This is a genomic window from Leeuwenhoekiella marinoflava DSM 3653 (assembly GCF_900129005.1).
In the GTDB taxonomy this organism is placed as follows: Bacteria; Bacteroidota; Bacteroidia; order Flavobacteriales; family Flavobacteriaceae; genus Leeuwenhoekiella; species Leeuwenhoekiella marinoflava.
The window spans coordinates 1-57,671 of record NZ_FQUN01000011.1 but is presented as its reverse complement, the minus strand read 5'-3'; the positions used below and the strand labels follow the sequence as shown (position 1 = coordinate 57,671).

46 protein-coding genes and 1 tRNA gene (1 of these 47 running past the window's edge) are annotated in these 57,671 nt (G+C 37.6%); 24 read left to right on the top strand and 23 right to left on the bottom strand.

Features of this window, described 5'->3' with window-relative positions; genetic code table 11:
* From BUB91_RS10910 to BUB91_RS10900, 3 genes are all read left to right on the top strand, one after another.
* Nucleotides 1-2,820, top strand: the 3' portion of a protein-coding gene (locus BUB91_RS10910) for a TonB-dependent receptor (protein WP_073099279.1). It extends 12 nt beyond the left edge of the window; the window shows 2,820 of its 2,832 coding nt (coding positions 13-2,832); the start codon falls outside the window, past its left edge; the stop codon is at nt 2,818-2,820.
* A gap of 38 nt (nt 2,821-2,858) precedes the next feature.
* Nucleotides 2,859-4,799, top strand: coding sequence for a hypothetical protein (locus BUB91_RS10905; RefSeq protein ID WP_317041341.1), 1,941 nt, complete (start codon nt 2,859-2,861; stop codon nt 4,797-4,799).
* A gap of 244 nt (nt 4,800-5,043) precedes the next feature.
* Complete coding sequence (locus BUB91_RS10900) at nt 5,044-5,397, top strand: helix-turn-helix transcriptional regulator (RefSeq protein WP_073099277.1); 354 nt, start codon at nt 5,044-5,046, stop codon at nt 5,395-5,397.
* Between the two features lie 745 nt (nt 5,398-6,142).
* Here BUB91_RS10900 and aspS read toward each other — a convergent pair.
* The 5 genes from aspS to BUB91_RS10875 all read right to left on the bottom strand — a co-directional run bounded on the left by aspS (nt 6,143) and on the right by BUB91_RS10875 (nt 14,735).
* Complete coding sequence (gene aspS, locus BUB91_RS10895; RefSeq protein WP_073099276.1) at nt 6,143-7,891, bottom strand: aspartate--tRNA ligase; 1,749 nt, start codon at nt 7,889-7,891, stop codon at nt 6,143-6,145.
* A gap of 153 nt (nt 7,892-8,044) precedes the next feature.
* Nucleotides 8,045-11,551, bottom strand: a complete 3,507-nt coding sequence (locus BUB91_RS10890) for an efflux RND transporter permease subunit (protein WP_073099275.1) — start codon at nt 11,549-11,551, stop codon at nt 8,045-8,047.
* 1 nt (nt 11,552) lies between these two features.
* On the bottom strand, nt 11,553-12,731 hold the full coding sequence (locus BUB91_RS10885) for an efflux RND transporter periplasmic adaptor subunit (protein WP_073099274.1): 1,179 nt from the start codon (nt 12,729-12,731) through the stop codon (nt 11,553-11,555).
* Nucleotides 12,732-12,750: 19 nt separating this feature from the next.
* Nucleotides 12,751-14,130 carry a TolC family protein gene (locus tag BUB91_RS10880; protein WP_073099273.1) on the bottom strand — a complete coding sequence of 460 codons (1,380 nt, stop codon included), beginning with the start codon at nt 14,128-14,130 and terminating at the stop codon, nt 12,751-12,753.
* Nucleotides 14,130-14,735 carry a TetR/AcrR family transcriptional regulator gene (locus BUB91_RS10875; RefSeq protein WP_073099272.1) on the bottom strand — a complete coding sequence of 202 codons (606 nt, stop codon included), beginning with the start codon at nt 14,733-14,735 and terminating at the stop codon, nt 14,130-14,132. Before BUB91_RS10875 ends, BUB91_RS10880 begins: the two co-directional genes overlap by 1 nt.
* Before the next feature lie 162 nt (nt 14,736-14,897).
* Between BUB91_RS10875 and BUB91_RS10870 the strand changes: the two genes are divergently transcribed.
* Both BUB91_RS10870 and BUB91_RS10865 read left to right on the top strand, forming a co-directional pair.
* Nucleotides 14,898-15,872, top strand: a complete 975-nt coding sequence (locus tag BUB91_RS10870) for a polyprenyl synthetase family protein (RefSeq protein ID WP_073099271.1) — start codon at nt 14,898-14,900, stop codon at nt 15,870-15,872.
* 13 nt (nt 15,873-15,885) lie between these two features.
* Complete coding sequence (locus BUB91_RS10865; RefSeq protein WP_073099270.1) at nt 15,886-16,227, top strand: hypothetical protein; 342 nt, start codon at nt 15,886-15,888, stop codon at nt 16,225-16,227.
* Here BUB91_RS10865 and BUB91_RS10860 read toward each other — a convergent pair.
* The gene (locus tag BUB91_RS10860; protein WP_073099269.1) at nt 16,208-16,723 is read right to left on the bottom strand and encodes a hypothetical protein; all 516 of its coding nucleotides are present in this window, start codon (nt 16,721-16,723) and stop codon (nt 16,208-16,210) included. The genes BUB91_RS10865 and BUB91_RS10860 overlap by 20 nt on opposite strands.
* 166 nt (nt 16,724-16,889) lie before the next feature.
* Here BUB91_RS10860 and BUB91_RS10855 point away from each other — a divergent pair, with 166 nt between their 5' ends.
* Both BUB91_RS10855 and odhB read left to right on the top strand, forming a co-directional pair.
* Nucleotides 16,890-19,649 (top strand): 2-oxoglutarate dehydrogenase E1 component, encoded by a 2,760-nt coding sequence (locus tag BUB91_RS10855; protein ID WP_073099268.1) that lies wholly within the window; start codon nt 16,890-16,892, stop codon nt 19,647-19,649.
* A 48-nt stretch (nt 19,650-19,697) separates the two neighbouring features.
* The gene (odhB, locus tag BUB91_RS10850) at nt 19,698-20,933 is read left to right on the top strand and encodes a 2-oxoglutarate dehydrogenase complex dihydrolipoyllysine-residue succinyltransferase (protein WP_073099267.1); all 1,236 of its coding nucleotides are present in this window, start codon (nt 19,698-19,700) and stop codon (nt 20,931-20,933) included.
* Between the two features lie 67 nt (nt 20,934-21,000).
* On the opposite strand, the gene BUB91_RS10845 is transcribed toward odhB, so the two are convergent.
* The gene (locus BUB91_RS10845; RefSeq protein ID WP_073099266.1) at nt 21,001-21,306 is read right to left on the bottom strand and encodes a hypothetical protein; all 306 of its coding nucleotides are present in this window, start codon (nt 21,304-21,306) and stop codon (nt 21,001-21,003) included.
* Between the two features lie 187 nt (nt 21,307-21,493).
* On the opposite strand from BUB91_RS10845, the gene polA reads away from it, so the two are divergent.
* Nucleotides 21,494-24,340: a DNA polymerase I gene (polA, locus tag BUB91_RS10840; RefSeq protein WP_073099265.1), complete on the top strand. Its 2,847-nt coding sequence runs from the start codon at nt 21,494-21,496 to the stop codon at nt 24,338-24,340.
* Between the two features lie 177 nt (nt 24,341-24,517).
* Here the strand turns inward: polA and BUB91_RS10835 are convergent, their stop codons facing one another.
* The 3 genes from BUB91_RS10835 to BUB91_RS10825 form a co-directional block, all read right to left on the bottom strand.
* On the bottom strand, nt 24,518-25,936 hold the full coding sequence (locus BUB91_RS10835; protein ID WP_073099264.1) for a M57 family metalloprotease: 1,419 nt from the start codon (nt 25,934-25,936) through the stop codon (nt 24,518-24,520).
* Nucleotides 25,937-26,066: 130 nt separating this feature from the next.
* Complete coding sequence (locus BUB91_RS10830; RefSeq protein WP_073099263.1) at nt 26,067-27,551, bottom strand: RagB/SusD family nutrient uptake outer membrane protein; 1,485 nt, start codon at nt 27,549-27,551, stop codon at nt 26,067-26,069.
* An 11-nt stretch (nt 27,552-27,562) separates the two neighbouring features.
* Entirely contained in the window at nt 27,563-30,724 is a 3,162-nt protein-coding gene (locus BUB91_RS10825; protein WP_083557919.1) for a SusC/RagA family TonB-linked outer membrane protein, read from the bottom strand.
* 563 nt (nt 30,725-31,287) lie between these two features.
* Between BUB91_RS10825 and rplM the strand changes: the two genes are divergently transcribed.
* The 4 genes from rplM (at nt 31,288) to tsf (ending at nt 34,177) form a co-directional block, all read left to right on the top strand.
* Entirely contained in the window at nt 31,288-31,743 is a 456-nt protein-coding gene (gene rplM, locus BUB91_RS10820; protein ID WP_073099262.1) for a 50S ribosomal protein L13, read from the top strand.
* On the top strand, nt 31,744-32,130 hold the full coding sequence (rpsI, locus tag BUB91_RS10815; RefSeq protein WP_073099261.1) for a 30S ribosomal protein S9: 387 nt from the start codon (nt 31,744-31,746) through the stop codon (nt 32,128-32,130).
* Between the two features lie 193 nt (nt 32,131-32,323).
* On the top strand, nt 32,324-33,115 hold the full coding sequence (rpsB, locus tag BUB91_RS10810) for a 30S ribosomal protein S2 (RefSeq protein WP_073099260.1): 792 nt from the start codon (nt 32,324-32,326) through the stop codon (nt 33,113-33,115).
* A gap of 96 nt (nt 33,116-33,211) precedes the next feature.
* The gene (gene tsf / locus BUB91_RS10805; RefSeq protein WP_073099259.1) at nt 33,212-34,177 is read left to right on the top strand and encodes a translation elongation factor Ts; all 966 of its coding nucleotides are present in this window, start codon (nt 33,212-33,214) and stop codon (nt 34,175-34,177) included.
* A 638-nt stretch (nt 34,178-34,815) separates the two neighbouring features.
* Here tsf and BUB91_RS21485 read toward each other — a convergent pair.
* The 4 genes from BUB91_RS21485 to BUB91_RS10785 all read right to left on the bottom strand — a co-directional run bounded on the left by BUB91_RS21485 (nt 34,816) and on the right by BUB91_RS10785 (nt 37,651).
* Nucleotides 34,816-34,941 (bottom strand): hypothetical protein, encoded by a 126-nt coding sequence (locus tag BUB91_RS21485; protein ID WP_262490544.1) that lies wholly within the window; start codon nt 34,939-34,941, stop codon nt 34,816-34,818.
* A gap of 11 nt (nt 34,942-34,952) precedes the next feature.
* Nucleotides 34,953-35,471 (bottom strand): hypothetical protein, encoded by a 519-nt coding sequence (locus BUB91_RS10795; protein WP_128759408.1) that lies wholly within the window; start codon nt 35,469-35,471, stop codon nt 34,953-34,955.
* A 67-nt stretch (nt 35,472-35,538) separates the two neighbouring features.
* Nucleotides 35,539-36,222, bottom strand: a complete 684-nt coding sequence (locus BUB91_RS10790) for a hypothetical protein (protein WP_128759409.1) — start codon at nt 36,220-36,222, stop codon at nt 35,539-35,541.
* A complete protein-coding gene (locus BUB91_RS10785; RefSeq protein ID WP_073099255.1) occupies nt 36,185-37,651 on the bottom strand; it encodes a hypothetical protein in 1,467 nt (488 codons plus the stop codon). Before BUB91_RS10785 ends, BUB91_RS10790 begins: the two co-directional genes overlap by 38 nt.
* 114 nt (nt 37,652-37,765) lie before the next feature.
* Between BUB91_RS10785 and pyrH the strand changes: the two genes are divergently transcribed.
* The 11 genes from pyrH to BUB91_RS10730 all read left to right on the top strand — a co-directional run bounded on the left by pyrH (nt 37,766) and on the right by BUB91_RS10730 (nt 50,641).
* Complete coding sequence (gene pyrH / locus BUB91_RS10780; RefSeq protein WP_073099254.1) at nt 37,766-38,473, top strand: UMP kinase; 708 nt, start codon at nt 37,766-37,768, stop codon at nt 38,471-38,473.
* Between the two features lie 139 nt (nt 38,474-38,612).
* The gene (frr, locus tag BUB91_RS10775; RefSeq protein WP_073099253.1) at nt 38,613-39,176 is read left to right on the top strand and encodes a ribosome recycling factor; all 564 of its coding nucleotides are present in this window, start codon (nt 38,613-38,615) and stop codon (nt 39,174-39,176) included.
* Between the two features lie 30 nt (nt 39,177-39,206).
* Nucleotides 39,207-41,405, top strand: coding sequence for a DUF5686 family protein (locus tag BUB91_RS10770; RefSeq protein ID WP_241652687.1), 2,199 nt, complete (start codon nt 39,207-39,209; stop codon nt 41,403-41,405).
* 135 nt (nt 41,406-41,540) lie between these two features.
* A complete protein-coding gene (locus tag BUB91_RS10765; RefSeq protein ID WP_073099252.1) occupies nt 41,541-43,949 on the top strand; it encodes an efflux RND transporter permease subunit in 2,409 nt (802 codons plus the stop codon).
* A 113-nt stretch (nt 43,950-44,062) separates the two neighbouring features.
* Nucleotides 44,063-45,502 (top strand): asparagine--tRNA ligase, encoded by a 1,440-nt coding sequence (asnS, locus tag BUB91_RS10760; RefSeq protein ID WP_128759410.1) that lies wholly within the window; start codon nt 44,063-44,065, stop codon nt 45,500-45,502.
* 179 nt (nt 45,503-45,681) lie between these two features.
* Complete coding sequence (locus BUB91_RS10755; RefSeq protein ID WP_073099250.1) at nt 45,682-46,326, top strand: hypothetical protein; 645 nt, start codon at nt 45,682-45,684, stop codon at nt 46,324-46,326.
* 6 nt (nt 46,327-46,332) lie between these two features.
* The gene (locus BUB91_RS10750) at nt 46,333-47,058 is read left to right on the top strand and encodes a hypothetical protein (RefSeq protein ID WP_073099249.1); all 726 of its coding nucleotides are present in this window, start codon (nt 46,333-46,335) and stop codon (nt 47,056-47,058) included.
* A gap of 6 nt (nt 47,059-47,064) precedes the next feature.
* Nucleotides 47,065-47,823, top strand: a complete 759-nt coding sequence (locus tag BUB91_RS10745; RefSeq protein WP_073099248.1) for a sensor histidine kinase — start codon at nt 47,065-47,067, stop codon at nt 47,821-47,823.
* Nucleotides 47,824-47,830: 7 nt separating this feature from the next.
* Nucleotides 47,831-48,466 (top strand): response regulator transcription factor, encoded by a 636-nt coding sequence (locus BUB91_RS10740; RefSeq protein ID WP_073099247.1) that lies wholly within the window; start codon nt 47,831-47,833, stop codon nt 48,464-48,466.
* A gap of 112 nt (nt 48,467-48,578) precedes the next feature.
* Complete coding sequence (gene rpoN, locus BUB91_RS10735; protein WP_073099392.1) at nt 48,579-50,033, top strand: RNA polymerase factor sigma-54; 1,455 nt, start codon at nt 48,579-48,581, stop codon at nt 50,031-50,033.
* Complete coding sequence (locus tag BUB91_RS10730; RefSeq protein ID WP_073099246.1) at nt 50,033-50,641, top strand: hypothetical protein; 609 nt, start codon at nt 50,033-50,035, stop codon at nt 50,639-50,641. The genes rpoN and BUB91_RS10730 overlap by 1 nt, the downstream gene beginning before the upstream one ends.
* On the opposite strand, the gene BUB91_RS10725 is transcribed toward BUB91_RS10730, so the two are convergent.
* The 9 genes from BUB91_RS10725 to BUB91_RS10685 form a co-directional block, all read right to left on the bottom strand.
* On the bottom strand, nt 50,629-51,342 hold the full coding sequence (locus BUB91_RS10725) for a porin family protein (protein WP_073099245.1): 714 nt from the start codon (nt 51,340-51,342) through the stop codon (nt 50,629-50,631). The two genes, BUB91_RS10730 and BUB91_RS10725, sit on opposite strands and share 13 nt — an antisense overlap.
* A gap of 107 nt (nt 51,343-51,449) precedes the next feature.
* Nucleotides 51,450-51,929: an ExbD/TolR family protein gene (locus BUB91_RS10720; protein WP_073099244.1), complete on the bottom strand. Its 480-nt coding sequence runs from the start codon at nt 51,927-51,929 to the stop codon at nt 51,450-51,452.
* Between the two features lie 21 nt (nt 51,930-51,950).
* Entirely contained in the window at nt 51,951-52,556 is a 606-nt protein-coding gene (locus BUB91_RS10715; RefSeq protein ID WP_073099243.1) for an ExbD/TolR family protein, read from the bottom strand.
* Nucleotides 52,557-52,572: 16 nt separating this feature from the next.
* Nucleotides 52,573-53,013 (bottom strand): hypothetical protein, encoded by a 441-nt coding sequence (locus BUB91_RS10710; RefSeq protein ID WP_073099242.1) that lies wholly within the window; start codon nt 53,011-53,013, stop codon nt 52,573-52,575.
* 24 nt (nt 53,014-53,037) lie between these two features.
* Entirely contained in the window at nt 53,038-53,832 is a 795-nt protein-coding gene (locus BUB91_RS10705) for a MotA/TolQ/ExbB proton channel family protein (protein WP_073099241.1), read from the bottom strand.
* A gap of 74 nt (nt 53,833-53,906) precedes the next feature.
* Nucleotides 53,907-53,994 (bottom strand) — tRNA-Ser (locus BUB91_RS10700).
* A gap of 95 nt (nt 53,995-54,089) precedes the next feature.
* Entirely contained in the window at nt 54,090-55,115 is a 1,026-nt protein-coding gene (locus tag BUB91_RS10695) for an asparaginase (protein ID WP_073099240.1), read from the bottom strand.
* A complete protein-coding gene (locus BUB91_RS10690; RefSeq protein ID WP_073099239.1) occupies nt 55,108-56,235 on the bottom strand; it encodes a 1-acyl-sn-glycerol-3-phosphate acyltransferase in 1,128 nt (375 codons plus the stop codon). Before BUB91_RS10690 ends, BUB91_RS10695 begins: the two co-directional genes overlap by 8 nt.
* Nucleotides 56,236-56,280: 45 nt before the next feature.
* A complete protein-coding gene (locus BUB91_RS10685) occupies nt 56,281-57,054 on the bottom strand; it encodes a TatD family hydrolase (RefSeq protein ID WP_073099238.1) in 774 nt (257 codons plus the stop codon).
* Nucleotides 57,055-57,160: 106 nt separating this feature from the next.
* Between BUB91_RS10685 and BUB91_RS10680 the strand changes: the two genes are divergently transcribed.
* A complete protein-coding gene (locus tag BUB91_RS10680; RefSeq protein ID WP_073099237.1) occupies nt 57,161-57,598 on the top strand; it encodes a retropepsin-like aspartic protease family protein in 438 nt (145 codons plus the stop codon).
* The last annotated feature ends 73 nt before the right edge of the window (nt 57,599-57,671 follow it).

The window sequence follows — 57,671 nt, the reverse complement described above, 5'->3', positions numbered from 1 at the left end:
TTAGGCCTTTTAATGTTTATGCTATCAGCAGTGGCATTCGGGCAAACCGGTACGATAGAAGGGGTGCTTTCTGATAAAGAAATGAATAACGAGCCGCTTCCATTTGCTAATGTTATTATTAAAGGAACTACAAAAGGAGCCACTACCGATTTTGATGGGAAATACATAATAGAAAATGTACCGGTAGGTACCTATCAAGTAGAATTTAGCTTCGTAGGGTATGAGCCTGTAACGGTACCTGACGTAGTGGTTGAGGCAGGGAAATTTACCAATGTGAGTACTGCCCTTGGGGCGAGTGCCGCAGCGCTTGATGAGGTTTTAATACAAGTGCAGACCAGTAGAGAACGGGAGTCTGCCTTGTTATTGGAGCAGAAGAAGGCAGTAGAGATAAAAGAAAGTATAGGGGCTGTACAATTGGCGCAACAAGGTGTTACTGATGCAGCTACTGCAACTACAAAAATATCTGGTGTTACTTCCAGTCAGGCTTCTGGAGATATTTATGTAAGAGGATTAGGGGATCGTTATTTATATACAACAATGAATGGCCTTCCTATACCTTCTGATGATGTAGAAAAGAAAAATATAGATCTAGGTCTTTTTTCAACGCGTATTATTCAGAATGTAGGGATCAGTAAAACGTTTGGAGTGGATAATTCTGCGGATCAAGCTTCTGGAACTATCGATGTTTCTACCAAAGAGTTAAGTGGTACTAAAGAATTAGGTGTTGGTATACGTGTTGGAGCTAACACAAATGCAACGCAAAGTGGTGTAAGTGATAATTTTAAGCTTACCGGAAATAAGGGGGATTATACGTTTGGTTTCTTAAAAAATCAAGGATTTAATGAGTCTACACAAACAAGTTCACCGGGATATGCTGCATATCCTAGATTAACCCAAAACACTTGGAATACTACAACAGCTAATTTTCCTATGAATTACCGGTATGCAATCACTGCCGGAAAGAAATTTGGAGAAAAATTTAAAGTGTTGTTTACCGCTTCGCAATCGGCTGATTTTAAATATAGAACAGGTGTTTTTAGACAATATCAAGAAAATAATGTTCAAGATACCATTACTGATGCAACTTTTTACAGCCGTAATATTACAACTACAGGTTTGTTGAATGCTGATTACAAGATAGATGATAAGCATTCCGTACGATGGGTTTCATTATTCGTAAATAGCCTTTCAGATCAGGTTTTTGAAGGCGGTAGAAATGGGGAGGCAACTGTTTTTGAAGAAGAATCACGAGATGATGTGTTTCAGTTTATAAGAGATCAGAATACCAAGCAAACCAGATTGTGGGTTAATCAGCTTTTTGGAGATCATCAGTTGTCAGAAAAAAATGATTTGAATTGGGGTGTGGGCTTTAATTTATTAAGTGCAGACGAACCTAACCGTACCCGGAATGAAATTAATATTACACCGGATGCAGATTTTGTAGAGTTGGGTGTTCAGGGGGGATTTCAACAACGTAAAAGTTTTCAGTTGATTGATGATCAGGAAGTAGCAGGATTTATAAAAGACACTTATGTGTTGAGTGAAGATTTTGATACGGGTGATAAAGCAGAACTTTCCGGAGGTTTAAACATTCGTTATAAATCCCGCGACTTTAAATCTCAGTTTATAGGAGCAACAGAAAGCAATGCAGGAGCTGATTTTGGAGATGTTTCTATAGATAATCTTGATGTCATATTTACTGAAGATAATTTTCAGTCAGGAGACTTAGATTTTAAATTTTTACCTACGGATCGGTATAAGGGTGATTTAGAATCTCAATCAGCATTCGCTGCGTACACCTTACAAAAAGAAAAGTTTAATCTTAATTTAGGTTTGCGTTTTCAACGGGATGTGATTGATGTTGATTTTAATGTAAATAACTTTCCAGGTCGTGAAGGATCTGCAAATAAAGAATACACCAATCTGTATCCTTCCGTAAACTTCAAGTATAATTTAACAGCGGATCAGGGAATTCGTCTGGCTGGTAGTCGTACCATAACACTTCCAGAATTTAAAGAAATTGCTCCATTTGAATATGTTTCTCCTGTAGGTCAGGTTACTAAAGGGAACCCAGATTTAGAAGCTTCTATTAACTACAATTTTGATTTGAAATATGAGTGGTTCCCTTCTTCAGATGAGCTTTTATCTGTTGCAGCATTTTACAAAATCATTAATGATCCGATCAACAAGGTGCAACAAAGAGGGGCGGCTGGGATCTTTTCTTATTTCAATGCCGGGGAACAAGCTAATGTTTTGGGCTTAGAATTAGAAGGGCGTGTAAATATTATAAAGGCAGAAGAAGATAGTGGAAACATAGGAGTTCGTTTATCTGGTAATATCACCCGTATATTCCATGAACAAGATCTTAAGGAGGTTTATAACGAAGATGGAGATTTATTAAGAACGTATAGATATAATGGTAAGTCTGATGATGGTTTACAAGGAGCTTCAGATTGGATTGTTAATGCAACCTTAGGATTTAGTACTGCAGCAGAAAAACCTTGGGAATTTAATATCATAGGAAATTATGCTTCTTCAAAAATATTAGCCTTAGGCTCACCCACCAATCAGCAAGAACCTGATGTGTTTTTCAATGAAGCTATCATAGAGAAAGGTTTTGTGGTGCTGGATGCTGTACTTTCTAAAAAAGTCACAGAAGGTTTTGCGGTAAAGCTTACCGGAAGAAATCTACTAGACCCTACTATTGAACAAACTCAATTTCAGTTACCGGCAAGTGAAAACAGAGTGCCGGGTGATGCAACAATACAATCCTATAGTTTAGGCAGAACCTTTTTGTTAGGTCTTACCTATGACTTCTAAAAGTAAAGTTTAATTAAAACCAGATTAAAATGAAAAAAATGATGAACACTAAATACCTTTGGATTTTTACCTTAGGTTTATCAATGGCAGTAAGCAGCTGTTCTAATGATGACGATTTAGGTGGTGAAACCGAACCTCCAACAGAAGAAGATAGCAATCTTACAGGTAATCTTACTGAAGATAGAGAGTTAGATCCTCTAGTAGAGTATAAAATAACAGGATCATTTATTGTAAAGGATGGTGCAACCCTTACTATTCCTGCAGGAACAAGATTAGTATCTGAAACCGGAACCGATAAGTATATTGCTGTAGAACAAGGCGGTGATATTATTATTGACGGTACTGCTTCTAATCCAGTAGTGATGACTTCTGCTAACGAGCAAGGTGGTGACTGGGGAGGTCTAGTAATTTGTGGTGAAGCAACTACTACAGCAGGAGTAGATGCTGAAGCTGAAGTGGGTGGTTTGATTTACGGAGGCACTGATGATAATGACGATTCGGGTTCTATCAATTACTTGATTATCAATTATGCTGGTGCAATCATTCAAGCAGAATCTCAATATAATGGTCTTACATTATATGCAGTAGGGGATGAGACTCAAATTTCTAATGTAGCTGTTTTAAATGGTGAAGATGATGGTATTGAGTTTTTCGGTGGTACCGTTAATGCATCTAACATATATCTAGAAAATAATCAGGATGATTCAGTAGACTGGACTGAAGGATGGAATGGTTCTATTACAAATACATATGTAGTTTTAAATCGTGATGATTTTTCTACAGCTATAGAAGCAGATGGAGCTAATGGGAATCCTACTATTACAGATTTTACTGCTATCTCTGAGACAGGAGGTATTGCTTTACAGTTTAAAAAAGAATCTGGAGCGACTATTACCGGTCTTTCTTTACAGGGTTTTGATACTTCTTTTGATTATGTAGATGAAGGTGCCTTTTCTAACGTGCAAGTTGAAGGTGAAGATTCAAATCCTGCATTGAGCTACGTTGCTGAAGCAACTGTAGACGTAGCTGATTTCAGCTGGGTGCAATCTGGGCTTGAAGCTAAAGCATATGTTGCTTTAAGCGGAGATCTTACCGAAGATATGACGCTTGATGCTGATACCCGTTACTTATTAAATGATGTTTTAACAGTGAAGTCTGGTAGTACCCTTACGATTCCTGAAGGAACTAAAATTACTGCTGTAGATGGTGGTGCAAGTATTTATATCGCTGTTGAAAAAGGTGCAATGATCAACGTAAATGGTACAGAAGACAATCCTGTTGTTATGGGATCTTTAAACGGAAACCGTGGGGATTGGGGTGGACTTGTTGTATGTGGTGAAGCAACTACTACAGCAGGTGTAGATGCTGAAGCTGAAGTAGGTGGTCTTATTTATGGAGGAACGACTGACGATGATGATTCAGGTGATATCACCAATCTTGTAATTATTGGAGCAGGAGCTCAAATCCAAACAGACTCTCAATTTAACGGACTTACGCTTTATGCTGTTGGTAGTGAGACTTTAGTGGAGAACATTGCAATTATCAATGGCGATGATGATGGTGTTGAGTTCTTTGGAGGTACTGTTTCTGTAAACAACATCTATTTAGATAACAATCAGGACGATTCTGTAGACTGGACTGAAGGATGGAACGGTACTGTTACGAATACTTACATTGTTCATACGAACGAGGACTTCTCAACGGCTTTTGAAGCTGATGGTGTAAACAACAATCCTATGTTTGTTAATGTCACTGCTGTTTCTACTGTTGGAGGTACTGCCTTACAGTTTAAACAACAATCTGGTGCAACCATTACCAATCTTTACTTAGAAGGGTATGATACCAATATTGATATGGTAGATGGTGGAGCTCTTACGAATGTTTTAATAGACGGAGCTGCTGCTGTGGTAACAGGAGATTATACTACAGGAACTAAAGTAGATATTTCTACTTGGACTTGGATTGACGCGAGATTATAATTTATCTGAATTAGCTATAGAGAAAAGGTCCGGACATTGTTCGGACCTTTTTTATTCAGCTATTTTTTAAGTCAAAAGAAAAGACTGCTCCATTAGGGCAGTCTTTTTTGTTTTAATCAGTATAACTAAACCAATCAGGCTTTTCAAGGAGCAGAATATGCAAAGGCTTTATTTAAATTTAGAAGTGATCTTATTATATTGCGTTTAGAGCGTTACTAAAACCAATCACATAGGACTTCGAGGAATGAAGCAAGAAACCCTTGCGGAAGAATTAGGTATTAGCCAGCAAAGTGTGTCCCACATCGAACAGAGTGAAACCTTAGAAAATAAAAAATTAGAAGAGGTTGCGAAGGTCCTTGGTGTTACTTCGGAAGCTATTGAAAATTTTTCAGACGAAAATGTCATCAATTATTTCAATAACTTTTATGATAATAGTGCCCCTCAAGGCAATAGTTTTAATCAAGGTATGTATGCAACATTCAATCCTTTAGACAAACTTGTTGAAGCTTACGAAGAAAATAAGAAATTATATGAGCGCCTTGTTCAAGCGGAGCGAGATAAGCTGTCTTATTTAGAAGAACTGATTAAAAAGAAATAGATTTCTTTAAAGTTCACGAGCCACTTGGACAGATTAGCTAGCAACCAGGTCTATTGTTAAGGAAATCTTAATTTCATACGTTTTTAAAGTGGTTTTCATACACTCTTCATGCACTATCCTAGGGGATGCCTAGGCTTTGCCTGGGAGTTGCCCTACTTTAGGGCTGAATTTGATTGCTGCGAATGATTTCACAGCGAATTCAAACTGAGACTACACTGCAAGCACACTTCTCTACGATTTGGTACGTTGGGTTTTCAATAAGGTTTTGTAGTGGAGAATATTTTTTTAGCCTGAGTTAGAAACAACATACTTTAAAAAGAAGGCTAACTCCTTCCAAGTAAAAAGCGTAATGCTACCACACTGATACCACAGTGCAACCACACTCCAACCACACTTTACCACAAAATCTGTGGTTGAGTATGGTTGGAGTGTAGACTGACTTTGGAGTTACCTATACGCATTCTTATCTTATCCATAGTGTATAGCTATACGTTATGCGAATAGTTTAGAATAAGATTCATATGGAAGTCCATTTAGAGGAGTGAAAAATGCCACATCTATTCTGTACAGATTAACTCCAATTTTTGCTTAAACACAACAATTATCCCTAATAAAACTTGACGTAGCATAAAAAAAGAGGCTGTCTTAAACTTTAGACAGCCTCTTTTTTTTTAGATAGGTCAGATAGACTTTAACGTATACAATTCTCAAAGTGTTTTTAACGCCTTGATGTTATGATATACAACTACAAAGTAACCTTCAAATTCAATTCTTTCAGTTGTGCTTCATCAATTTTTGCAGGAGCATCTATCATGACATCGCGACCGGCATTGTTTTTAGGAAATGCAATAAAGTCGCGTATGGTTTCTTGACCACCCAGAATGGCTACCAGTCTGTCTAAACCAAAAGCAAGGCCACCGTGAGGTGGTGCACCGTATTGAAAAGCGTCCATCAAGAAGCCAAACTGTGCTTGTGCCTCTTCTTTAGTAAAGCCGAGGTAGTCAAACATTTTAGACTGGGTTTCTTTATCGTGAATACGTATCGAACCGCCACCTATCTCGTTTCCATTCAATACAAGGTCGTAGGCGTTTGCTTTAACCGCTCCCGGGTTAGTATCCAATAATTCCAATTGTCCCGGTTTCGGCGAGGTGAAGGGGTGGTGCATGGCATGGTAGCGCTCGGTTTCTTCGTCCCATTCTAAGAGTGGGAAATCTACCACCCATAAGGGTGCAAATTCGTCTGACTTACGTAAGCCCATTTGATTACCAAGTTCCATACGCAGCGCACTCAATTGGGTACGCGTTTTAAAGGATTCTCCGGAAAGTACACAGATTAGATCGCCGGGTTTAGCTCCTGTAGCTTCAGCCCATTTAGCAAGATCCTCCTGATCGTAAAATTTATCTACGGAAGATTTAAAGCTTCCGTCTTCGTTGCATTTCACATAAACCATTCCCAGAGCACCCACTTGTGGTCGCTTTACCCAGTCAATCAATTTATCAATTTCTTTACGCGTGTAACCAGCTCCGCCGGGAACTGCGATACCTACCACCAGCTCTGCACTATTGAAGACTTTAAAATCTTTATGTTGTGCAACGGCATTGAGTTCGCCAAACTCCATCCCAAAACGAATGTCCGGCTTATCATTACCGTATTTAGCCATCGCCTCGTCATAGGTCATTCTCGGGAAGTTTTCGATCTCAAAACCTACGACCTCTTTCAAGAGATGCTTGGTCAAGCCTTCAAAAATATTCAGGATATCTTCTTGCTCTACAAATGCCATTTCACAGTCAATCTGTGTGAATTCCGGCTGGCGATCTGCACGCAGATCTTCGTCTCTAAAGCATTTTACAATCTGAAAATACTTATCCATACCACCTACCATAAGCAATTGCTTAAAAGTCTGTGGTGATTGCGGAAGCGCGTAAAATTGGCCTTCATTCATACGGCTGGGTACCACAAAATCACGGGCACCTTCCGGAGTAGATTTGATCAAATAGGGCGTTTCAACCTCTATAAATCCTTGTTCAGATAAGTAATTACGCACGGCGATACTCACTTTGTGTCTAAAGATGAGTTTTTCTTTTACCGGATTGCGACGAATATCGAGATAGCGGTATTTCATCCGTAAATCTTCTCCGCCATCAGTTGTATCTTCAATCGTAAAAGGTGGTGTTTTTGCCTGATTGAGAACCTCAAGTTTTTCTACTAAAAGCTCCACATCACCAGTAGCCATCTTCGCATTCTTAGACTCGCGCTCGATCACTTTACCGGTTACCTGAATCACAAACTCACGTCCTAAGGTTTTAGCGAGATCCATCACTTCTTTAGGGGTACGCTCCTCGTCAAAAATAAGTTGGGTGATGCCGTAACGGTCTCGTAAGTCAACCCAGATCATAAAGCCTTTATCGCGGGATTTTTGTACCCATCCGGCAAGGGTTACCGTTTCGTTTATATGTTCGGCGCGTAAAGCTCCGTTATTGTGCGTTCTGTACATGCTTGATTATTTGAGGTGCAAATTTAAGAAGTTAACCTAAGTAGCGCAGTATTGTTTTCTTTTATTTTTTTAAATACTGATGGCGTTTTGTGATCAAACAAAAAAGCAGAAGCGTTACACTTCTGCTTTTTCAAATCTAACTAAAACTTAAAATTAATTTTCACTCGTATCATTGTTAGCAGCTTCAAGCTTTGCCTGCTCCTTTTGCTTTTCACGTGCTTTTTTCTTGTCGTTGAATCTAACTTTCGCTCGGTTTGTTAAGTAGAACATTACCGGTACAATTACTAAGGTCAGGAAGGTTGCGAAAACCAAACCGAAAATAACCGTCCACGCAAGGGGCCCCCAGAAAATCACGTTGTCTCCCCCAATATAAATTGCGGGATCATAATCTGTAAATAGACCAAAGAAATCAATGTTGAGTCCTACCGCCAGTGGAATCAAACCAAGTACGGTTGTGATTGCGGTAAGCAATACCGGTCTTAAACGGGATTTACCACCGGCAACCGTTAGTTTAAAATAGTCTTCACGAGTTAATAAATCATCTTCTTCATAACCCAATTCTTCTTTTTTACGGTCGATGAGGATTTGGGTATAATCTATTAATACTATGGCGTTATTCACTACAATACCTGCCAGCGAAATAATACCCATCATTGTCATCAGGATTACAAAGTCCATATTGAAGATGATTAGACCTAAGAATACACCTACTAAACTCAATATTACCGCCATTAAGATGATGACTGGTTTGGATAGGGAATTGAATTGAGCAACCAGAATCAAAAGGATTGAGCCCATTGCGATACCTAAAGCCATCAATAAGAAGCTCATGTTATCGGCTTGCTCTTCTTGTTCACCTGTAAAACTGAATGAAGTACCGGTAGGCAAATCATAACCCGAAAGCTCTTGCTTGAGTTGGTTTACAATTTCCGTAGCATTATACCCCTGTAATACGTTAGAATATAAGGTGATTACGCGCTTGAGATCTTTGCGTTTTATCGCGCTAAATGCGGAAGTAGCTTTGGTATCAACTAATGCAGATATAGGAACCTGTATAATTTCACCTTGATTGTTTCTAAAGGTTACCGGCTGATTGAACAACGCATTCTCATCATAACGGTATTCTTCATTAAAGCGCACATTGATTTCGTAGTCGTCATCTCCATCTTTGTAAGTAGAAGCTTCTTCACCATAAACCGAGCGTCTCAATGTCTGACCAATAGCGACTGTGGAAATGCCTAATTGACCCGCTTTTTCACGGTTAACCGTAACGCCTAATTCTGCTTTAGAGCGGTTTACATCAAGTTTCAATTCTTCGATACCGCCTATACCAAGATCTTCAATATACGAGCGCATATTTTCTGCAGCAAGCAACATTTGCTCATAATCTTCACCGCTAATCTCAATGTTTACCGGGTAACCTACCGGAGGTCCCGCAGCATCTTTTTCAACAGTTACTGATGCTCCCGGGAATCCTTTAACCGCCTCACGTACTTCAGATAAAACCGTGCTACTCATCACACCGCGACGCAACTTGAAATCCCGCATAGAGAGCGTCACTTTACCTTTATGGGGCATCTCGTTACTTTGACCACCATCGGTTTGTGGGTTTCCTGCACCTTGACCTACCTGAGAAATAGCAGATTCAACCATATAGTTGTATCCATCTTCATCCTCATATTTTTTGATTGCCTCAAAAATGCGGTCTTCAACCTGTTTGGTAAGCGTGTTTGTTTTTTCTATAGCTGTACCTTCAGGATATTCTATATACGTGATGATTTGATTGGGTTCATTTTCGGGGAAGAATAAAACGTTAGGTTGAACTAATCCGATAAGAATGAATGATACAATCAACATCCCAAAAGTTCCGAAGAAAAATACGTAGGCTTTCTTTCCGCGAAGCGCATATTTTAAGAAACGTTCGTAAAAATTCTCTAGATCTCTAAGCGATTTAAACTGAAAATAGCGCACTGCACCGGCAAGGAAGTACTTGTATGCCCAAAGCAAAATAGCAGCTAATAGCATCAGATTTCCTATTCCACGGAAACCACCAGAATCTATAACAAAACCGGCAATCAATAAAATAACTCCTACTCCGGCTAAAACTAGGCTGTAGCGTACCAGCTTTTTCTTAGTAAGTTCTTCCTCTTCTAATTTCATAAAGCGAGACGTCAACATCGAGTTGATGATCAAGGCTACAAAAAGAGACGAACTCAATACAATAGAAAGAGTGATGGGGAAATAAATCATAAATTTACCTATAGTTCCCGGCCACAATCCTAAGGGGAAAAAGGCTGCAAGTGTAGTTGCCGTAGAAGCGATAATAGGCCAGGCAATCTCACCAACACCCTGTTTTGCGGCTTTGATACGCGACATGCCCTGATCCATCAAGGAGTATACGTTTTCTACCACCACAATACCGTTATCCACCAGCATACCCAGTCCCATAACCAGACCAAAAAGCACCATGGTATTCAATGTAAAGCCTAATGCCGAAAGAATGGTAAGCGACATAAACATAGAAAGCGGAATCGCAAATCCTACAAATAATGCATTTCTAAATCCTAAGAAAAACATCAGAACCACAACTACGAGGATCACACCAAAAATGATGTTGTTTACCAAATCATCAACCTGATTTTCGGTTTTGATAGACTGGTCGTTAGTAAGGCTTATGTGTAAAGACTCCGGGTAATAGTTATCTCTTTCTTCTGCTACGATTTTCTTAATAGACTCTACCGCTTCAATCATATTTTTACCGGCACGTTTTTTAACGTCAAGCATAACCACCGGCTGACCGTATTCGCGCGCAAAAGTGGTAGCATCTTTTTCTTTAAAGCGAATGGTGGCGATATCTTTTAAGAAAATGTTACCGCCGTCGCGTTTAACAACAATATTGTTGAGTTCTCTTGGGTTTTTAATTTCTCCCAGAACGCGTATGTTTTTACGAAGTCCGTCTGAAATCACGTTACCTGCAGAGATGGTATTGTTTTCTGATTTAATCGCATTAATAACATTGTCAAAACTCACTTTAGAAGCGGTCATTTTATAAATGTCAACAGCTACTTCAACTTCTTGCTCTTCAGCACCTCGAATCGTTGCTTCTTTAATCTGTGGAAGCAATTCTATCTTATCCTGAAGGTGCTCTGCGTAATCCTTTAATTGCTGAACCTGAAAATCTCCGGTAAGGTTGATGTTTAAGATAGGCTGCTCTTCGGAAATGTTAAGATCAAAAATATTAGGTTCTATCTTAGCGCCATTGTCTAATGTAGGCCATGTTGTCTCTGCTTTTATGAGGTCAACTTTATCTTTTACCTTGGTCTTAGCTACGTTTACATCAACATCTTCTTCAAATTCTACGATGATGATACTATAATCCTGAAGCGTAGTAGAAGTTATCTCCTTAACTCCGGCAATATCATTAAACTCTTCTTCAAGAGGTTCTGTAATGAATTTTTCTACATCTTCTGCAGCGTTACCCGGGTTTACAGAGCTCACGTAAATCTTAGTTTCTATAATCTCAGGGAACGCTTCTCGAGGCATACTGTAGTAGGCAGCAAGACCACTCAATAAGATGATTGCGGTAATAACATATACCGTCATCTTGTTGTCTATTGCCCAGGATGATATGCCAAATTCTTTATAGGTGTTTTTTGCCATCTTACAGGTTGTTTGAAGATTTGTCTTTTAATTCTACAGGCTGGCCATCTCTTAACGAGCGTACACCTTCTATAATAAGTTGGTCACCGGCCTCAAGGCCGGAAACAATTTCTACAAGCTGATTATCACTGTAACCTTTTTCTATTTGAACTTGTTTAGCAAGGGCAGTACCGTCTGCTTGCTCATCAAATATATAGGTGATGCTGTTACCCATAGCATTCTGTTGAATTACATTTTCCGGGATAACTATCGTGCTTTCTACAGCATAGTCATTAACCATTACCGTCGCAATAAGGTTAGGTTTTATAGCATTATCAGGGTTTGGTATTGAAATTTTGACGTCAAACGTTCGGTTATCCGGGTTTACAAAGTTTCCTACCTGTCTGATCTTTCCGTCGTATGTTTTACCTATTGAAGCCAGTCTGATTTTTACTTCGGTTCCCTCTTCAACTTTACCTAAAAAAGATTCTGGTATTGAAGCTTCAACATACATATCGCTAAGGTTTACCAAACGTAAAACTCCGGTTTGACCAGCATTTACAACTTGCCCCTGATCTGCTAACGTATTGTCAACAACCCCAGAGAACGGTGCGGTAATTACCGTTTTAGAAACCCGTGAGCGCAACTGATCTGCTGCAGCTTGCATCGCATCATAATTAGATTTAGCTTCCAGATAGGTGATTTCTGAGCCTATTTGCTGGTCCCAAAGTCTTTTTTGACGTTCGTATGTAGTTTTTGCTAAAGCAGTTTGTGCCTCTTGGCGAGCCAGTTCGCTACTTAAACCACCATCATCTATACGAGCCAGACGTTGCCCTTTAGAAACGCGTTGCCCTTCTTTTACATAAATTTGTGTCAGTACACCCGTGTATTCTGCATAAAGAATGATGTTTTGATCTGTATTTACATTTCCTTGAACTTCAAAATAATGCTTGAATAAGGTGTCTTTAAGCGTTGTAGTTGTAACCAGTGCGGCTTTCTTTTTAACGTCTTTTTTTTCGATTGCTGCATTAAGCGAGTCGATATTTGCTTTTAGCTCATTTTGTTGCGCAAGCAATTCGGTTTTTTTAGCACGCATTGTGCTTAAATCGCCCTTTTCAATAACAGCCTCAACAGACTCTTCTTTGCCTCCACAGGAAACAAGCAATAAGGTTACAAATGCTAGGGTGAATATATTTTTCATAGATATAAGGTGTCTGAGGTTAGTCTTCTTTTGGTTTGTAAATAGTAGTGTCTAAAACTTTTTCTAGTGCTGCTTTATTGGCAATGACATCATACATAGCCTGTAAGTAATCTTGTTGTGCTTGATAGAGTTGAGATTGTGCTTCGCTCAGCTCAAAACTGCTGGCGATACCTTCAAAGAATTTGATAGCGTTTTTGTTTTCTATACGTTCTGCAAGGGCTAAGTTTTTTTCTTGAGTACCAAAGTTGTCTAAAGCAAACTGGTAATCATTACGAGCTCTTGCAATCTGAAGTTTTACTTGATTGCGAGCTAGCTCTAAATCTTCAAGACTTTGTTTGTAAGCCAGTTCTTTTTGAGCAGTTTTTGCTGCGCGCATTCCACTACTGAATATAGGTACAGTAAGTGAAACTCCAATTATTGATTGTTCAAAGTAACGTTGCTCATCACTAAAAAACGTAAACTGATTACTCGCTCCTGAAGCTCCATAATTTATATATGCACTCAGGCGGGGAAGCGCCTTGCTTTTTTCAAGCTTAACTTCGGTCTCTGCCAGATTGGTTTGATCTTGAGCAATACGAAAATCTATATTCTTTTCAGCTTGAATGTCTTGTGTAAGCAGATTAAGATCATAATACTGCATGGTTACATCTTCTAAGTTGTCAGTGACTACAAGTTTACTGTCTATAGGTATTCCTAAGGTAAGCTTTAGCATATCGTAAGCGATGGCAAGTTGACGTACCGTATTGTTTAACTGCGTCTCGAGCCCTAAAGCTGTGATTTGTAATTGCTCTACATCTTCTTCTTCACCAAGACCATTTTCAAAAATCTTGCGGGTGTCCTCAAGATTCTTAGTAATAGTCTTTAAGTTTTTCTGAAAAATTGTAATACTTTCCTGAGCGAGCAGAACGTTTCCGTAAGCTTCAATAATGTCTTGCTTGACCTCGAGATCGGTTTTTACTTTTGCATTTTCAGAAATTTGTAAAAGTGTCTTTGCAGACTGAACTCCTACGATATACGAACCGTCAAAAATCAACTGATTCCAGGTCGCGACCGCAGATGCATTTTGTTTTTGACTAAACTGTACTGGTAGAAACTCACCAGGATCTGCGCTAGGGTCAAATACTTCAGCAGGTATAAAAGAGGTAGGCTGTATCAACTGATTTTGGTAGGTTACTTCACCAGAGATTTGAGGTAATCCCTGAGCGATGACTTCCCATTTTTGTTTTAAAGCAATCTCTATGTCTGTTTGTGCATTTTTTGCAGTATAACTGTTTTCAAGGCCATAAGTAATAGCTTCTTGTAAACTGAGTGCATAAGATTGTACCTCTGTTGAATCCTGAGCTTTTACAGGGAAATAAAGTCCCAGAGCACAAGTAAAAAGGAGGAGTGATTTTCGCATTAGTCTTGATTTGAATGAATTAATTGATTGAGGATTTTTCTGCCTTCAGGGGTTACAATGCCACGTAAATGGTATTCCAGATACATTTCATATAAAACCGCGTGCGGAAACTTTTCTGTTGGGAAAATACTTTCGTCTTTTATGTTCGTTATTCCTACCTGATACATTCGGGATATAAATTCTACTTCCAGATTTTTTCTAAAGAGCCCTTGTTCAATGCCACGGGTGATATTTTTTTCCATACAGCCACGCATAAAGTCGTATTGAATAGCGCGTAATTCTTCAAATATTTTTGGGTAATATTTTATAAGCTGCTGTATTGATGAGGTTTTTTCTCCCTGTAGATGCTGCATAACATATTTTTTTATTTCATAAAGCTCTTCAATAGGGTTCATATGTTCTGTGAGTAGATTTTGCACACCACATTGAACATTATTTAATATTTCAAATCCTACAGCATGTACTAACTCGGTTTTATGAGCATAATTTGCATAGATCGTCTTTTTTGATATGCCCATATGTGCAGCGATATCATCCATAGTAACGCTTTTAAATCCTTGATTTAAAAATAGTTGTGTTGCGTTTTGTAGTATTTCAGTCTTCATGATCGGTTGCAAATATAAAACGGAAACTTTAAAAACTTAATAAGTTTCCAAAGTTTTTTGCTTATTTGATGTTTATATAACATAGGGAGCTGTGTTCAGCTTCTGAAACTTTGCGAGTTGAGTTCAGATTTAGTGTCTTATTTTAGCTGAAAATTTATAAGTATGCTGCGCATTGATCAATACACCGAAGTGTTTGTCGAGTATTTAAATAGTAAAATCAAAGAACAAGAGCCTAAAAATCTGTACGACCCCATAAATTATATTTTACAATTAGGAGGAAAACGCTTGCGACCGGTTTTAACCTTAATGGCTACAGCTATTTTTGAGTCTGATTATAAAAAAGCTTTGGATGCTGCGTTAGCAGTAGAGGTTTTTCATAATTTTTCACTGGTTCATGATGATATTATGGATGATGCTCCGTTGCGTCGCGGTCAGGATACCGTACACGAAAAATGGGACGTGAATACCGGTATTCTTTCTGGAGATGCCATGCTGATCAATGCGTACCAATTGTTTGAAAATTATGAAGGAGAAACCTTTAGAGAGTTGGCAAAGCTTTTTAGTAAAACTGCGATAGAGGTTTGCGAGGGGCAGCAGTATGATGTAGATTTTGAGACGCGTGATGACGTCAGGCTTCCTGAATATCTAAAAATGATTGAATATAAAACTGCTGTTCTTGTGGGGGCGGCTTTAAAAATGGGAGCGATTGTAGCAGAAACCACAAAAACCAATTGTGATCGTATTTATGAATTTGGTCGTGACTTGGGAATTGCATTTCAATTACAGGATGATTATTTAGATGCTTTTGGAGATCCTAAGACTTTTGGGAAACAAGTGGGTGGTGATATCATCGAAAACAAGAAGACCTTCTTGTATCTCACAGCGTTAGAAAAATTAGATCCTGCGCAGAGCGTTCAGTTGCAACACTTGTTTACTATAAGTCCACAAGATCCATCAGAAAAGGTTGAAACCGTAAAGCAGCTTTTTATAGAATCCGGAGCTTCTGAAGCGATTCAAAAAGAAATAGAAAGTTATACCCATCGTGCGCTTAAAGTGCTTGATGAGTTGGAGGTAAAAGAAGAAAATAAAGAGAACTTACGCGAGTTTGCACAAGCTTTGATGTATAGATCGGTTTAACAGTTTACAGAAGATGGAAGCAGGAATTCAGATTTTACAGAACGCAGAAGCTGCTAAGATGTATAAAGATTTGATTATTCAGCTCAATAAAGACTTTTTACGTGCCGGATTATCTGAACAATTTGGCGAAGATTTGGCTGCTGAAGCTTTGATGCGCAATTTAACAGGAAGTCTGTATACGACATTAGTCTCAGATTTTGAAGTGTACCTCAACTTGCTTTACGTCATTGACGTTTCAGAATCAAAAATTAAAAATTTGCCTCAGCAAGAAGTACATGAATTGGTCTTTGCAGTTTCAGAATTAATCTTAGAACGAGAATTTGTGAAGGTTTCGTTTAAAAATAGAAGCGAATAAACGGTTGTATGGCGCTGGTGTAGATAAGAGTATCATCTTTAAATAAAACATTGTAACGAGCGCCTATAGTAACAGGTCCTGAACGATAACCAGCCCCAAGAAAAAGAGCGGAATTCCAGAACTCGTCTTTAAAAGTTCCACCATCAAGATTTGCTCTTTGACTCACGTACAATTCTTCGAACTCTGCTGAAAGCTGAATCATAGGTAACGGATTTGTTAATGCGATAAAGCTACCTCCCACGATTGACGATTTGTAACTGCCGTTTTTGATATACGAATAGCTCAAGCCCGGTCCTGCTGCAAAATACGGGTTGAAATTATAAACGGCACTCGGAGCAATAGTTGCTGCGAAATAATCCTGACCAAAATTTAGACCAAGACCACCTCCAATAGCTACCCGATCCCAGAAATTAGATCGTGCAAATTGAGCAGTTGATTGAGTTGTAAAGAGTACTGTAAAAAGTATCGTAAGGATTACACTGGCAATCGATTTCATAAAAAAGCCGTTTTTAGAATTTCGACATCTGTTATATAGATGTTAAATCCTGATTTTAAAATGTTAATGATAGGCATAAAAATGGAAAAGGACACGTCTTGTGGAGCGTAAATATTGTATTTTTGACAAATTATTGCTTAAAAAATCGACAGATTTAACTTATAAAATGGATAGATTTTCATTTCTAAATGCAGCAAATACTGCATACTTCGCAGAACTTTACGATAAATATTTACAGCATCCTGATAGTGTAGAACCCAGTTGGAGAGCTTTTTTTCAAGGATTTGACTTCGGGATAGCAGAGAGCGGTTTAGCACCAGATGTTGCTGCTGCACCTACAAGTTCGGGTGTTCCTGAAAACCTTCAGAAAGAATTTCAGGTTGTAAAATTAATAGACGGTTATCGAACTCGTGGGCATTTGTTTACAAAAACAAACCCGGTGCGGGACCGCAGACAATATACTCCTTCATTAGAATTAGGGAATTTTGGACTGAGTGAGCGTGACTTGGATACGACTTTTACTGCCGGTGAAATTCTAGGTATTGGAAGCAATACACTACGCGAAATTATCACGCATCTCGAAAAGATTTACTGCGAGTCAATAGGTGTAGAATATATGTTTATCAGAAGGCCTGAAGAGATTCAGTGGATTCAGGATAAACTCAATATCAACGATAATCACCCTGATTTTTCTGCAGATACTAAGAAGAAAATTCTTAAAAAATTAAATGAAGCCGTTTCTTTTGAGACGTTCTTGCATACTAAGTATGTAGGTCAAAAGCGTTTCTCTTTAGAAGGAGGAGAGAGTTTTATTCCGGCTGTAGATGCAATTATTGAAGCTGCTGCAGATCGTGGTGTAAAAGAGTTTGTGATGGGTATGGCTCACCGAGGCCGCTTAAATACCTTGACAAATATCTTCGGAAAAAATGCTAAAGACATCTTTAGTGAGTTTGACGGTAAAGATTATGATCAGGAAGTTTTTGACGGAGATGTTAAATATCACTTGGGATGGACTTCAAGCCGACTTACCGATAGCGGAAAAGAAATCAATATTAATATTGCTCCAAACCCGTCTCACTTAGAGACCGTGGGTGCTGTAGTTGAAGGTATTTCAAGAGCAAAACAAGACCGTCATCACTTTGACAATCCGCAAGAGGTTTTACCTATTATTGTGCATGGTGATGCTGCAATTGCAGGTCAAGGAATTGTTTATGAAGTAATACAAATGGCACAATTGGATGGGTATACTACTAAAGGTACCATTCATATTGTAATCAATAACCAGATAGGTTTTACCACAAACTATCTGGATGCGCGTTCTTCTACCTATTGTACAGATGTTGCTAAAACGACCTTGTCGCCGGTACTTCACGTGAATGCAGATGATGCAGAAGCGGTAGTGCATGCAGCTCTTTTTGCATTAGACTTTAGAATGACTTTTGGCCGTGATGTATTCATTGACCTTTTGGGGTATCGTAAATATGGACATAACGAGGGGGATGAACCGCGTTTTACACAGCCTAAATTATACAAAGCGATTGCTAATCACGATAATGCTCGTGATATATATGCGAATCGTTTAAAGTCTGAAGGCGTAATTGATGATAATTATGTTAAGCAGTTAGAAGAAGAATATAAAGACAAGCTTGAAGAGAAATTAGAAAAGTCTCGCGAGGAAGATACTACGCGTATTACGGCAATTATGCAGGACGAGTGGGAAGGTTTTGAGCCTGCCACAGAAGATGAAATGATGAAGCCGGTAGATACAACTTTTGATCTTGAGGGGCTTACAGAAATTGCGAAGTCTATCACAAAGCTTCCGGAAGATAAAAAGTTTTTACGTAAGATAAATAAGATTATTGAAGGACGTCACGCGATGTACTTTGAGGATAATAAAATAGACTGGGGTCTTGCAGAATTGTTAGCTTACGGTTCATTACTTAAAGAAGGTTTTGATGTGCGTATGACTGGTCAGGATGTAGAGCGTGGTACGTTCTCACACCGTCATGCCGTGACTAAAGTAGAAGATAGCGAAGAAGAAATCGTATTGCTCAATAACCTGGAAGGAGAGCAGGGGCATATGTATATTTTCAATTCCTTACTTTCTGAATATGGCGTTGTAGGTTTTGACTACGGGTACGCAATGGCGAGCCCAAAAACCTTACCTATCTGGGAGGCACAGTTTGGTGATTTTAGTAACGGAGCGCAGATTATGTTAGATCAATATATTTCTGCCGCAGAAGATAAATGGAAATTGCAAAACGGTCTGGTCATGTTGTTGCCTCACGGTTATGAAGGTCAGGGAGCAGAACACTCTTCGGCACGTATGGAGCGGTATTTACAACTTTGTGCAGTAGACAATATGTATGTTGCAGATTGTACTACGCCGGCAAACTTTTACCACTTATTACGGCGTCAGTTAAAAACTAATTATAGAAAACCGCTTATCGTTTTCACTCCAAAAAGTTTGTTGAGACATCCTAAAGTTAATTCTACAAAAGAGGAGTTGGCTAACGGAAGTTTCCAAATGACTATAGATGATTCAGTAGTAAAAGCAGAAAAGGTAAAAACACTTGTTTTTGTTACCGGTAAATTCTATTATGATTTGCTGGCACAACGCGAAGAGTTAGATCGTGATGATGTTGCTTTAGTGAGAGTAGAGCAATTGTTCCCACTTCCTAAAAAGGAAATGAGAGCAGCTATAGCGAAATATAAAAATGCAGATGATGTGGTTTGGGCTCAGGAAGAACCGCGCAATATGGGAGCTTATGGTCACTTATTGATGCATTTGCCTGAAGCACAAAAATTTAGAATTTGCAGCCGTAAGTTTTATGGTGCACCGGCAGCGGGTAGTTCTGTACGTTTTAAAAGAAGACATCAGCGCGTAATTGATGACGTGTTTGATAAAAACTCAAATAACCAATAAAAGAAAATTTCGCGAAAGCGATAGAATAAAAGTTAATACAAGAGAATTATGGCTTTAGAAATGAAAGTCCCATCACCGGGAGAATCGATCACCGAAGTTGAAATCGCACAATGGCTTGTTGAAGATGGAGATTATGTAGAAAAAGATCAGGCAATTGCTGAAGTTGATAGCGATAAAGCAACTTTAGAATTACCTGCTGAAGCGAGTGGCATCATCACATTAAAAGCCGAAGAAGGCGATGCTGTTGCCGTAGGTGAGGTGGTTTGTCTTATAGATACAGATGCTCCAAAACCTGATGGCAGTGATTCTTCTAAAAAAGAAGAAAAATCTGAAGAAAAGGCTGAGCCTAAAAAAGAAGAGCCTTCTAAATCAAGTGCTCCAGATCAAGCTCAGGATTCTAAAACCTATGCTTCAGGAACACCTTCTCCTGCTGCTAAAAAGACTTTAGATGAGAAAGGGATTGATGCGAAAGATGTTAAGGGTACGGGTCGTGACGGTCGTATTACAAAAGACGACGCAGTACATGCACAGCCTTCTATGGGAACTCCGGGAACCGGAAGTCGTGGAGAGAGCCGTTCTAAAATGTCTATGTTGCGTCGTAAAGTTGCAGAACGTTTAGTTTCAGTTAAAAATGAGACTGCGATGCTAACTACTTTTAACGAAGTAGATATGAGTGCTATTTTTGAGTTGCGTAAAAAATACAAAGAAGACTTTAAGTCTAAACACGGTGTGGGTCTTGGTTTTATGTCATTCTTTACACTGGCTTGTGTGCGTGCATTAGAAATGTACCCGGCAGTTAACTCTATGATTGACGGAAAAGAAATGTTGACCTATGATTATAAGGATATTTCTATTGCAGTTTCGGGTCCAAAAGGATTGATGGTTCCTGTTATCAGAAATGCTGAAAATCTAAGTTTCCGCGGTGTGGAGTCTGAAGTGAAGCGGCTGGCTTTAAGAGCGCGTGATGGTCAAATTACGGTAGATGAAATGACTGGTGGAACATTTACCATTACAAATGGTGGTGTTTTTGGTAGTATGCTTTCTACGCCTATTATCAACCCTCCACAATCTGCTATTTTAGGAATGCACAACATTGTTGAGCGTCCTATTGTACGTGATGGTGGTATTGCAATTGCTCCTATCATGTACGTGGCACTTTCTTACGATCACCGTATCATTGACGGTAAAGAGTCTGTAGGATTCTTAGTTGCTGTAAAAGAAGCATTAGAAAATCCGGAAGAATTGTTAATGGATAATACTGTGCTTAAAGCATTAGAGCTTTAATCTACGTTAGATATAAATTTAAAAAACCTGTTAGCTTTGCTAGCAGGTTTTTTTTATGGATTCAATTTTAAGGGCCTTCTATAATCTCTTTTACTAGCGACTTCAGCTCTTCTTCCAAAGAACTAGAAGGGAAAGAACGGTCCGCTTGTTTATACCAATATTTAGCATTCCAGTCATCTCCTTCAACGCGGTGCAGATGTGCGTGAATGAGGCTGCCCATTGGGGTGTGAATATTTTGAGCAATATCATGAGATTTATCCCAGTCTCCTTTAGTTTGATGCCAAACTGATTTGAGTTCGTCGCTCCAAAACTCTGGCGGTTTTATTTCATTAAGCGTTTTCTCGAAGTCTGTGTAGGATTGTAGAATATTCATAAAGTCTTTCAGTTTGGTTGTCTTTGGTTAAATATAAGTCTTGAAGTGCTAAATTTAATTCAGGGGGTGCTGGTTTAAGGCTTTCTTTAACGCTTCAGCTTAAAATGTCTGAGATTTAAAAACCTTTATCAAAAGACTAATTCCTATTTTTGATACTTCAATTCCTGAATAAAATAATAGTCCCAATATGTCTGTTCAAAAACGCTTATTTCTTTTAGATGCTTACGCTTTAATTTTCCGCGGATATTACGCTTTGATAAAAAATCCTCGGGTCAACTCAAAAGGGCAAGATACTTCTGCTGTGATGGGTTTTGTGAATTCGCTTTTTGATGTGATCAAACGCGAAAAGCCAGACCATCTTGCTGTGGCTTTTGATAAAGGCGGAAGCGTTGAGCGTGTTGAAATGTATGAAGAATATAAAGCGAACCGCGACGAGACACCAGAAGCAATACGTATTGCGGTGCCTATCATTCAGGAGATTTTGAAAGCGATGCACGTACCGTTTGTGGAGATCCCGGGGGTAGAGGCAGACGACTTGATCGGGACATTGGCAAAGCAGGCTGAGAAAGAAGGTTATCAGGTTTTTATGGTGACTCCGGATAAAGATTATGCACAACTGGTTTCTGAAAATATTTTTATGTACAAACCGGCCCGTATGGGTAATGGCATCGAGATCTGGGGGATTCCGGAAGTGCAAAAACGCTTTGAAGTAGAGCGACCGGAACAGGTGATTGATTATCTGGGGATGATGGGAGATGCTTCTGATAATATTCCAGGACTTCCGGGAGTGGGTGATAAAACGGCTAAAAAGTTTATCAAGCAATATGGAGGTTTAGAAGGTTTGCTGGCGCATACCGATGAGCTAAAAGGAAAGATGAAGGAGAAGGTTGTCGAAAATGCTGAGCTGGGAAGGCTTTCCCGTAAGTTGGCAACGATTATGACTGATTGTGAAGTGGAATTTAACGCGGAATCTTATGAGCTTTCTCAGCCTGATGCAGATAAAGTACAGGAGATTTTCGATGAGTTAGAATTCAGAAGACTGAAAGATCAGTTTATTAAAATATTTTCAGGTGAAGCCGATAGTGATACCGGAGCTGCGGTAAGCGGAACAGAAACGGCTAAAAAGTTGGTGAGTTCGTCTGAAAAAGCAGCAAATGCAGGAGCGGGGCAATACAATCTTTTTGGTGGTGAAGACACCGAAATCGAAGAACGAAATACGCGAAAAACGATTAAAGATACCGAACATTTTTACCAAAGCGTTGCGCCCGGAATGGCGATGAAGCTTTTCATCAAGAATTTGATGAAGCAAACTTCGGTGTGTTTTGATACCGAAACAACCGATCTAGATCCGCTGCAAGCTGACTTGGTTGGGATTGCTTTCAGTTGGGAAAAAACAAAAGGATTTTACATTCCTTTTCCGCCGAAAAAAGAAGAAGCGCAACAATTGATTGAAGAATTTCGTCCGTTTTTTGAGTCTGAAGAAATAGAAAAAATCGGGCAGAATTTAAAGTACGATATCAAGGTTTTGGCTAATTATGATGTAACTGTAAAAGGAAAGCTTTTTGATACGATGATCGCGCATTATTTGATCAATCCGGATATGCGCCATAATATGGATGTGCTGGCGGAAACGTATTTGAATTACACGCCGGTTTCTATTGAAGAATTAATTGGTAAAAAAGGTAAGAATCAGAAGTCAATGGCTGATGTTTCTGTAGAACAGCAGACCGAATACGCAGTAGAAGATGCAGATGTGACCCTTCAGCTTAAAGAACATTTTGAAAAAGAAATGGGCGATGCGAATACACAAAAACTATTTGATGAGATTGAAATTCCATTAGTGCAGGTGCTTGCGGATATGGAAGTAGAAGGGATTAATCTGGATCAGGAATTTTTAGGCAGTCTTGCAGCGGCACTCAATAATGATATTCAATCTTTAGAAGGAAAAATATATGAAGAAGCGGGAGCGGAATTCAATATAGGTTCGCCGAAACAATTGGGAGAAATCCTTTTTGATAAATTAAAACTGGTAGATAAACCTAAGAAAACTCGTACGGGGCAATATTCTACTGCAGAAGACGTACTTTCTTATTTGGCTCCAGATCATGAGATCATTCAGCACGTGCTGGATTACCGCGGACTTTCAAAATTAAAAAGTACGTACGTAGATGCGTTGCCGGCGCAAGTGAATTCTAATACGGGTCGCGTACATACCGATTATATGCAGACCGTTGCAGCAACCGGGCGCTTGAGTTCAAACAATCCTAACCTGCAAAATATTCCTATTCGTACCGAACGCGGTCGCCAAGTGCGTAAAGCATTTGTGCCGCGTAACGAGAATTATGTGTTGCTCGCGGCAGATTACTCGCAGATTGAACTGCGCATTATTGCGGCGTTGAGTCAGGAAGAAACGATGATGAAAGCTTTTCAAGATGGGGAAGATATTCACGCATCTACGGCAGCTAAAGTATTTAACGTGGCTCTTGAAGAGGTTACACGAGCGCAACGAAGTAACGCAAAAACGGTGAACTTTGGGATTATTTATGGGGTTTCTGCATTCGGACTGAGCAATCAAACCGATCTGACGCGAAGTGAGTCAAAAGAACTTATAGATACTTATTATAAGACCTATCCTAAACTGCGTAATTATATGAGCGAGCAGGTTGATTTTGCTCGTGATCATGGCTATGTGTCTACGGTTTTAGGTCGTCGCCGTTATCTTAAAGATATAAATAGTAGCAATGCTGTTGTGCGTGGTGCCGCAGAGCGAAACGCAGTAAATGCACCCATACAGGGTAGTGCGGCAGATATTATCAAAATTGCGATGATCAACATTCATAAAAAGCTGAAGGCTGAAAAATTAAAGACCAAAATGCTGCTTCAGGTACACGATGAATTGGTTTTTGATGTGTATAAACCTGAATTAGAGCAGGTAAAAACAATGATCAAAACAGAGATGGAAAATGCTTTTAAGATGGATGTTCCGTTAGATGTAGAGCTTGGTGTGGGTGAAAATTGGTTGGAGGCGCATTAATTAAAAATTTCACTAAATTAAAAACCCGTTTAGCATTTGCTGAACGGGTTTTTAATTTGTAATTACAATATGCAGTATTAAATTAAACCAAAGAGTGGAATATTAGACTATGGTAATGACCAACTTTGGATAGTGTCCTACATATCAAATTCTAAAATATTAAATAAATATCTAAGTTTAAAGACTTGATGATCCTTCTGACCCACAATTTTCAGTGACTTCTACATAATATTCAAGCCAATTTGAAAATCCACAAGCATTACTTGCTCTTACTTTAAAAGCGATATAATTATAGGGTGGGGCAAACTGCAAACTGACAATAGCTTCATTACCCTGCATGGTCACGTTATGATTATTTGTTATTTTTTGTACTTCCCAAATTGTAGAATTATCTTCTCCTAAAATGGTAACCGGAAAAAAATTATTAGTCGTTGTATTTTCACCTCTGCACATAGTAAAATCCTCGTTCTGGCTAAAATTAATATTAGGTTTGCCAATCCAAAAATCTTTTTGTATCGTGCCTTTGGAGGTGATCGCTCTTACAAATCCAGAGCCATTAACAGTGCTGTTAGTTGGAATAACGGTAATACCATTATTATTCTGTGATAAGACATTTAGATTACTGGATTTTTGCCAAGCGACTGAAATTCCACCATTTGACAAAGTGAATGTCTGGGATTGAGTGCCGCAAGTTAAAGATATTCCTGATATAACAGGTAGGGGTAAAGGGTACAAGTATTCTAATGCAATAATATCATTGTTATTAAATGTCCCTGTTACCGTATTATCGTAACAAGATAGCATAATGGATGTGGGATCAAAACCAGTAGGTGTTCCTGGTATATGATTAGCACCATTGGCATTTGGAACACTCGACGAATTAATAGATTCTGGATTATAGGATCCACAGCTCTGTCTACTAAACCAATCAGTATGTCTTAAACCTAAGGTGTGTCCTAATTCATGAATCCATATATGTCTTAGAATAGTGTTGTTTGTACCACTTCCACTGAATATTCTTGCGATTGATCCAGGGTTACCATTAGAAGGAAAATCTGCTCTTCCACCTGCCCCTCCACTGACTTGGATAGCATTTATATTTTTTGTATTATCATTTGGACCAAAGGTTAAGATGAAATTTAATTTAATATTTAAATCGTTATAGGCTTGGATAGCTGCGGTAAGTGCTGATTGTTGCGCATTACTCAATGCATTTGAGCCTTGGTTAACTCCTCTAATAGTTATTGTTTGTATATTAGTGACTGTGTTATTGGAGTGATAATGTTTTGAAGAAGAATTTTTTGAGGATATCATATTGTCTATTTCAGTAGTGCTAATCAATATATCACCCTCTATTAAGAAATACTTTTCATCAATCCCTGCATTATTTAGTTGGCTAATTAATTTAAGTTCATAGGTGTTGAAATTGAGTTTCGCAACTTTAGCAATATCCTCTTTTGTAAGCTCGAGTTCTACATAGTTAAAATACTCATCTTCAGAACTATTAGAAAGGTGATCTTGCTCACAGCCGTTGAGAATTAATAAAGCTCCTAATAATAGAACTCCCAGTTTAAAGTGATTTTTTAAAAATTTCATAGTTCGCTAATTAAATTAATTATTTTTTGTTGAAAAAAACCTTGTCAATTGATCTTCAAAAGATTATCTAAGATGTAACCCGTTTAGCATTTGCTAAACGGGTTTTTTGGGCTAGTTAAAAAAATAAAAGCTATGAAGGGTTTTGTTCTACTAATGGATTAGAGTTTATTTCATCCAGTGGTATTTGCCATTCCCATCTCGGGTCTCCCGCAGGAACTTGAAATAATTGTCCTACTAAAGCAGAGTCATGATTAGAATCTCTTCTGTCCAAGGGTTGATTAAGTCTTTTTAAGTCAAAAAAGCGAAACCCTTCACCCCAAAGTTCGATACGCCTTTGTGTATATATTTCATTTTTAAGGGCCTGTCCGGTATTTGTGGAAAGCGTGTAATCAGGATCTCGGTTTGAAGCTAATGCAAGTAAAACTTGTCTGGCCGCCCCCTCATCAGAATATGATAAGGCTTCAGCCTCAATTAGATACATTTCTGAAGCTCTCATATAAGGGACATCCATTCTACTGTCTCCGGTTCCAGCCGCTATGAACTTTTGATTGGTATATGGGAACTTTCTGAAACTAGAGAGTAATGAAACTCCTGAGGGTAAACTGTCATGAGCACCTGTGGGATCAAAAAGTTTTGATCGGATGTCGGTTGGAGTTATCTGATTGTATAGCTTTGAACTAATTGCTTTAGGATTAGTTCTGATATTAGTTGAGCTGAAGTTTCTGGAGACATAAGCACCAAAGTTTGCAAAGAATATTGTTTGATCTTCCTGTACAAAGCTGCCCCACATCCATTCTCTATTGGTATACGTGTTAAACGAGCTATAATACTCATCGTTAGACATTAGAGAATACCCTTGTCTGGCTTGTTTCGCCAAGGAAGCGGCTAGCGTATAATTTTGTTGAACTAGAGCCACTCGCGCTTTAAGTCCTACGGCTACACTAACATCAAAATGAGACTTATTTGGTCTTTCATATTCACTTAATAAATCAATAGCATCTTGTAGGTCTTGATTGACTTGTGTATAAACTTCTTCCACGGTGGCTCTTGCTAAGGGTTCGTTGTCAGCGGTAAGTCTAATTGGTACTCCGAGCTGAGCGTTGATAGTTCCTCCAACATAGCGTTTGCCATAGAGTTGTACCAGCTGGAAATGAGCAAATGCTCTATATACTAATGCCTGGCCTAAAGCAGCATTACGGTCGAGAATAGGTCCTTCTGCATTTTCAGCACCGTTTATGACTACGTTTGCATTCCGAATGATTCTATAGAGTACACGGTATGGGAATAATGCGTCATTATCAGATGCATTGGTATGGTCAACCCATTTGTAAGCGTTGTTGAACCAGCCATTGCCTGCAGACGTCATCACAAAATCTTCTCCCAATACATCTGCTTGAATCATCATTGATCCAATGCCTCCTTCTCCCTGTGAGTTATAGCGTTGATATAAAGATCTGTGTATTCCATTTATAACAAGAAATAAGTTTCCAGTCGTTGTTGTTGCCGCTGCGGAGGGTACATCTTCCGTAGGGAATCTATCTAAAAAGTCATCACTACATGAGTTGCTCGTAGCCAGGAGTAATGTTATAAATATGCAAATAAATATTTTTTTCATGTCGATTTGTTTTAAAAAGTCAAATTAAATCCAAGACTTAGAATTCTGGCAGGGGTAAATCTATTTTGAGTGGTGCCATTAAAATTCTGTCCTACGTCAAGACCTTGCATAGCAGTCCAAAAGTGTAAATTTTCTCCGTTTAGATAAACTTTAGCATTTGAAAGACCAAATCTGTCTATTGCATTGCTTGGAAAAGTATAAGACAATGATACTTGTCTTAAACCTGCATATGATGAGCTAACTAAATATCTATCTGAACCGGCTTCAAATGCAGCTCTTTGATCTGTATCTAGTCTAGGAATATCAGTTATGTCACCTGGGTTTTGCCATCTATCAAGGATTCTAGTGCCTAAAGCTGTACCATAATCGCCGGTATGTAGAAGAGCAGCTTGATTCGTGTCGTAGGTCTTACCTCCTAGGCTGTAAGTTAGCAAGGTTCTTAACTCAATTCCTTTATAGCGTAGAACATTTGTGATGCTTCCGTATACATCAGGTAAAGCGGTGCCAGCAAAATCATATAATGCTTTATTCTGATTAGTGGTAACGAGATTGCCATTAATAGAGCGTACATCTGCATCTCCATCAGCGCCTAGTTCAGTGTCAAGGACATAGAGAGCGGAACCGTCAGCAGGATCTACTCCGTAATAATCTCTTAACCAATAATCAAAAATGGATCCTCCTACCACGTATTTTTTTGAACCATTGATAATGTCTTCCTGAGGTAATTCTGTGAATTCATTATAAATTGTTGCGGCATTTAAATTAACATCCCAAGTCCAATTTTCATTGCGGATGATTCCTAAATTTAGATCAAGTTCAAGTCCCCTGTTAAACATGTTACCAATGTTAGCAGGGTAATCATCTAAACCTGAAGATACTGGTAGAGGAACATCAAATATGAGACCATCTGTAACCTTCTTGTAATAGGCGAAAGATCCACTTATTCTATTATTAAATAACCCAAAATCAAAACCTATATCTGTTTGCTTTTGTGTTTCCCATTCTAAAAATGGGTTTCCGGGGGCGCTTATGAGAATTCCTGGCTCTGCAGCATTATTATTACCTAGGCCTAAAAGTGATTGACTTGCATAAAAGCTTAAAGAAGCATTCGATAAATTGGAATCGTTACCAACCTGACCATAGGAGCCTCTTACTTTTAAGAAATTTATCCAGACAATATCCTCAAAGAATTTCTCCTGATCGATACGCCAAGCTCCACTTACAGAGTAAAAATCTCCCCATCTAACATCAGATTCAAATCGAGAAGATCCATCTCTTCTGTAGGAACCTGCTATAAAATAGCGGTTATCGTAATTGTAATTGAGGCGAGAGAAGTAACCTTCCTTACCATATTCTCTGCTGTAGGATTCTAGATCAACTGTCGTTGCGAAGTTTATTAGTTCGGTATTGCCATCAACTACTTGGTTTTGTCTGAAGCCAGTTAAAAAGTTTAATTTATAGTCTAAACTTTCATGTCCTAATAGCGCACTGAAATTATGTAAGCCAAAAGATTTATTATAATTCAATAATTGATTGTAGGTAACAACAGTTGTGTTCGATGCTGTTCTTTCAGCTCTTCCATCTGGTGCCCCATCACCAACAATTTTATTATCAAAACCTTCATTGTTAAAAAAGTTTTTGTCTAAACCTGCATTAAAGGTAAAGGTAAAACCATTTAAAAAATAGAATTCTGCATATGCTCGTGCATTAATAGCGAAGCGATCATCTTTATCTACGTTAAGCAGGTTTTCTTGTATCGCATGTCTGCCTGGAGAGCCGCCAGCTGGTCTTATTTCATTGATATCTCCTGTGTCATATATTCTGTTTCCAGCATCATCTAAAACCAATTCTCCAGTAGTAGGATCATGTAAGAACACAGGGTAAATAGGGCCAATTACTCGGGAAAATCTAAATGGGTTGACAAAGCTATTGCTGCTTGTTGCTCCGTTTACTGCTTGATTAGATGTAGAGGTGGCTCCAGTTAAATTTAAACCAGTCTTTGCCCAATCCTTAACTTTTGAGTTTAAATTTATACGGGCGGTGATACGTTCAAAATCTGAGTTAATAACATTTGCACTCTGATCTAAATAACTGATTGATGCAAAATAGTCCGTTTTGTCAGTAGCTCCTTGGTAAGAGAGATTAACGTTTTGGACAATACCAGTGCGAGAAAGTGCCTTTTCCCAATCTAAATCTTCTCCATACAGAAGGGATGCGTTAGGATTAATGCTACCATTTGTGCCAACAATCTGGTCATTTGGAACGTTAAATGGATTGTATCCTAATAGACCATATATATTTGCTGATGCTTGAGCATTAGCATCCTGAATTGATAGGGGGTCGCTATTGCTGTAAACTAAACTGTTTCTGTAGGCTTCCCACATTAACTCATAATATTGTGATGGACCTACGCGTTCATATTCTGGAATAGCTCTTGAAGCAAGACCTTGACTAACCTCTATATTCACTTGGGCAGGTCCTTTTTTTCCTTTTTTCGTCGTAATCACTACAACACCGTTCGCTCCCTGAGATCCATAAATAGCTGTCGACGCAGCATCTTTTAGAATGGTGAAACTTTCGATATCATTCGCATTCAAACTTGCGAAACTTCCACTATACACTACTCCGTCTACTACATATAAGGGGTCTTGACTTGTGTTAACTGAGCCAAAACCTCTAATTCTAATATCTGGAGCAGAGCCTGGTTGTCCGCTGCTTGGTGCTATTTGTACCCCGGAAGCGGTTCCTTCAAGTGCAGAGATCACATTTGTTAAAGGTCTGTTTTCGATTGCAGCACCATCTACAGTACTTAATGAACCTGTTACTTCTCCTCGTGTGGTTGTTCCATAGGCGACAACAATAACTTCATCGAGTGCTTGAGTATCTTCTTCCAGATTAACATTTATTGTTGAATTCAAACCAACCTTTACATCTTGAGCTTTAAAACCCACATAGGTGAAGGTTAAAATTTCTTCTGGTTCTGCCATAACGGAAAATTTTCCGTCAAAATCAGTTTGAGCCCCTCGGTTAGCAGCATTTTTTACTATCACATTCACGCCCGGCAAGGGCATACCGTTAGGGTCTGCTACGGTACCGGTCACTGTTTTCTGCTGAGCCTGAGTGGATAACCCTAATAGCCCCAGCATAATCATAAAGAATAATTTTCTCATCATTTAACATATATTTTAATTATATGGTGGAATTTAGGTTAAATGAATATTGAAAATACAAGACACACTGTTTTTGTTGATTCATCATAAAAAACGTATGCGTTATTCTATTTTATTGCTGATAACTCATGTAAAATGTATTTTAGGTAAATAAAAATCAATAAATAGTTAATGTGTACGGAATACAGGTATTTTATAGAAAGCTTATTTTTTTTCATAAAACAGCTTAAATAGGATCAAAATATTATCATTTTGTTAAGATTTCCGGTTGTGATCAGGAAATTTTTCAAGAGACCGATTGATCTTTTAATTTTGTCAGAGAATCGCTATGGTTTTTGAAGACTATTTATAGCAAATAGAACCGGGTTTTTCTTTTGGGGTATTTAACTAACGAAGCGTGTTTTTCACAGGGAAGGTTAGAAGTTTGAAAATCAGATTTTCAGAACTCTAAATATTAATCAAAAGCTCGTTTGTCAAATCAATATATAATTGTACATTTGCAGCCCTGTTTTCGCGCGTGAGTGTGGAAGCGGGAAATGGAATGTTTAATAATTAAAATTAACAGTGTGGACACATTAAGTTACAAAACAGTATCTGCCAACAAGAACACCGTAAATAAGGAGTGGGTTGTTATTGATGCTGAAGGACAAACGTTGGGTCGCATGTCTACTATCGTTGCAAAATTTTTGCGCGGAAAGTACAAGCCTAACTACACACCACACGTTGATTGCGGAGACAATGTAATTGTTATCAATGCCTCTAAAATCAACTTGACAGGAAAGAAGTGGGATTCTAAATCTTACATCCGTCATACGGGCTATCCTGGTGGTCAAAGAAGCCTAACTGCAAAAGAATTGTACGGTAAAGACCCTGCGCGTCTCGTAGAAAATGCAGTAAAAGGAATGTTGCCTAAAAACAAATTAGGTAGTGCGATTTATCGCAATTTAAAGGTTTATGCCGGTGCAGATCACGGGCAGGAAGCGCAAAAGCCTAAAGCAATTAACATTAACGAACTTAAGTAAATGGAAGTAATTCACAAAATTGGTCGTAGAAAAACGGCTGTTGCTCGTGTTTATTTAGCTCCTGGTTCTGGTAACATCACGATCAACAAACGTGAGCTCAACAACTACTTTACTACAGGTACTTTACAGTACAAAGTTAATCAGCCATTAGTAATGACTGAAAATGACAAGAACTTTGATATTAAAGTAAATGTATACGGAGGTGGTATCACAGGTCAGGCAGAAGCTGTACGTCTTGCTCTTTCTAGAGCAATGTGCGAGCTAGACGCAGAAAACAGACTTATCCTTAAGCCTGAAGGTCTGTTAACTAGAGATCCAAGAATGGTAGAGCGTAAGAAATTCGGTCAGAAGAAAGCGCGTAAGAAATTCCAATTCTCAAAACGTTAACAGCAATCGTGTTTCGATTCTTTTGCAATTTATAGTGCATCAGATTTTTGAAAACGAAAAGAAATTAATTTTAAAACAATGTCCTTGTCTCAATACGTTGGGAAATTAGTTTAGCATCTAAATGTGCTTGGCGATTCGTCAGAAGACCACTTGCATATTGCTACTAGAACGGGAACGTAAACTAAATTTAAAAATGGCAAAAACAGAAAATGTAAAGGATTTACTGGATGCAGGTGTACACTTTGGTCACCTTACCAGAAGATGGGATCCAAACATGGCACCATATATCTATATGGAGCGTAATGGTATTCACATCATTAATCTATACAAAACTGCTGCTAAACTAAACGAAGCTTCAGAAGCTCTCGCTAAAATTGCAGCCTCAGGTAGAAAAATACTTTTTGTAGCTACCAAAAAACAAGCTAAAGAAATAGTTGCAGATCACGCTGGTCGTGCAAAAATGCCTTACATCACAGAAAGATGGCCTGGAGGTATGTTAACTAACTTTGTAACTATACGTAAGGCGGTTAAAAAAATGCAAACTGTAGATCGTATGAAACAAGACGGTCGTTTTGATAGCTTGTCTAAAAAAGAGCAATTACAAATGAACCGTATGCGTGATAAATTAGAGAAGAACTTAGGTTCTATCGAAGATATGACACGTCTACCAGGAGCTTTATTTATAGTTGACATTAAGCGTGAACACATTGCGATTAAAGAAGCTCAAAAATTAAACATTCCAATCTTTGCGATGGTTGATACCAACTCTGATCCACGTCAGGTTGATTATGCTATCCCATCTAATGATGATGCTTCTAAATCTATTGAGAAAATCATTTCTAACGTTGCTGATGCTATCGTAGGAGGTCTTTCTGAGCGTAAAGCCGGGAAAGAAAAGTCTGGTGATGCTAAAAAAGCTGACAAAGCTGCTAAGCCTGCAAAGGCAAAAGCTAAAAAAGCTGTAGCTAACGACGAAGAAGAATAGTATTTAACAATTTGATAATTATTAAAGTCGTTTAGTATACTGCAATTTTGCACTAAACTAAACGACTTTTCTTTTAACTCATAAAACGTATTTAAAATGGCAAAAATAACAGCCGCAGATGTAAATAAACTTAGAAAGGCTACCGGTGCAGGTATGATGGATTGTAAAAATGCACTTGTAGAAGCTGAGGGCGATTTTGACAAAGCAGTAGGAGTTCTTCGTAAAAAAGGACAGAAAATTGCAGAAAAGAGAGCAGACCGTGACTCTAGTGAAGGAGTTGTAGTAGCAAAAATCAATGATGCTAACAACAGAGGTGTTGTGTTTTCATTGAATTGTGAAACCGATTTCGTTGCTAAAAACGATTCTTACGTTGAGTTAGCTAATGAGCTTGGTGATGTTGCTTTAAATTACAATTCTAAAGATGAATTTTTAGCTGCAGATTTCCAAGGAATGACTGTTGCTGAAAAATTAATCGAGCAAACTGGTGTAATTGGTGAGAAATTAGAAATAGGTGGTTTTGAAGTGTTAGAAGCTCCATTTGTAGGTGCTTATGTACACGGTAACAAAATTGGGGCATTAACCGGTTTATCTAAAGCGGACGATGCTTCAGAAGAAGTTGCTAAAGCTGTTTCTATGCAGGTTGCTTCAATGGGAGCAACTACTTTATCTTATAAAGATTTTGATCCTGAATTTGTAGCTTCAGAAACTGATGCTCGTATTGCGGCTATAGAAAAAGAAAATATTGAGTTAGGTCGTTTAGGTAAAACTAAAAAGAACGTTCCTCAATTCATCTCTATGTCTCAGCTAACTCCAGAAGTTTTGGCTCAGGCAGAAGCAGCTATCAAAGAAGAATTAAAAGCTGAAGGAAAACCTGAGAAAATCTGGGATCGTATTGTTCCTGGTAAACTAGAGCGTTTCGTTGCAGATAATACAACTCTTGATAATGAGAAAGCATTATTAGACCAAGTATTCATTATGGACGAAAGCACTAACGTTGCAAAATATGTTGCAAGTAAAGGTGATTTTGAAGTAGTAGGATTTAAGCGTGTGAGCTTAGCTTAATTCGGTTAAACGAACATATTGATTGAGAAAGGTTGCCGTAATGGGCAGCCTTTTTTTGGTTTATCAATATCTAAAAACATACCTCTTCATCTTTTACTAATATTGAAAAAGGATTTATTTTAATTTCTTCCTTGAGCTTAGACATTCTCTGACGGTTTTATCCTATAACGTATGGCCTAAGTAGTCGCCGTAAAATCATTAGAAAACGTGCTAACATTAGTATTAAGCAAAGAGTCATTATTTTGTTTCAATCCATTTGCTGGATTTCGAGATGTTAATGTAGGCTCTTGGAAATGTAGATCTCATTTGTGGATGTGTTAATTCCATAAATACATTATTATCTAGTTTCCACACTGTAGATAGTACAGATTTATCAAAGAAATCACACTTTTTCGGAATTATGACTGCACTACCGCTTGTGGCGCCGTTAGGTAATTTTGTTTCCGAGGATTTAACTATTTCACCTATACAAAAACTTGCATCCGGTTTGCCAAATATCTTGATAAATTTATTTCTATAATTCATTTTAAGAATGATCTCTTTTATTCGAAACTTTACACTTATAATTTTATTATCCGAGTCAACTTGGCAACGAAACTCTTCGATTTTTTCATCTAAAAAAAAACTCATCCTCAGATCTAAAAAAAAAGCCTGATTCCTGAATTAATATTCTCGTCTGAAGGTTTTACTTCTTCATAATGATTCAATGTTTCAAGGTTCTTACCAATTAAAGCTTCAGGCATATTTTCAGTTAATCTGTTCATTACTATTAAATCTATTCAACCTCTAATAGATCGTTGGTTTGAGAAAATTTTACACCTAATCTAGGAAATGTAGCATATTCAGTAAAAGGATGTGTCACTTGCAAATACAAATTATCTTTTAATTTCCAGACGGAATAGACTACATCATCAGCATTACAATCGCATTTTTCTTTTGAAAATATTTTACTCTCAGTGACAACACCTTCTGCAGAATGATGTTCTGAAGATTCTTTGAGTTCGCCGAAAGAAAAACATACTTCGGGTTTGTCAAACTCTTTATTGAAAATATACAAATAATTAGGGTTGTCAAGTATTTGGTAAATCGCAAAACTTACTTCAGTTATAAGGTCATTTTTATCTGTTTTTATAAGCAGTGAATTAATGTCTTCGTCGAGAAAACTTAAGTCTGTTTTTGCATAAAAATTTTTTACTTCAAGTTTTTGATTCGCTTCAGAATATTCCCTTTGTTCATAGTTAGGTAGAATACTGATGTGTTTTCCTATTAGGTCTTGTGGATTTTGTATTGACATATTGAAAACGAATAATAAAAAAGCAATCATGATTGATATTCGCCTGAAAGTGGATAATTTCCAAATTTTACAATTTCAGAAAATTGATTATTTGATCACCATCTTTTAATTTAACTTGATTGTTATTTTGTTCTAAAATTTCATATTTAGTAGTCTCATATTTTATTGTTGTAGGAGTAATAGGTTCTTCTGGTAAATAAACAGTAATTTCATAATTAAGCTGTGTGTTAATATTTAAGGAATAGTTTCCACAACATACGTTCGAAACTATTATTGTTTGATATCCTTCTTCTTTTTCAAAATTTAAAACAGCATTTCCCTCATCATTAGTTAAAGTTCCACGTTTGCCTTTTGGATCAAATACTGAGACATTAAAGAGTTTTCTTTTTCTTTGATCAAAGACGGTTACTTTCACCTTGATTGAATCTAAAGAATTGTAATAGGTCTTGTATTTGTGGAAAGTATTTACTTGGAGTTCAGTTAAATCATAGTCTAATATCAGAGAATCATTTTTTATTAGATAATGCCCTTTACCATATACATCATCTCCCAAACTTGCACCTGAGTGGTATTCAAATGTTCCGTTTTTAGAAAATTCAAAATAATTATATGCTTCCTGATTAGGTGCTAAACTACTGTAAATCCCTTCCAAAACGTTTTGACAATGTAGTTGCTGACAAAAGCAAATGACTACTAATGACATTAAAATTGATTTAATCACACTCGGTTCCTTTTGCATCATTATTTCCATTTGATTCATTTAGTACTATATCAGCAATTTTTTGTCTTTCATTTGAGTCAGGTACTAATGCTTTGAACGTATCAGTTTCAGCAGCAATATTACCATTACTGTCAACTTGAAACATGCCTCCATATGCCATTGCTTTGTAATAGTCCCAGCCTAGAGTTCCTCCTGTACCGTAGTTCTTATCCCATTCGTAAATTGAGTATGCCATAGCTTCAACATATCGACCCATAAAATTATGATGAAATGTATTGCTTCCAATAGAATAGCCATTGTCAACCGCGTATCTTTCAATTTTTTGTCTAAATGAAAAACTACTAAACTCTATAACATTTGAATATAATGCGTTTATGTATGCGTGTACCATTTCATGAATAATTGTTCTCGAAATAGATAATTGAGTTGCAGTCGTTAGATAGTTATTCCCAATAGTTATAGTAGCTCCAACAGTATTGGCATTTGAAATCCCAGTATTACCATTCTGTATTATTAAATTAGTGTTTGGACTATCATTGAATAATTTAAGAATCGCTTCCGAAAAATTTAAATTTTCAGGATTATTTGGTACTTGCATTTCAGGTTTTAATACGTCTGATTGAAAAATACCGTTTTCTAGTTCAGTGAAAATTTGATAAGCGCAAGGATCCGTTAGTTGATTATCAATTTTATCTTCTACAATGGGTTGGAGATACCCTCCGCCACCACCTCCAGGGCCATAATCCCAAGAAGGTCCCGTATTAGTAGTACTACCCTGGCCGCCACCTCCTGTCTCAGGATCTAACATCAGCCACATGATAGGCGCCTGATTGTTTGAGGGAGATGGAACTGTTATTATCACTTCATCAAGTTCACAATACCAGCAATCGCTAAAGGGACATTCTTGACATTCATTTTGATAATATCGCGTGCTTTTTGTTTGCCAAAAGTGTTTTGAATAATCTGGATTTTGATAATAAAATGTCTCTAATCCATTAACAATTTTTTTTCCAGTAATAAAATTGCCGTCAAGATCAGTGATGAATAGGTCTCCAGAAAAACTAGCACTACTAGAATTATTTTCAGAGATAAGAGAGACTACAACACTTCTCAAGGTGTCGTTGATAGTCAAGGCGAGAATGCGGGAACTTACGTTGCTGTGCTTGTTTACAGCAGGTATAACCGCAATTCTCTGATTCGTGTTTGTTAGGGTTTCATAATGAAGGTTATTAAAAGAATAGGATACAAATGAATTTTCTAGATTTTTGTCTTTTGACTTAAATTCACGTTTCAAATAGCTGGCAATAGCTGAGGGTTCGGGGGTTTTAAAGTTGGTTTGAGGTTGATCTGTGGAGTTTAGTAATTCTGGTTTTGTTGTATCAAAGTCATCCTGTGAGCAACTTAATAAGAAAACAGAAAGAAATAATATAAAGATTAGTTGAGTAGAGAATTGTTTCATAGAGAATTGTTTCTTAAATATAAATCAAATATTTGAAAGGCATATGCTAACAAATAGTTTCTTCTTTTTCTCAAACGCCATTTAAGCTTATATTTGTCAAAATTTTTCTACGCCATGCAATACAAACGTATTCTACTTAAATTATCAGGAGAAGCATTAATGGGTAAACGCCAGTATGGTATTGACCCGGACAGACTCGCAGAATATGCAGAAGAAATCAAACAAGTTCTAGATAAAGGCGTAGAAGTTGCCATAGTAATTGGTGGTGGAAACATTTTTAGAGGTGTTGCAGGGGCCAGCCGTGGGATGGATCGCGTTCAAGGAGATCATATGGGGATGTTAGCAACCGTGATTAATGGTCTTGCTTTACAAAGTGCTTTAGAGGAAGCCGGTATTCAAACCAGATTACAGAGCGCTGTCAAGATCAATGAAGTTGCAGAGCCCTTTATTCGCAGAAGAGCAATCAGACACCTTGAAAAAGGACGTGTGGTTATTTTTGGTGGTGGTACGGGTAATCCTTATTTTACTACAGATTCTGCTGCTGTACTTCGTGCTATTGAGATTCATGCAGATGTTATTTTAAAAGGAACCCGGGTAGATGGTATTTATACCAGTGATCCGGAAAAAGACAGTAAAGCGGTGAAGTTTGATTTCATCAGTTTTGAAGATGTGCTTCAGAAAGGTCTAAAAGTGATGGATACGACTGCTTTCACGCTAAGCCAAGAGAATGAATTGCCTATTATTGTTTTTGATATGAACAAACAAGGAAATTTACTCAAGGTTGTTGAAGGTGAAAATATAGGTACTACGGTAAATTTATAAGTTGCCGATTACCGAGCTTAACAGCTCAAAAGCTTACTGAGAAATTAAATAATGTTTCAATTTAATTTCTGGTGGGCTTTCCCAAAGAGAATTTACTATTTTTGACTGGTTTCCAGAAATCTTAGAATTTAATAAAGCTATGAACGAAGACATTCAATTTATATTAGACGGGACAGAAGAGGCAATGCAAAATGCACTTACCCATCTTAAAAAACAATTTGCAAATATACGTGCCGGTAAAGCGAGTCCGGCTATGCTAGGGAGTGTTATGGTTGATTATTACGGAAGTTTAACGCCTTTAGCTCAGGTAGCGAATGTGAATACTCCTGACGGTAGAACCATTTCTATCCAGCCTTGGGAGAAAGCGATGATTCATGAGATTGAGAAAGCTATTATGAATGCTAATCTTGGTTTTAACCCTATGAATAATGGAGAGAGTGTTATTATTAACGTTCCGCCACTTACAGAAGAACGTCGTAAAGATTTGGTTAAGCAAGCTAAAGCGGAAGCTGAAGATGCAAAAGTAGGTGTGCGTAATGATCGTAAAAATGCAAACAACGAAATTAAGAAGTTAGAAAAAGACGGACTTGCTGAAGATTTATGTCGCAATGCAGAAGTGGACGTTCAGGATTTGACTGATGCGCACATTAAGAAAATAGATGATATTCTTGCAGTTAAAGAAAAAGAAATACTTACGGTTTAATTCACGTTAAACTCATGCTAAGAGCGACCCATGGGTCGCTTTTTTTATAGTATTTTTAGAGACTTAAGTTCTTCTTTTATAATGGCTAAACCACTTATTTTCTGTTTGTTTTTGCTTTTTTTGATGCAAAATGCCGCGATAGCGCAGCAAAAAAGTATCGATGTGGATTCGTTGATGCAACTAGCCATAGATCGTGCAGATCAGAACAATCCTCAAGATGTACTAGATCATTTTAGTTATACCACTTACGAGAAAACTATAATTACAGACTCGCTAGAGCGGGAAAATAATGCGCATTCTTTTTTTACAGAAAAAGTTTCCAAGAATAATTTCAATACCTATCACGGTTTTAAAGAAGAGGTTTTGGGCTTTAATATGGCGGGGTTCAAAGAGCCGCGTTATGAGGTTTTGGGCATAACCTTACAGTCTCGATCTTTTTATGATGAAGACTTCGTAATATTTAATTATCGTTACGCCGGGCCGCTTTCTTCCCGTGGTCTAAATAACTATAATTACGAATTTGTAGGAGATACTACGATTTTAGACAGAAAGGGCTATGCTGTCGCTTTTTATCCTGAACGACCTAAAACTATTCCCGGTTTAGAAGGTATTTTGTATTTAGATGTTGAGAGCTTAGCGATTCAAAAAGTTCATATCGGAATAAACGATGAACTGGTTGCGCGTATTGAACAAGAGTATGAATATCTTCCGGAAGTTGAAGTTTATATGCCTAGAGCTAGTAAACTTTATATTGAAAAAGGAGAAAGTTCAAAACGTCTTTCGCTTTTTAGAGGAAAAGTTTCGGTGGGAACGATCCAGAATAATCCGGTTAAAGAGGCTATCGAGGGACGCTATTTGTTGTTGACTTCATATAATACCAACTTTAATCTTTCCAAAGGAGAAAAACTGGAGCATCCTAAGCTTGCGATTGAAGTTATGGAAGGTGCAGATGAAAAATCTGAAGATTTCTGGACGCGTTACCGCAATCAAGCGCTTACAGAGCGAGATCTTAATAGTTTTGATTATTTGGATACTATTGTTGAAACTGAAAATATAGAGCGTCGTTTGGCGGTTATCAATAATTTTGGAATCGGATATTACACGGTTGATTTCTTTGATTTTGATTTAACGTATCCATTAAAATATAACAATTACGAAGGCTTGCGCCTGGGGATTGGTGGAGTTACTAATGCTGATTTTTCGAAGAATTTTAGAGTTGAAGGCTATACTGCTTATGGTTTTAGGGATAAGGTTTTAAAATATGGTATTGGCGGTGGTGTTTTACTGAATGAATCTCACGGGGCGTGGTTGAGCTTGAGTTATAATGATGATCTGCAAGAAACCGGAAGTTTTAATTATTTAACTGACCGCCGCGTATACTCGCTGTTTGAGCCACGTTTGGTAAATATCACCCAGTTTTTTGATTACCAAACTTTTAGACTGAATCAGGAATATCAGATAACGCCTAAAATTCTTTCTGAATTTCAATTTGCGAAGACTAATGTATTGCAAACCGAAGCCTACCGTTTTGTGTTGGGGGATGAGTCGTATAGTGAATATGATATCACCGAAGCTACTTTTGGAGTGCGATGGAGTCCGTCAAGTAAATTTATGCGTTCAGAAAAGGGGACAGTTGAGATTTACGATGGGTATCCTAAAGTAACCGCTCAGATCTCAAAAGGAATTTCCGGCTTGTTTAACGGGGATTTTGATTTTACGCGTGTGGGCGCAAAATTCTATTATCAGGTAGAGCGCCTTAATAAATCTACTACCGAGTTTTTGATAGAAGGGAAAATGGCTTTTGGTGATGTGCCGTTGACACACTTGTTTCATGCTTATCCTAATGCGCCCACTAAACAAACAATTATGCAGCGTTTTTCGGTGGCGGGTGTAAACAGCTTTGAGACGATGTATTTTGGCGAGTTCTTTTCAGATAGGCTTGCAACGCTTCAAATCAAACATCACTTAAGACCGTTTAATTTAGGTGAAAAATTTAAACCTGAACTGGTGTTTATTTCGCGTTATGCGATTGGTGATATTTCTGATATAGCGAGACATCAGGATGTGACTTTTGGGAAATTGAACAAAGGCTTTATGGAAAGTGGTTTTGAAATCAATAAGATTTTATTTGGTTTTGGTACCAGTCTTACCTACCGCTACGGAGCTTATCATTTGCCGAGTTTTGCAGATAATATCGCTTTCAAGTTTACGTTTAATTTACAGTTATAGCTTTTCTTTTTTTTAAATAAATTCTTCAATTGAATTTTTTGTAATGCGTTGGCTCAGGTATCAATTTTGTTTTTGATATTAGATAAAGGCTATTCGCTCACAAATGAGTACCTTTGCGCCTCTTAAATTAGGACGATGACCAAGCTATTGGGTTACGGGTTTTGGAACGGTGTAGCACGCCTCATTTTACGCAACAGACTCTTTATTCTTTTTCTGGTTGCCGGGTTTACGGTATTTCTGGGCACGCAGTGGAAATACATGCGTTTTACCTACACAGAAGCCAATTTACTGCCTGACGATCATGAGGTAAATCTGGAATACAACAAATTTTTAGACCAGTTTGGAGAAGAAGGGAATCTGGTGGTTTTTGGGATCAAAGATGCTACGCTTTTTACTCCGGAAATTCTCAACAAATGGAATGCGCTTTCTGATAGTATCAACAGTTTTGATGCTGTTGCGCTTTCAGTTTCTTTAAAAGATCTCAAGCTTTTTGAAAAGAAAGAAGACCCTAAGCGTTTTGACCTCAAACCTTTTATTGACGGAAAAGTAAATACAAAGTCTCAGGCAGATGCGCTGAAGAAAAAACTATTTACAGATCTGCCATTTTACGAGGGGCTTATTTATAACAAAGAAACCGGTACCGTTCGCAGTGCTGTCTACCTCAAAAAAGCTATTGTTAATACCGCTGCGCGTAGAGATTTTATCGTAGCAGATCTCATACCGCTCATTGATAAATTTGAAGAAGAAACGGGAATTACCGTACACACTAGCGGAATGCCTTATATAAGAACTTTGAACAGTGCGACCATAATCAGTGAAATTGGCTGGTTTGTTGGTGGTGCGCTTGTGGTAACTTCGGTGATTTTCTTTTTCTTTTTCCGTTCTTACAGAGCGACGTTTATCTCTATGATTACGGTGGTGGTAGGAGTGATGTGGTCTTTCGGATTTTTAGGATTGTTGGGATACGAGATTACAGTTTTAACCGCGTTAATTCCACCATTAATTATTGTGATCGGGATTCCTAACTGTATCTTTTTGATTAATAAATATCAGCAGGAATACAAAAATCACGGTAATAAAATTAAGGCTTTGCAACGGGTGATTACCAAAGTAGGTAACGCAACCCTAATGACTAATATCACAACCGCATCCGGGTTTGCGACGTTTATTTTGACGCAAAGTTCGTTGCTGAAAGAATTTGGTATAGTAGCCTCTATAAATATTCTGGCGATTTTTCTACTGAGCTTGTTGATTATCCCAATCATATACAGCTATATGTCTCCTCCAAAAGAGCGTCACCTGAAACATTTAGGTAAAACCTGGATTGAGGGTTTTGTAAAATGGATTGAGCGCATGGTGCGCGATCGCCGCATCACGATTTACATCAGCACTGTGGTTTTACTTATCGTGAGTATGATAGGTATATTCAGTATTAAAGTGTCGGGTAGTTTGATTGAAGATATGCCGAAGAATACCGGTTTCTACCGAGATATAAAATTCTTTGAAAGCGAATTTGACGGTATTATGCCTCTGGAAGTTTTAATAGATACCAAGCGTCCAAAAGGCGTGATGAAGTTGCCAACGCTTAAGCGTATGGATGAGCTGGCGACCACTATTTCTGAAACTCCGGAGTTGTCAAAACCGCTTTCAATTGTGAATTTGGTAAAGTATGGGAAGCAGGCTTTTTACAATGGCAATCCGCAGTATTATCAATTACCTACATCTAACGAGCGTAACTTCATTTTACCCTATGCGCAGCGCTTTTCTACCAATGCCGGTTTGCTGGATAGTTATATAGATTCTACCGGGCAGTATGCGCGTATGACGACCTTTATGCAAGACATAGGTACAGATCGTATGGAAATCGTAGAGGATAATTTGTACAATAAAATAAATATTCTTTTCCCTAAAGAGAAGTTTGATGTGACACTTACCGGTAAAGCTTTAGTCTTTCAAAAAGGAACGAACTACCTGATAAATAACTTAATTATTAGTCTGTCTCTGGCAATTTTATTGATTGCGGTTTTTATGGCCTTTATGTTCCGTTCGGTAAAAATGATTTTGGTTTCTCTAATTCCTAATTTACTGCCATTATTAATCACAGCAGGGTTGATGGGCTTTTTAGGTGTGCCTATTAAACCTTCAACCATTTTGGTGTTTAGTATAGCTTTTGGTATTTCGGTAGATGATACGATTCACTTTTTGGCAAAATACCGTCAGGAATTACGCAGTAGTGGCTGGAAGATTAAACGTTCGGTTTATGCTTCAGTAAAAGAAGCGGGCGTGAGTATGTTTTACACTTCAATCGTGCTGTTCTTTGGGTTTTCGGTATTTATGATCAGTAGCTTTGGTGGTACTGTTGCGCTGGGAGGATTGGTTTCGGTAACTCTTATTTTTGCAATGCTTTCTAACTTGTTGTTGTTGCCGTCTTTATTGCTTTCGCTAGAAAAAAATATTGCAAATAAGGAAGATTTTAAAAAGCCTGCCATTCAGATTTTGGATGAAGCAGATGACGAGGAGGAGCTTGAGAACTTAGATGATTAAATGGGTGTTTAGCCTTTGTGTATAACAACGCTAAAAATTTATCTTTGCTCTTTACGCGAATTTAAAAAAATAAAAATTTCAATACACGCATAAGCGTTTTGATTATATAGATTATGAGAAAAACAATCGGACACATTTTAAAAGAGGAGCCCAAAGGGCACGAACTTACTGTTAAAGGCTGGGTGAGATCGTTTAGAGCCAATCGCTTTATTGCATTGAATGACGGTTCTACGATAAATAATTTACAATGTGTAGTTGATTTTGAAAATACAGATCCTGAGCTTTTAAAACGAATTACTGTAGGAGCTGCGATTGCAGTAACCGGGAATCTCGTAGAAAGTCAGGGTGGTGGTCAGGCTGTTGAAGTAGCGGTGAAAGCGGTTAAGATTCTGGGCGATGCAGATCCTGAAGAAGTGAAAAAAACCATTTTACAACCTAAGCGTCACACGCTAGAAAAATTACGCGAGCAGGCACATTTACGGGTGCGTACAAACACGTTTGGCGCAGTGATGCGTTTGCGCTCACAACTTAGTTTTGCGGTGCACCAATATTTTCAGAAAGAAGGTTTTTACTATGTGAATACGCCTATTGTTACCGGTAGTGATGCAGAAGGAGCAGGAGAGATGTTTAAGGTAACGGCTTTAGATATAAAGAATCCGCCGAAGGATGAAAACGGAAACATCGATTATAAAAAGGATTTCTTCGGAAAGGAAACCAATCTGACGGTTTCCGGTCAGTTAGAAGGGGAAACTTATGCGTTAGGTCTGGGGCAGATTTACACGTTTGGACCAACGTTTAGAGCCGAAAATTCGAATACCAGTCGTCATCTTGCAGAATTCTGGATGATCGAACCGGAAGTTGCGTTCTGCGATCTGGATATGAATATGGATCTGGCTGAAGATTTCATCAAATATGTGATACAGTATGTGATGGATAATGGTCAGGATGATTTGGAGTTTTTAGAAAACAGACTCGTACAAGAAGATAAAACCAAGCCTGAAGTAGAGCGTGCGCCAATGGCATTGCGTGAGAAACTGAAGTTTGTTTTAGAAAATAACTTTAAGCGTGTTAGCTATACTGAAGCGATAGAAATTCTTAAGAACTCTAAACCGAATAAGAAGAAGAAATTCAAATATCCTATTGAAGAATGGGGTGCAGATTTGCAAAGTGAGCACGAGCGTTTCTTGGTAGAAAAGCACTTTAAGTGTCCGGTGATCTTATTTGATTATCCTGCTAACATTAAAGCCTTTTACATGCGTTTAAATGAAGATGGTAAAACGGTACGTGCGATGGATATTCTCTTCCCGGGAATCGGTGAAATTGTAGGCGGTTCACAACGAGAAGAGCGTTTAGAAGTATTGCAAGAAAAAATGGCTGCGCTAGATATTCCTGAAGAGGAATTGTGGTGGTATTTAGATACAAGAAGATTTGGGTCTTGCGTACATAGTGGTTTTGGTCTGGGTTTTGAACGTTTGGTATTATTTGCTACCGGTATGACTAATATTAGAGACGTGATCCCTTACCCACGCTTTCCTCAAAATGCGGAGTTTTAAGAGAAATGAGTACTTAAAAATACCTAAAGGCTGTTTAGATATAGATTCTAAGCAGCCTTTTTTAGTAAAAAGCTTTAGCTGAAATTTTAATTTAGGGGGAAAATCCCCTTTTTTAAAGGTTGTTTTCCTTGCTAGAGAAAAGATGTTTATTTTACACCCAATTAACAAATTTCTAAATCATGAAAAAAACTATGCTTTTAGCAGTTTTCTTAACTGCTACTTTTTTATTCTCTTCTTGTGAAAATCAAAATTGCGACTGTGAAGAAACCGAAACTCCGGTTTTAAGTGCTCCCGGAAATATTATACCGGTTGCAGCAGCAGATACTTTATATAAAAATTATGGCAACAGCCGCGTGTCGCTTATAGAACTTGCAGAGAATGTCACTAATGAGGGAGATACAATCGTAGAAGGCGATGCTAGATATAAGAAGGCTACGCGAGCAGTTACGATGCCATACAAAGCATTTAAGGAATATATTGCTTACATAGAGCAAGAAGCAAAAGCTGCTGATGTTGAAATTGCTGAAATGCGTTTCTATTTTGGGAAGTATAAGAATGATTTTCCTCAAAAAAATAAAAAAGGAAGAGCTACTTTGTTTTTAAATCCTGCTGCAGAGTTTACACTTTCTGATGGTACTAAAGATACGGTGAGTTATGCAATTATTACTGGTACAAATGGTAAAAAAAGAGCGATGATGGTAGGTCATATTTTGAATCCTAAAGAAGGAGAAGTAGATATGGTAGGTGGTGAGACTATTGAATCTATGTCTGGAGACCACACGACTTTACGTCCACCTCCACCATTAAGCGATGGAGATTTTTAAAAGAAAATGCATTTATTAGTAGAATCTATTTGGAGTAAATATTTAAATTTTCTAACGGAAGATATTTACACTAGTATTATCCTTCCTATAGAGCTTTTGCCTTTTATTGTAGGACTAATTTATTGGAGAAAATTCATTGGGACGCCTATTATTTGGATAATATTATATTTAGGGTACAATTTTTTCAATGAATTATTAGCGGCATTTTATTTTGTTTATACAGAGCATGCGAATACGATCTTTTTTAATATTCATGATTTAATCTATTTTTTAGTAATTTTTTATGTTTATTATAGATTTCTAAAGTCTGTTCTTTTTAAAAGAGTTACTATTTTGTTATTTATCGTCTGGATGCTAACGTATTTCTATTTTGTTACGACATCAGATGTTTGGATTCAATTTTCGTTACTCTCTCTTATAGTTGGTGATTTTTTAATAATGGTTCTTGTGCTTTTAAGTTTTATTGAAATTATTAATTATTCTGGCTTTGCTATTATTAAAGATGATTTTTTGATTTATTTGGGCTTAGGCCTTTTGATTTACATTGTTATTCAGTTACCTGTTTTAATAGTTACTTTAATAGGATGGATGAATTTATCAGATGCAAATCATACTTTGGTCTCATTTTTTAAGTTGATAAGAAATCTTGGTTTTGCTATTGGCTGTTTGATGTATCTCATTTTTGCTTATGGCTTTTATCGTTCTAAGTACCCTCAATTAACCAAGGATTAAATTTATATGGATCAGGAAACTTTACAACTCGTAATTCTCGTGGTTCTTTTGATCCTATTTCTATTAGCAGTAATTGTCTTTGTACTGTTTTCGGTATTTATGAAGCGTAAAAACAGTTTACTGCGTGAGCAAATTGAGACCGAAAAGCGCTACGAGCGGGCCATTGCCGAAACTCAAATAGAAATACGAGAAGAGACCCTGCGCAACATCAGTTGGGAATTACACGATAATATTGGTCAGTTGCTCACCTTAGCCAAAATAAAGGCACAAAATGTCGAAGGTGGGCAAGAGATGTTAGAAGTTGCCGAAACGATAGGAACAGGCTTAAATGAGTTGCGTGCGCTTTCAAAATCCATAAACCCAGAAGCGATTAACGGGCAATCTCTTATTTACTCTCTGGAGCAGGAGGTGAGTCGTTTTAATCGTTTAAAGTTTCTTTCTGCAGATTATGAGTTGCTGGGTGATGCGGTTGCGATAGATTCAAAAGTAGAGATTGTATTATTTAGAATTGTTCAGGAATTTATGACCAATACGATGAAGCATTCTAAAGCTTCTAAATTGGAAGTTAAAGTTCAGTTTAAAGCAGATGCCTTAGAGATCACGGCTCTGGATGACGGAGTAGGTTTTGACTCAGAAAAACTATTGGAGAAAGGTATCGGTCTAAGTAATATTGAAAAACGCGCTGAGTTGATAGGTGCAGACGCTAAGATCAGTTCGATTCCCGGTATTGGTACCCAATTAAAATTAATTTATCTGTTAGAATAAAAATACTATGTATAAAGTTGCCCTTGTAGATGATCACACACTTTTGTCAGAAGCCATCGGCGGATTGGTGCGTCAATTTATAAATTTTGAAGTGGTCAATATTTCGGTAAACGGAAAAGAGTTTATTAACTATCTCGAGAATGCAGATAGCGATAAACCCGATGTGGTTTTGATGGATGTAAAAATGCCCGTGATGGGTGGTGTCGAAACCACAAAGTATCTTTCTAAGCATTATCCTCGTATTAAGGTTCTGGCACTTTCTGTTGAAGAAGAAGAAAGTGTTGTGATGCAAATGATTCGCTCTGGTGCAAAAGGCTATTTATTAAAAGATACCCGTAAGTCTATTTTAGAGCAAGCCTTGTTAGAAGTTATTAATTATGGTTTTTATTATACCAATACGGTAGAGCGTATCGTGAGTCAAACCGAGAACTTATATGAGGAAGAAGTAGTTCTAAAAGACCGGGAAATCGAGTTTATCAAGCATGCCTGTACTGAAATGACTTACAAACAAATAGCAGAGAAAATGTTTTTAAGTCCAAAAACTATAGAGGGCTACCGGGAATCGGTTTTTCAAAAATTAGGCTTAAAAAACAGAACAGGTCTGGTTATATATGCTATTAAAAACAATATCTTCACTCCGTAGTGCATCGTTAATCTGTTTGATGTACTATTTTAATGGCGCTTCTTAACAAAACATTCTGATGCGTTGCTAGGTGCATTTTTTTATTTTTGTAAGAACAGATTTAACAACCTCTATGCTTAAACAACAACTTAATTTTAAACTTTCACAAAAGCTTTCTCCTCAGCAGATACAGCTGATGAAGCTCATACAATTGCCTACGCAGGCTTTTGAGCAACGCGTGAAGCAAGAGCTTGAAGAAAATCCTGCGTTAGATAGTGGCAAGGATGAAGTGAAAGATGATTTTGAGGAGTTTGATAATAGCAGGGAAGAAGAGTATGACTCAGAAAAGATTGAAACAGACATCAATGTAGATGATTACCTTTCTGATGACGAAATACCCAGCTATCGTCTAAACGCGAATAATTACAGTTCTGATGATGAAGAACGTCAGGTGCCTTATGCATCCGGGACTTCATTTACGCAGCATTTAATGGGGCAATTGCATACCTATCGGCTCGATGATGAGCAAATGGAGATTGCCGAATTTCTAATAGGAAGTGTTGATGAAAGTGGTTATCTGAGAAGAAGTCTCATCGACTTGATGGATGATTTGGCATTCACGCAGAATATATATACTACGGAGGAGAACCTTGAAAAGATCTTGCGGATTGTTCAGAATTTAGATCCTGCTGGAGTTGGTGCACGCAGTTTGGAAGAATGTCTGTTGATTCAGCTGAAGCGTAAAGAAGAAACTGAAGCCGTGTCTTTAGCTCAGGATATCTTGTCTGATGCTTTTGATCACTTCAGTAAAAAGCATTATCAAAAATTGCTTTCAAAATTTGATATCACCGAAGATCAATTACGTGATGCTATTGAGGAGATAGAGCATTTAAACCCAAAACCAGGCGGTTCTTACGCCGGAAATACAAAAGTAGTTGAGCATGTTATTCCAGATTTTACGATAACTATAAATGATGGAGAGCTTGAACTTACTTTAAATGGTCGTAATGCGCCGGAGATGCATGTTTCCAGAGAATATACTAACATGCTTAAAGGCTATAAAGACGCTAAGCAGAAAAGCAAATCTCAGAAAGATGCTGTAATGTTTATCAAACAAAAACTAGATGCTGCGAAGTGGTTTATAGAAGCCATTAAACAACGTCAGCAAACGCTTTTTGTGACGATGGGTTCTATAATGAATTATCAGAAGGAGTATTTTTTAACCGGGGATGAGCGTAATTTACGCCCAATGATTCTTAAAGATATCGCAGATGAGATTGAGATGGATGTCTCTACGGTTTCGCGTGTTGCTAATAGCAAATATGTTGATACGCCTTACGGAACCAAATTGATTAAAGAGTTTTTCAGTGAGAGTATGACTAATGATCAGGGAGAAGAGGTTTCTACCAGAGAGATTAAAAAGATCCTTGAAATCACAATTCAGGAAGAAGATAAACGCAAGCCATTTACTGATGATAAGTTGGCTAAGATTTTAAAAGAAAAAGGCTATCCTATTGCGCGTCGTACTGTAGCAAAATACCGGGAACAATTGGATGTGCCGGTCGCACGTTTACGTAAAGAAATCTAATGAACTATTTTCTCCGTTTTTTTTCTTATTTGATGCATCCGCTTTTGATGCCAATTCTAGGTGTTAGTATTTATTTTTCAGTGACGCCTAAGTTTGTTCCACAGTCTTTTATGTATGCTAAGCTTTTCGCTATAAGTATTCTTACGATTGTAGTCCCTATCTTATTTTACTTCTTGTTAGAAAGTGTAAAATTGGTTTCTTCATTAGAATTAAAACAGGTCAAAGAACGTAGATTGCCTTTGTTAATACAGGTAGGAATCACGTTGCTTATTGTACGCGTAATCATAAACGGTTATGAGTTTCCAGAGCTTTATATTTTCTTTTTAGGAGTATTGATTACCGCAGCGACAGCTTTTCTATTGGCGTTATTTGGTTTTAAAACCAGTCTGCATATGACGGGTATAGGTGGAGTTTTACTCTTTGTGATGGGGTTGAGTCTGGTGTATAATGCAAACTACTTAATCGTGATAAGTTTGCTTATTCTTGCGGTAGGTTTTACAGCAGCTTCCAGAATTCAATTTAAAGCACACACAATGCTTGAATTACTTGTAGGCTTAATCGTAGGTGGTTTGCCGCAATTCTTAGTATTTTATCTTTATAAGATGTAGAACATCAGTCCGAGCTTTAAGCTGTTTATTTCAATTGGACTCCCGTTTATTTGTGCTTCATTGTTAAAAAACGGATTCAGATTGTAGTAGAAGTAGAAGTTGAATGTATCGTACCCAAAGGAGAACGTTAACCCCATTCGATACCTATTAAACTCAGGGACGTCTGTCTGGGTAACTTGATTGCCGGGTTCTTCAAAATGAAATTTATAAGCATAGACGTATCCTAATTGTAATCCTGTGTAAATTCTCCAGAATTTATAATTCGTCGCTGTAGAAGTTCGCCAACGCAATTGTATGGGCGCTTCAATTAAATAAGTGGAAAGCCAATTCTTATCATAGTCTTTAGACGAATCAATGCTATTAAAAATGCTTTCTTCTGAAGCTGTTTCTCCAACAAATAAATTTTGATTATACGTATTCATAGAAAGACCTGCCCCTATGCCAATTGCAAAATTTCTTTGCTTATTGATAGGCATATCGCGTATAAAACCAAAATGCATTCCGCCACTAAAACCATTCTGCTCAATTTCTGTGGGTTTGTTGGTAAGTAGATTAAATGTGACTCCCAAATAAAATTGGTCTTCACGGTATTTTTTATATACTTCAGCAGTGTCTATAGTTTTAACAAGACTATCCTGGGCAAAGGCAGAAAAGCTTAAGAGTAAAATAATAACCAGCTTTAAGAATGAATATGACCGCATGGGTTTTGCTGTTTTGTGTTATTAAAGAAACAAAAAAACGTCCTGAAAATACAGGACGTTTTAAATATAAATTTTAAGAGATATGCAATAAACTCTTACAAAGAGTACTAGTTCATCTCAACTGCATCACCAGATTTGGTAACGTAGTTGATTTTAAGTGCATTAGCTTTTCTTAATTCCTGCTTAATATCAGTAATAAGACCCATTTTACTATCTCCGTCTACTTTAAGTGCTGTAGTAAGAAAAGGTACTAATTCCTCTCTTTTACTCGCACGTTCTTGATAAATAAAATCTTGAATCTCTCCAACATCTGACAATTTATCATTCAACTGAATCTTTGCAGAAGTCCCATATGTGCCTTGATAACGCTCTAGCGGTGCCCCGGCATATATGTACATGATAAGGTCTTTTTTATCGAGTTTTTCAACTTGGTTTGCAGTAGGTAAATTGTTTTTAATCAATAAGGTTTGATCCCGCATTGTTGTTGCAACCATAAAAAAGAACAGTAACATGAAAACTATATCTGGCAAGGATGCCGTAGAAATAGCGGGCAATTCACCACTTTTTTTCTTATTAAATTTAGACATAAATTTTGATGTTATAGGTTCTTAATTTTTTTTAGGTTCAGCTTCAGAAAGCTTTTCAGGGTATAATTCCTGTATTGCTTCAATCTTAGGTTTGATCTTATCTTTAGCCTCTTGGGGTGTTCGTGGATCATTATAACGAGCCTCTAAACTGGTAAACGATTCGCCGTATTGACTCGTAGCTACACGGTCTCTCAATTCATTATAAGCACCAACAAGTTCATTTTGTACTGCGATATAACGTTTGTAGGAGGTACCGCGATTATTTACTAATGAAATAATAGCTTTTTTGGGATTCACTGAAGAACTAGGATCCTTAGCTCCCTGACAATACGAGCAATCTTCAGCTCCATTGTCTAAAAAGGCTACAGCTGTAGCTCTAAGATCTTTAAGTTCCATCACTTTGTCTTCTACAAGTAACTCATCGTTACTGTTTACGATAACTGTAAATAAGTTACGTTCTTTAATTACCGGTGGAGGAGGTTGGTTTTCTTCCTGCTCAGGTGGTAATTTACGGCTGATACCGCTATCTGTCTCAATTGTTGTGGTAACCAGAAAGAAAATGAGTAGTAAGAAGGCAATGTCTGCCATCGAACCTGCATTAACTTCTGGTGCTGATCTTTTTGCCATAATTACTTCTTTACTATTATTTAGCTAATTTCTTCACGCCTGAGAATACCATCGCGCCAATTGCAACTACTGCGAGTATGTAGAAAGCATAAATACCAGCTTCTACCCATCTTGATGCGCTTGCAGATATAGTTCCACCATCTCTTAAAGGAGTTTCTTCACCTGAAGCGAGTAAGTATGATACTACTACGACAGCAAGAAAAGCTCCTAGTCCTATTAAAGTGCCCTTAAGTGATGATCCTGCGCTAAATATATTTTTTATTACAAAAACTATTACAAATATTACTGCAACAGCAAAAGCTGCGTAAGCAATATATATGAATGGTGTAACTAATCCGTTTTGTAAATCTGCTGAATCTTCAATCGCAGTATCCCCAGTCATTAGAATTCTTACAAGCCATACAGCTCCAAGAATCGATAGGATGAGTGCGATGATTTTTAATATTTTATGTAACATAATATACTATGTATTTAGGGATTATTACTTCTTGTAACGAACAAGCATATCTATCAAAGTGATAGATGCATCTTCCATATCATTTACAATGCTATCAATTTTAGCAACAATGTAATTGTAGAAGATTTGAAGTATAATCGCAACGATAAGACCAAATACAGTTGTTAAAAGTGCTACTTTAATACCACCCGCAACAAGAGATGGATTCATGTCACCAGCAGCTTCAATCTTGTCAAATGCATCAATCATACCAATAACCGTACCCATGAAACCAAGCATTGGTGCAAGAGCGATAAATAATGACACCCAAGAAACGTTTTTCTCAAGAAGACCCATTTGAACACCACCGTAAGCTACAACAGCTTTTTCTGCAGCATCAACACCTTCGTCAACACGATCAAGACCTTGGTAGTAAATAGATGCTACTGGACCTCTTGTGTTACGACATACTTCTTTAGCAGCTTCAATACCACCACTATTAAGTGCATCTTCTACGTCTTGTGCTAATTTAGCTGAGTTTGTAGTTGCAAGGTTTAAGTAAATAATACGCTCAATTGCAATTGCAAGACCTAAAATAAGACATAAAAGAACGATACCCATAAAGGATGCTCCACCTTCTATAAAACGCTTTTTTAATTGTTGAGTAAACGATATTGACTCTTCATCAGTGTCGGCTACTGCCTCGTCTGCTGCTTCATCTTGAACTGCTGCTGCAATAACTGTGTTTACAGTCATTAAAGGTGCAGTATTTGCTTGAGCTGTAAGATTGCCTAACGCGATTACAGCTGTGATTACTAGAATAGAAAATACTCTTTTCATTGCTTTTGATCTTAAAAATTTAGTTAGTAAAGGGATAAAGATATAAAATTAATTATTCAAATATTAAAAATTAGCAGAGAGGAAGGGATTCGAACCCTCGATACGCTTGTGACGTATACACACTTTCCAGGCGTGCGCCTTCGACCACTCGGCCACCTCTCTTTTTTAAGGCCGAATTCATTCTTTCGAATGATTGCCAATTAACAAAAAATATATCGATTTCCAAAAGGTTTGCTGAGTTGATGTGATTCTTAGTATTAACTCATTTCTCCTCTTAGCGATGTTTCAAATATAGTCTTAAAGACCTTTGGAGACAAATTTTGACTGTTTAGATACATCATTTTTGTAATAGCAGCTTCAATCGTGAGGTCTTTTCCTGAAATTACACCAAGGTTTTTGAGTCCTGTACTGGTCTCATAATTACCCATTTGAACACTACCCCAGGTGCATTGTGTTATGTTGACAACCGGTATGCCTTTTTGAATATTTTTTTTTAATAATTCCATAAACCAAGGTGCTGTTGAGCTATTTCCTGAACCAAATGTTAATAAAATAACGCCGCTAAATTCGTGATTATTTAACATTGAAGTCAGCATTTTCTCACTGATTCCCGGGTATAAATGAACAACAATGATATCTGTTTTTAAATCTCGATGTACCATTAACCTCTTTCGTTTGTATGGTAGAAGCTTTTCGTCTTCAATAGTCAAGTGTACACCAGAGGTTATCAGCGGAGGGTAATTGGGGGATTTAAAAGCTTCAAAATGCTCCGCACTAATTTTAGAGCTTCGATTTCCGCGATAGAGTTTGTATTCGAAGTATAAGCCTACCTCATTTATATAAGGACGGTTACGCTTGCGTAGGGCTGCTATTTGTATAGCGGTAATTAAATTTTCTTTAGCGTCTGTACGTAAGTCGCCTATAGGTAATTGCGAACCTGTAAAGATAACGGGTTTTGATAAGTTTTCTAGCATAAAGCTCAGTGCTGAAGCAGAGTAACTCATCGTGTCACTTCCATGTAGAATTACAAATCCATCACATCTATCGTAATTAGATTCTATAATTCCGCACAAATCTACCCAAAGATCGGGGTTCATGTTAGAGCTGTCTATAGGTTCATTGAAGCTAGTCGTTTCAATCTCACATTCAAGTAAGCGCAGTTCGGGTATTTTTTCAAGCAAATCTTTAAAATCGAAAGCTTTTAAGGCTCCGGTTTCAAAGTCTTTAATCATACCGATGGTTCCACCGGTATAAATCAATAAGATCTTAGGTTGTTTATTCAAGACTCTTAAGTTTGTTTATTACCGGATTTGCATACATTAGTAAGAAATTCTCTTTGGCAACTTCACTTTCCGGATCTACGCGACGTTCTAAGCGACGCTCAAAACTTCTTTTGTCGCGTTCGGTGTAGGTGTGTGCAAACTGATCTGTATTATAATATAAATCGTAGGCAACATAATTAGAAGGCCACAGTTTATAGATGCGATAAATCTCGTGATCAATTCGTTTAGCTAATTCTTGTAGTTTGTCATTATCAGAAAGTCCGGATGCATCAATCTCATCAAAAATTGAAGATTCGAGTTTACCCGCTGCGATGTGAATGCGTTTCTTAGCTCCTAAAGCACCGCGTAAAATACTGTTGAAATCTTCATTGTTGCTTTTTACATAAGCGATGTCTTCACTTTTTGCAATGAGCTCTGGCATTTTTAAAATATCGGTGGGGTCAAACTCATAAGATATTGCAACAGGTCTTATATTGAGTTCTTTTAAGTAGGTTAAAACAGGTTTGTCGCCACGAGCCATAGCGGCCATTTTTAAAACTCCTTGTTGCGTCTTGTCGCTTCCGTCTTTTGTGCGTCCTTCCCGTTGAGCCATCCATATAGACTGATTGCTGCTTAGCAGAAATTGTAAATATTCTGAAAGATTTTTAGAGCTCATCAACATTTCGCGTGGAGTCAAGCTGCGTTGAACCATAAAGCTTCGGTTTAATCTAGCTAAAGCCATTAAAAAAGGCTTTTGTACAAGGTTGTCCCCAATAGCGGAAGCAGTCATAACCAAGTCGTTATCGTAAAGAGCCACATTTATAAATGAAGTGTCTAATATGATATCCCGGTGGTTGGATAAATAGAAATAAGGTTTTCCTTTTTGCAGGTCATCAAAACCAGATGTAGAAAAGCCATTGGTGCTTTTCTCCATAACCTTATGTACAGAACGGTAGATTACTTTACTTTGAAAATCATAGATTGAATGACATGAGTCTATGATCTCTTTTATTTCCCGATGTGATTTCTCTGGAAAGGTAAATTGTAAAAGCGCCTGAAACATAGGGTGCCTGTAATACGTCTGCAGTGCTTCGTGCACTTCAGAATCGTGATAGGGTCTTATGGGGTCAAATTTTGACACAGATTCTAATTTTGATGAGGCGTAAAGAACGAAATATTTTAAAGATCAATCAAGTCTAAATATGTTTTTAGCATTTTTAGTGGTGATTTCTTCAATAATTTCTACCGAAACATCATAAACTTCGGCTAGTTTTTCGGCAACATTTATAAGGTAGCTACTTTCATTACGCTTTCCTCTGTAAGGAACGGGGGCTAGGTATGGAGCGTCTGTTTCTAAAACGATATGTTTTAAATCGATTTCATTCAAGAACTTATCGATTTTTCCATTTTTAAAAGTTACAACGCCGCCTATTCCTAACTTCAGATTGTAGCCGATTGCTTTTTGAGCATCTTCAAGTGTGCCAGTAAAGCAGTGGAAAATACCTCTTAATTTATCGCTTTTTTCAGCTTCTAGGACTTCAAAAACTTCGTCAAATGCATCTCTGCAATGTATTGCGATGGGTAAGTCGTATTCTTTTGCCCATCTTATCTGTTGAGCAAAAGCTTCTTTTTGTATTTCTTTAGTTGAAGAGTCCCAATACAGATCTACGCCTATTTCACCTATGGCGCAAAGAGACTTAGAGTCTAGTTGCTCCTTAACATGCTGGAGTTCTTGCTTTACCGTTTCTGAGTCTACATGGGTAGGGTGTAAGCCGGCCATGATGTGCATAGAGTCTGGGTATTTTTCCTTCAGATTCCACATAGATTCTGTGTAGGTAGAGTCTATTGCGGGTAGTATAAATTGGTTAATGGATTGATTGAGCGCGCGATGTATTGTTTCGTCGCGATCTTCTTTGAATGATTCGCTATATAAATGCGTGTGAGTGTCTATATACATAATGACACAAATTTAAAATTTAGCTTTTGCTCAGCAGAAGAAACTTTAGAGAATATTTAAAATCGTACAATTTTATTTGACTTAAGTTTGAAGAAGAGTATTACAATCTATGGCTTCTTTACGACAACATCTTATCGCAAAAAAATATAAACGAATAGTTTTAAGTCCGGTAGGTACCGGGCATTTAAAATTTAATGCCACAATAAATGGTGTTGATGGCGAATTTATTTTAGATACGGGAGCTTCAAATACCTGTATAGGTTTTGAAGATCTGGAGCGCTTTAAACTTTTTGCAGAAGACAGCGAAGTTAAAGCTGCAGGAGCCGGAGCGATTGATATGCTGACTCAGATTGCTCAAAATAATCTTATTGAAATAGGAAATTGGTCTACTAAAGAGATCTCAATTGTGCTATTTGATCTTTCTCACGTGAATCAGGCATTGCTCAATCATGATGCTAAACCTGTGAGTGGAATCATTGGCGCTGATGTGCTAAATGCCGGGAAAGCTGTTATAGATTATCAATACAATTGTTTATACCTTAAATAGCTGGCTATCTCTTGTAACCTTAAAACGTTTCGCTTCGGGTTTGTATAGTTCTGTAAATAAGAAAAATAGATTA

Excerpts from the sequence above, each read along its gene's own strand:
- BUB91_RS10905 (WP_317041341.1), top strand. The coding sequence starts at position 2,859 with ATGATGAACACTAAATACCTTTGGATTTTTACCTTAGGTTTATCAATG.
- BUB91_RS10900 (WP_073099277.1), top strand. The coding sequence starts at position 5,044 with ATGAAGCAAGAAACCCTTGCGGAAGAATTAGGTATTAGCCAGCAAAGT.
- aspS (WP_073099276.1), bottom strand. The coding sequence starts at position 7,891 with ATGTACAGAACGCACAATAACGGAGCTTTACGCGCCGAACATATAAAC.
- BUB91_RS10890 (WP_073099275.1), bottom strand. The coding sequence starts at position 11,551 with ATGGCAAAAAACACCTATAAAGAATTTGGCATATCATCCTGGGCAATA.
- BUB91_RS10885 (WP_073099274.1), bottom strand. The coding sequence starts at position 12,731 with ATGAAAAATATATTCACCCTAGCATTTGTAACCTTATTGCTTGTTTCC.
- BUB91_RS10880 (WP_073099273.1), bottom strand. The coding sequence starts at position 14,130 with ATGCGAAAATCACTCCTCCTTTTTACTTGTGCTCTGGGACTTTATTTC.
- BUB91_RS10875 (WP_073099272.1), bottom strand. The coding sequence starts at position 14,735 with ATGAAGACTGAAATACTACAAAACGCAACACAACTATTTTTAAATCAA.
- BUB91_RS10870 (WP_073099271.1), top strand. The coding sequence starts at position 14,898 with ATGCTGCGCATTGATCAATACACCGAAGTGTTTGTCGAGTATTTAAAT.
- BUB91_RS10865 (WP_073099270.1), top strand. The coding sequence starts at position 15,886 with ATGGAAGCAGGAATTCAGATTTTACAGAACGCAGAAGCTGCTAAGATG.
- BUB91_RS10860 (WP_073099269.1), bottom strand. The coding sequence starts at position 16,723 with ATGAAATCGATTGCCAGTGTAATCCTTACGATACTTTTTACAGTACTC.
- BUB91_RS10855 (WP_073099268.1), top strand. The coding sequence starts at position 16,890 with ATGGATAGATTTTCATTTCTAAATGCAGCAAATACTGCATACTTCGCA.
- odhB (WP_073099267.1), top strand. The coding sequence starts at position 19,698 with ATGGCTTTAGAAATGAAAGTCCCATCACCGGGAGAATCGATCACCGAA.
- BUB91_RS10845 (WP_073099266.1), bottom strand. The coding sequence starts at position 21,306 with ATGAATATTCTACAATCCTACACAGACTTCGAGAAAACGCTTAATGAA.
- polA (WP_073099265.1), top strand. The coding sequence starts at position 21,494 with ATGTCTGTTCAAAAACGCTTATTTCTTTTAGATGCTTACGCTTTAATT.
- BUB91_RS10835 (WP_073099264.1), bottom strand. The coding sequence starts at position 25,936 with ATGAAATTTTTAAAAAATCACTTTAAACTGGGAGTTCTATTATTAGGA.
- BUB91_RS10830 (WP_073099263.1), bottom strand. The coding sequence starts at position 27,551 with ATGAAAAAAATATTTATTTGCATATTTATAACATTACTCCTGGCTACG.
- BUB91_RS10825 (WP_083557919.1), bottom strand. The coding sequence starts at position 30,724 with ATGATGAGAAAATTATTCTTTATGATTATGCTGGGGCTATTAGGGTTA.
- rpsI (WP_073099261.1), top strand. The coding sequence starts at position 31,744 with ATGGAAGTAATTCACAAAATTGGTCGTAGAAAAACGGCTGTTGCTCGT.
- rpsB (WP_073099260.1), top strand. The coding sequence starts at position 32,324 with ATGGCAAAAACAGAAAATGTAAAGGATTTACTGGATGCAGGTGTACAC.
- tsf (WP_073099259.1), top strand. The coding sequence starts at position 33,212 with ATGGCAAAAATAACAGCCGCAGATGTAAATAAACTTAGAAAGGCTACC.
- BUB91_RS21485 (WP_262490544.1), bottom strand. The coding sequence starts at position 34,941 with ATGAACAGATTAACTGAAAATATGCCTGAAGCTTTAATTGGTAAGAAC.
- BUB91_RS10795 (WP_128759408.1), bottom strand. The coding sequence starts at position 35,471 with ATGTCAATACAAAATCCACAAGACCTAATAGGAAAACACATCAGTATT.
- BUB91_RS10790 (WP_128759409.1), bottom strand. The coding sequence starts at position 36,222 with ATGGAAATAATGATGCAAAAGGAACCGAGTGTGATTAAATCAATTTTA.
- BUB91_RS10785 (WP_073099255.1), bottom strand. The coding sequence starts at position 37,651 with ATGAAACAATTCTCTACTCAACTAATCTTTATATTATTTCTTTCTGTT.
- pyrH (WP_073099254.1), top strand. The coding sequence starts at position 37,766 with ATGCAATACAAACGTATTCTACTTAAATTATCAGGAGAAGCATTAATG.
- frr (WP_073099253.1), top strand. The coding sequence starts at position 38,613 with ATGAACGAAGACATTCAATTTATATTAGACGGGACAGAAGAGGCAATG.
- BUB91_RS10770 (WP_241652687.1), top strand. The coding sequence starts at position 39,207 with ATGGGTCGCTTTTTTTATAGTATTTTTAGAGACTTAAGTTCTTCTTTT.
- BUB91_RS10765 (WP_073099252.1), top strand. The coding sequence starts at position 41,541 with ATGACCAAGCTATTGGGTTACGGGTTTTGGAACGGTGTAGCACGCCTC.
- asnS (WP_128759410.1), top strand. The coding sequence starts at position 44,063 with ATGAGAAAAACAATCGGACACATTTTAAAAGAGGAGCCCAAAGGGCAC.
- BUB91_RS10755 (WP_073099250.1), top strand. The coding sequence starts at position 45,682 with ATGAAAAAAACTATGCTTTTAGCAGTTTTCTTAACTGCTACTTTTTTA.
- BUB91_RS10750 (WP_073099249.1), top strand. The coding sequence starts at position 46,333 with ATGCATTTATTAGTAGAATCTATTTGGAGTAAATATTTAAATTTTCTA.
- BUB91_RS10745 (WP_073099248.1), top strand. The coding sequence starts at position 47,065 with ATGGATCAGGAAACTTTACAACTCGTAATTCTCGTGGTTCTTTTGATC.
- BUB91_RS10740 (WP_073099247.1), top strand. The coding sequence starts at position 47,831 with ATGTATAAAGTTGCCCTTGTAGATGATCACACACTTTTGTCAGAAGCC.
- rpoN (WP_073099392.1), top strand. The coding sequence starts at position 48,579 with ATGCTTAAACAACAACTTAATTTTAAACTTTCACAAAAGCTTTCTCCT.
- BUB91_RS10730 (WP_073099246.1), top strand. The coding sequence starts at position 50,033 with ATGAACTATTTTCTCCGTTTTTTTTCTTATTTGATGCATCCGCTTTTG.
- BUB91_RS10725 (WP_073099245.1), bottom strand. The coding sequence starts at position 51,342 with ATGCGGTCATATTCATTCTTAAAGCTGGTTATTATTTTACTCTTAAGC.
- BUB91_RS10720 (WP_073099244.1), bottom strand. The coding sequence starts at position 51,929 with ATGTCTAAATTTAATAAGAAAAAAAGTGGTGAATTGCCCGCTATTTCT.
- BUB91_RS10715 (WP_073099243.1), bottom strand. The coding sequence starts at position 52,556 with ATGGCAAAAAGATCAGCACCAGAAGTTAATGCAGGTTCGATGGCAGAC.
- BUB91_RS10710 (WP_073099242.1), bottom strand. The coding sequence starts at position 53,013 with ATGTTACATAAAATATTAAAAATCATCGCACTCATCCTATCGATTCTT.
- BUB91_RS10705 (WP_073099241.1), bottom strand. The coding sequence starts at position 53,832 with ATGAAAAGAGTATTTTCTATTCTAGTAATCACAGCTGTAATCGCGTTA.
- BUB91_RS10680 (WP_073099237.1), top strand. The coding sequence starts at position 57,161 with ATGGCTTCTTTACGACAACATCTTATCGCAAAAAAATATAAACGAATA.